The 56,788-nt window shown below is 62.3% G+C and carries 51 protein-coding genes and 2 pseudogenes; 22 read left to right on the forward strand and 31 right to left on the reverse strand.

The genetic code is table 11. From position 1 onward, the window contains the following. Positions 1–166 precede the first annotated feature (166 nt). From AC13D8_RS02420 to AC13D8_RS02435, 4 genes are all read right to left on the reverse strand, one after another. Positions 167–913: a winged helix-turn-helix domain-containing protein gene (locus AC13D8_RS02420; RefSeq protein ID WP_482967466.1), complete on the reverse strand. Its 747-nt coding sequence runs from the start codon at positions 911–913 to the stop codon at positions 167–169. A gap of 508 nt (positions 914–1,421) precedes the next feature. Beyond that, on the reverse strand, positions 1,422–2,252 hold the full coding sequence (locus AC13D8_RS02425) for a response regulator transcription factor (RefSeq protein ID WP_482967467.1): 831 nt from the start codon (positions 2,250–2,252) through the stop codon (positions 1,422–1,424). Positions 2,253–2,432: 180 nt separating this feature from the next. Beyond that, on the reverse strand, positions 2,433–6,392 hold the full coding sequence (locus AC13D8_RS02430) for a PAS domain S-box protein (RefSeq protein ID WP_482967468.1): 3,960 nt from the start codon (positions 6,390–6,392) through the stop codon (positions 2,433–2,435). A gap of 484 nt (positions 6,393–6,876) precedes the next feature. Then, a complete protein-coding gene (locus AC13D8_RS02435; RefSeq protein ID WP_482967469.1) occupies positions 6,877–9,573 on the reverse strand; it encodes a DUF4214 domain-containing protein in 2,697 nt (898 codons plus the stop codon). Positions 9,574–10,003: 430 nt separating this feature from the next. Between AC13D8_RS02435 and AC13D8_RS02440 the strand changes: the two genes are divergently transcribed. The 9 genes from AC13D8_RS02440 to AC13D8_RS02480 all read left to right on the forward strand — a co-directional run bounded on the left by AC13D8_RS02440 (position 10,004) and on the right by AC13D8_RS02480 (position 19,571). Beyond that, complete coding sequence (locus AC13D8_RS02440) at positions 10,004–10,930, forward strand: hypothetical protein (RefSeq protein ID WP_206735547.1); 927 nt, start codon at positions 10,004–10,006, stop codon at positions 10,928–10,930. 133 nt (positions 10,931–11,063) lie between these two features. After that, entirely contained in the window at positions 11,064–12,935 is a 1,872-nt protein-coding gene (locus AC13D8_RS02445; RefSeq protein ID WP_482967470.1) for a cation:proton antiporter domain-containing protein, read from the forward strand. Between the two features lie 181 nt (positions 12,936–13,116). Further along, positions 13,117–13,710, forward strand: a complete 594-nt coding sequence (locus AC13D8_RS02450; protein ID WP_482967471.1) for a DUF6134 family protein — start codon at positions 13,117–13,119, stop codon at positions 13,708–13,710. 12 nt (positions 13,711–13,722) lie between these two features. Continuing rightward, a complete protein-coding gene (locus AC13D8_RS02455; RefSeq protein ID WP_482967472.1) occupies positions 13,723–14,400 on the forward strand; it encodes a response regulator transcription factor in 678 nt (225 codons plus the stop codon). Beyond that, the gene (locus tag AC13D8_RS02460; protein WP_482967473.1) at positions 14,397–15,752 is read left to right on the forward strand and encodes a sensor histidine kinase; all 1,356 of its coding nucleotides are present in this window, start codon (positions 14,397–14,399) and stop codon (positions 15,750–15,752) included. The genes AC13D8_RS02455 and AC13D8_RS02460 overlap by 4 nt, the downstream gene beginning before the upstream one ends. Before the next feature lie 95 nt (positions 15,753–15,847). Next, positions 15,848–16,435, forward strand: a complete 588-nt coding sequence (locus AC13D8_RS02465) for a thermostable hemolysin (RefSeq protein ID WP_482967474.1) — start codon at positions 15,848–15,850, stop codon at positions 16,433–16,435. 5 nt (positions 16,436–16,440) lie between these two features. Beyond that, positions 16,441–17,874: an AMP-binding protein gene (locus AC13D8_RS02470; RefSeq protein WP_482967475.1), complete on the forward strand. Its 1,434-nt coding sequence runs from the start codon at positions 16,441–16,443 to the stop codon at positions 17,872–17,874. Beyond that, entirely contained in the window at positions 17,871–18,662 is a 792-nt protein-coding gene (locus tag AC13D8_RS02475) for an SDR family NAD(P)-dependent oxidoreductase (RefSeq protein ID WP_482967476.1), read from the forward strand. The genes AC13D8_RS02470 and AC13D8_RS02475 overlap by 4 nt, the downstream gene beginning before the upstream one ends. A 48-nt stretch (positions 18,663–18,710) precedes the next feature. Further along, on the forward strand, positions 18,711–19,571 hold the full coding sequence (locus tag AC13D8_RS02480) for a TauD/TfdA family dioxygenase (RefSeq protein WP_482967477.1): 861 nt from the start codon (positions 18,711–18,713) through the stop codon (positions 19,569–19,571). Between the two features lie 164 nt (positions 19,572–19,735). Here AC13D8_RS02480 and AC13D8_RS02485 read toward each other — a convergent pair whose 3' ends face one another. Together AC13D8_RS02485 and AC13D8_RS02490 are read right to left on the reverse strand one after the other, a co-directional pair. Next, positions 19,736–20,116: a hypothetical protein gene (locus AC13D8_RS02485; protein ID WP_482967478.1), complete on the reverse strand. Its 381-nt coding sequence runs from the start codon at positions 20,114–20,116 to the stop codon at positions 19,736–19,738. A gap of 79 nt (positions 20,117–20,195) precedes the next feature. Next, positions 20,196–21,455, reverse strand: a complete 1,260-nt coding sequence (locus AC13D8_RS02490) for a glycerate kinase type-2 family protein (RefSeq protein ID WP_482967479.1) — start codon at positions 21,453–21,455, stop codon at positions 20,196–20,198. 88 nt (positions 21,456–21,543) lie between these two features. Here AC13D8_RS02490 and AC13D8_RS02495 point away from each other — a divergent pair, with 88 nt between their 5' ends. Further along, positions 21,544–22,407 (forward strand): 3-oxoadipate:acetyl-CoA acetyltransferase, encoded by an 864-nt coding sequence (locus AC13D8_RS02495; RefSeq protein WP_482967480.1) that lies wholly within the window; start codon positions 21,544–21,546, stop codon positions 22,405–22,407. Here the strand turns inward: AC13D8_RS02495 and rfbA are convergent. From rfbA to AC13D8_RS02540, 9 genes are all read right to left on the reverse strand, one after another. Then, positions 22,404–23,276 (reverse strand): glucose-1-phosphate thymidylyltransferase RfbA, encoded by an 873-nt coding sequence (gene rfbA / locus AC13D8_RS02500; protein ID WP_482967481.1) that lies wholly within the window; start codon positions 23,274–23,276, stop codon positions 22,404–22,406. The two genes, AC13D8_RS02495 and rfbA, sit on opposite strands and share 4 nt — an antisense overlap. Beyond that, on the reverse strand, positions 23,273–24,139 hold the full coding sequence (rfbD, locus tag AC13D8_RS02505; RefSeq protein WP_482967482.1) for a dTDP-4-dehydrorhamnose reductase: 867 nt from the start codon (positions 24,137–24,139) through the stop codon (positions 23,273–23,275). Before rfbD ends, rfbA begins: the two co-directional genes overlap by 4 nt. Further along, positions 24,136–25,179, reverse strand: a complete 1,044-nt coding sequence (rfbB, locus tag AC13D8_RS02510; RefSeq protein ID WP_482967483.1) for a dTDP-glucose 4,6-dehydratase — start codon at positions 25,177–25,179, stop codon at positions 24,136–24,138. Before rfbB ends, rfbD begins: the two co-directional genes overlap by 4 nt. A gap of 3 nt (positions 25,180–25,182) precedes the next feature. Beyond that, complete coding sequence (rfbC, locus tag AC13D8_RS02515; protein WP_482967484.1) at positions 25,183–25,746, reverse strand: dTDP-4-dehydrorhamnose 3,5-epimerase; 564 nt, start codon at positions 25,744–25,746, stop codon at positions 25,183–25,185. A gap of 152 nt (positions 25,747–25,898) precedes the next feature. Then, a complete protein-coding gene (locus tag AC13D8_RS02520; RefSeq protein WP_129434635.1) occupies positions 25,899–26,678 on the reverse strand; it encodes a succinate dehydrogenase iron-sulfur subunit in 780 nt (259 codons plus the stop codon). Between the two features lie 11 nt (positions 26,679–26,689). Next, positions 26,690–28,492: a succinate dehydrogenase flavoprotein subunit gene (sdhA, locus tag AC13D8_RS02525; RefSeq protein WP_129434637.1), complete on the reverse strand. Its 1,803-nt coding sequence runs from the start codon at positions 28,490–28,492 to the stop codon at positions 26,690–26,692. A 12-nt stretch (positions 28,493–28,504) separates the two neighbouring features. Beyond that, positions 28,505–28,876, reverse strand: coding sequence for a succinate dehydrogenase, hydrophobic membrane anchor protein (sdhD, locus tag AC13D8_RS02530; protein ID WP_129434639.1), 372 nt, complete (start codon positions 28,874–28,876; stop codon positions 28,505–28,507). Positions 28,877–28,886: 10 nt separating this feature from the next. Then, positions 28,887–29,270: a succinate dehydrogenase, cytochrome b556 subunit gene (gene sdhC, locus AC13D8_RS02535; protein ID WP_129434641.1), complete on the reverse strand. Its 384-nt coding sequence runs from the start codon at positions 29,268–29,270 to the stop codon at positions 28,887–28,889. A 281-nt stretch (positions 29,271–29,551) separates the two neighbouring features. Continuing rightward, on the reverse strand, positions 29,552–29,797 hold the full coding sequence (locus AC13D8_RS02540) for an accessory factor UbiK family protein (RefSeq protein ID WP_104017978.1): 246 nt from the start codon (positions 29,795–29,797) through the stop codon (positions 29,552–29,554). A 98-nt stretch (positions 29,798–29,895) separates the two neighbouring features. Between AC13D8_RS02540 and lgt the strand changes: the two genes are divergently transcribed. The 3 genes from lgt to pgeF are packed head-to-tail and all read left to right on the forward strand — an operon-like array spanning position 29,896 to position 32,608. Continuing rightward, positions 29,896–30,795, forward strand: a complete 900-nt coding sequence (gene lgt / locus AC13D8_RS02545; RefSeq protein ID WP_482967485.1) for a prolipoprotein diacylglyceryl transferase — start codon at positions 29,896–29,898, stop codon at positions 30,793–30,795. Next, positions 30,792–31,856: a class I SAM-dependent methyltransferase gene (locus tag AC13D8_RS02550; RefSeq protein ID WP_482967486.1), complete on the forward strand. Its 1,065-nt coding sequence runs from the start codon at positions 30,792–30,794 to the stop codon at positions 31,854–31,856. Before lgt ends, AC13D8_RS02550 begins: the two co-directional genes overlap by 4 nt. Further along, positions 31,853–32,608, forward strand: a complete 756-nt coding sequence (pgeF, locus tag AC13D8_RS02555) for a peptidoglycan editing factor PgeF (RefSeq protein ID WP_482967487.1) — start codon at positions 31,853–31,855, stop codon at positions 32,606–32,608. The genes AC13D8_RS02550 and pgeF overlap by 4 nt, the downstream gene beginning before the upstream one ends. Positions 32,609–32,814: 206 nt before the next feature. On the opposite strand, the gene proX is transcribed toward pgeF, so the two are convergent. From proX to AC13D8_RS02580, 5 genes are all read right to left on the reverse strand, one after another. Continuing rightward, a complete protein-coding gene (gene proX / locus AC13D8_RS02560; RefSeq protein ID WP_482967488.1) occupies positions 32,815–33,870 on the reverse strand; it encodes a glycine betaine/L-proline ABC transporter substrate-binding protein ProX in 1,056 nt (351 codons plus the stop codon). 132 nt (positions 33,871–34,002) lie between these two features. After that, on the reverse strand, positions 34,003–34,920 hold the full coding sequence (locus AC13D8_RS02565) for an ABC transporter permease (RefSeq protein ID WP_129434651.1): 918 nt from the start codon (positions 34,918–34,920) through the stop codon (positions 34,003–34,005). 14 nt (positions 34,921–34,934) lie between these two features. Next, positions 34,935–36,182: a quaternary amine ABC transporter ATP-binding protein gene (locus tag AC13D8_RS02570; RefSeq protein ID WP_482967489.1), complete on the reverse strand. Its 1,248-nt coding sequence runs from the start codon at positions 36,180–36,182 to the stop codon at positions 34,935–34,937. 170 nt (positions 36,183–36,352) lie between these two features. After that, positions 36,353–36,838 carry a flavodoxin family protein gene (locus AC13D8_RS02575; protein WP_482967490.1) on the reverse strand — a complete coding sequence of 162 codons (486 nt, stop codon included), beginning with the start codon at positions 36,836–36,838 and terminating at the stop codon, positions 36,353–36,355. Between the two features lie 83 nt (positions 36,839–36,921). Next, a complete protein-coding gene (locus AC13D8_RS02580; protein WP_482967491.1) occupies positions 36,922–37,221 on the reverse strand; it encodes a hypothetical protein in 300 nt (99 codons plus the stop codon). Here AC13D8_RS02580 and parE point away from each other — a divergent pair. Next, positions 37,220–39,175 (forward strand): DNA topoisomerase IV subunit B, encoded by a 1,956-nt coding sequence (parE, locus tag AC13D8_RS02585; RefSeq protein WP_482967492.1) that lies wholly within the window; start codon positions 37,220–37,222, stop codon positions 39,173–39,175. The two genes, AC13D8_RS02580 and parE, sit on opposite strands and share 2 nt — an antisense overlap. Before the next feature lie 772 nt (positions 39,176–39,947). Here parE and AC13D8_RS02590 read toward each other — a convergent pair. Continuing rightward, the gene (locus AC13D8_RS02590) at positions 39,948–41,264 is read right to left on the reverse strand and encodes a hypothetical protein (protein WP_482967493.1); all 1,317 of its coding nucleotides are present in this window, start codon (positions 41,262–41,264) and stop codon (positions 39,948–39,950) included. 138 nt (positions 41,265–41,402) lie between these two features. On the opposite strand from AC13D8_RS02590, the pseudogene AC13D8_RS02595 reads away from it, so the two are divergent. Beyond that, positions 41,403–41,549, forward strand: a pseudogene (locus tag AC13D8_RS02595) (transposase); the annotation flags it as partial. A gap of 351 nt (positions 41,550–41,900) precedes the next feature. Here the strand turns inward: AC13D8_RS02595 and ycaC are convergent. Together ycaC and AC13D8_RS02605 are read right to left on the reverse strand one after the other, a co-directional pair. Then, positions 41,901–42,521 (reverse strand): isochorismate family cysteine hydrolase YcaC, encoded by a 621-nt coding sequence (gene ycaC, locus AC13D8_RS02600; RefSeq protein ID WP_482967494.1) that lies wholly within the window; start codon positions 42,519–42,521, stop codon positions 41,901–41,903. A 207-nt stretch (positions 42,522–42,728) separates the two neighbouring features. Beyond that, the gene (locus AC13D8_RS02605) at positions 42,729–43,628 is read right to left on the reverse strand and encodes a LysR family transcriptional regulator (protein ID WP_482967495.1); all 900 of its coding nucleotides are present in this window, start codon (positions 43,626–43,628) and stop codon (positions 42,729–42,731) included. On the opposite strand from AC13D8_RS02605, the gene AC13D8_RS02610 reads away from it, so the two are divergent. From AC13D8_RS02610 to AC13D8_RS02625, 4 genes are all read left to right on the forward strand, one after another. Then, on the forward strand, positions 43,585–44,682 hold the full coding sequence (locus AC13D8_RS02610) for a pirin family protein (protein WP_482967496.1): 1,098 nt from the start codon (positions 43,585–43,587) through the stop codon (positions 44,680–44,682). The genes AC13D8_RS02605 and AC13D8_RS02610 overlap by 44 nt on opposite strands. A 215-nt stretch (positions 44,683–44,897) precedes the next feature. Next, positions 44,898–45,317: a DUF2177 family protein gene (locus AC13D8_RS02615; protein WP_482967515.1), complete on the forward strand. Its 420-nt coding sequence runs from the start codon at positions 44,898–44,900 to the stop codon at positions 45,315–45,317. Positions 45,318–45,638: 321 nt separating this feature from the next. Next, entirely contained in the window at positions 45,639–46,640 is a 1,002-nt protein-coding gene (locus AC13D8_RS02620; RefSeq protein WP_482967497.1) for a CPBP family intramembrane glutamic endopeptidase, read from the forward strand. 84 nt (positions 46,641–46,724) lie between these two features. Next, positions 46,725–47,717, forward strand: a complete 993-nt coding sequence (locus tag AC13D8_RS02625; protein ID WP_482967498.1) for a medium chain dehydrogenase/reductase family protein — start codon at positions 46,725–46,727, stop codon at positions 47,715–47,717. A gap of 218 nt (positions 47,718–47,935) precedes the next feature. On the opposite strand, the gene AC13D8_RS02630 is transcribed toward AC13D8_RS02625, so the two are convergent. Both AC13D8_RS02630 and AC13D8_RS02635 read right to left on the reverse strand, forming a co-directional pair. Next, positions 47,936–48,898 carry a M23 family metallopeptidase gene (locus AC13D8_RS02630; RefSeq protein ID WP_482967499.1) on the reverse strand — a complete coding sequence of 321 codons (963 nt, stop codon included), beginning with the start codon at positions 48,896–48,898 and terminating at the stop codon, positions 47,936–47,938. Continuing rightward, entirely contained in the window at positions 48,895–49,734 is an 840-nt protein-coding gene (locus AC13D8_RS02635) for a DUF6544 family protein (protein WP_482967500.1), read from the reverse strand. The genes AC13D8_RS02630 and AC13D8_RS02635 overlap by 4 nt, the downstream gene beginning before the upstream one ends. 153 nt (positions 49,735–49,887) lie before the next feature. Between AC13D8_RS02635 and tnpA the strand changes: the two genes are divergently transcribed. Next, positions 49,888–50,301: an IS66-like element accessory protein TnpA gene (gene tnpA, locus AC13D8_RS02640; RefSeq protein ID WP_482967501.1), complete on the forward strand. Its 414-nt coding sequence runs from the start codon at positions 49,888–49,890 to the stop codon at positions 50,299–50,301. Positions 50,302–50,380: 79 nt separating this feature from the next. Here the strand turns inward: tnpA and AC13D8_RS02645 are convergent, their stop codons facing one another. The 5 genes and pseudogenes from AC13D8_RS02645 to AC13D8_RS02665 form a co-directional block, all read right to left on the reverse strand. Further along, on the reverse strand, positions 50,381–50,515 hold the full coding sequence (locus AC13D8_RS02645; RefSeq protein ID WP_482967502.1) for a hypothetical protein: 135 nt from the start codon (positions 50,513–50,515) through the stop codon (positions 50,381–50,383). Positions 50,516–50,626: 111 nt separating this feature from the next. Next, positions 50,627–52,273: a chaperonin GroEL gene (groL, locus tag AC13D8_RS02650; RefSeq protein WP_482967503.1), complete on the reverse strand. Its 1,647-nt coding sequence runs from the start codon at positions 52,271–52,273 to the stop codon at positions 50,627–50,629. A gap of 42 nt (positions 52,274–52,315) precedes the next feature. After that, on the reverse strand, positions 52,316–52,603 hold the full coding sequence (locus AC13D8_RS02655; RefSeq protein WP_482967504.1) for a co-chaperone GroES: 288 nt from the start codon (positions 52,601–52,603) through the stop codon (positions 52,316–52,318). A 327-nt stretch (positions 52,604–52,930) separates the two neighbouring features. Beyond that, a pseudogene (locus tag AC13D8_RS02660) lies at positions 52,931–53,265 on the reverse strand (Mu transposase domain-containing protein); the annotation flags it as partial. Between the two features lie 17 nt (positions 53,266–53,282). Further along, complete coding sequence (locus AC13D8_RS02665; RefSeq protein ID WP_482967505.1) at positions 53,283–54,740, reverse strand: FAD-binding oxidoreductase; 1,458 nt, start codon at positions 54,738–54,740, stop codon at positions 53,283–53,285. Between the two features lie 210 nt (positions 54,741–54,950). On the opposite strand from AC13D8_RS02665, the gene AC13D8_RS02670 reads away from it, so the two are divergent. Next, positions 54,951–55,640, forward strand: a complete 690-nt coding sequence (locus AC13D8_RS02670) for a winged helix-turn-helix transcriptional regulator (protein WP_482967506.1) — start codon at positions 54,951–54,953, stop codon at positions 55,638–55,640. A gap of 102 nt (positions 55,641–55,742) precedes the next feature. Here AC13D8_RS02670 and AC13D8_RS02675 read toward each other — a convergent pair whose 3' ends face one another. Beyond that, a complete protein-coding gene (locus tag AC13D8_RS02675) occupies positions 55,743–55,928 on the reverse strand; it encodes a hypothetical protein (protein ID WP_482967507.1) in 186 nt (61 codons plus the stop codon). Between the two features lie 116 nt (positions 55,929–56,044). Between AC13D8_RS02675 and AC13D8_RS02680 the strand changes: the two genes are divergently transcribed. Further along, positions 56,045–56,602, forward strand: a complete 558-nt coding sequence (locus AC13D8_RS02680; protein WP_482967508.1) for an ankyrin repeat domain-containing protein — start codon at positions 56,045–56,047, stop codon at positions 56,600–56,602. Positions 56,603–56,788: the final 186 nt, after the last annotated feature.

Below are 56,788 nucleotides of genomic sequence, written 5' to 3' on the forward strand. Positions count from 1 at the left end.
GACACGCTCTAACTCCTTGATTCGCATGTTCAAGGAGCTCAAAACCGGTTCCCACTTTTGAGCAACATGCTCTAAAAGCCACCCCCGGGTGGCTTTCTGCATTCAGGACCCCCGAATGAAGGCAACGAAAAGCCGGGTGAACAGCCGTACGCACCGAGGTCCGAACCTATTTTTGAGCAGAGGCAGGCAAGGAAAATGCATAGCCGATGCCGTGGACGGTCCGGATGTAGTGAGAGCGCCCTTCGGGGGTGGGCATTTTTCTCCTCAGGCGGCTGACAATACTGTCTACTGCGCGGTCGTAACTTTCCCAGTCGCGCCCCTTGATCGCGTTCATCAACTGATCGCGGTTGAGCACCTGTCCACGGTGGCGCAGCAATGCCACAAGCAGGTTGAACTCTGCCGTGGTCAAGGTGATCTCGCTGCCATCGGGCCCGTAAAGCTGCCGTGCGCCGAGATCCAGCCTGTAGCCATCGAAATCGATGGTGCCACCCGGGGACGCCCCCGGCTCAGGGGCACCGGCCGGATGCGTCGGCGCAGCGGGATGCTTCTGCAGCCTGCGCAGCACGGCGTGCACGCGCGCCAATACCTCGCGCACACGGAACGGCTTGGTTATGTAATCGTCGGCACCGATCTCCAAGCCCACTACACGATCAGTTTCCGCCGCGCGCCCGCTTACAATGATCACCCCGCACGCGGGATCCTGTGCGAGTTCCTGAATGAGTGAAAGCCCGTTGCCATCGGGCAATCCCAGATCAACGATATAGATATCGAAGCGTTGGTCCGCTTGCTTTTGCTGAAACTCGGCAATCGTTCTTACGATCAGGACGTCACACCCATCCTCTGACAGCGCTTCGTCAAGCAGCCTCGAAATCTGGTCGTCGTCATCGAGGAGAAGTACCTTGGGGCGGCTCACGATCTCACCGTTGGTTATGCGTTACAATCGTATTCCAGTCCTTGAAGCCAAACAAGTACCGGTTGTTTCTTTTCTACAGCAATCCCTTGGAGTTTATTAACTTGATGCCTTACGTCAAGGACATGTGATCTATGGACGACCTCATTACGGGTGTCGCCCCTGTCATTGCCAGCCTTGCTTGATCATTTCTCGGCGCGCGCGGAATTTCGTCAGTCCTGAAAGAGTGCCTATCCGCTGGACGAGACTCTGGTGGCCGTTCCTTGCGCAGTGATATTGGCGGCGGAGGACTTTGTGGCGATCACCGGCTTAGGCCATCCCAAGATTGAATTTTTCGGGCATTTCGGTCCCTTCGCCCGCGGCGATACCGTGCCACGTCACGCTAACCGATGTGGTCAAAGCTCTACCCGTGGCGGTTTTCTCGGATTGCTTCATCGCCTGGGGCCACGTGCGCCCGGGGCGGTCGGGCAAACCCGCACGCCCCAAGGCACTCTGGCGATCCATCATGTTGTTACCTTCGAGCCGCGTACATCACCGATTGTGGCACCGGAACGAGCCGGGTCGCTCCTGTGCGGGCGGAATACCCGCTGCCTTGGGTTTGTTGAAACGGCAGCGACTTCTGCTTCGCGCGGCATGTGCGGTCAAGATTCAGCTTGTAGCCGATCCCATAGATCGTTTCGATTCCGTCGAACACAGGATCAAGCTTCCGAAGCTTGTTGCGTAACCGCTTTACGTGGCTGTCGATATTGCGGTCGTTGACCCCGTCTTGATGGCCGTAGTCGTAGATGGTTTCGATCAACTGTTCGCGCGACTTGACCATCCCGTCATGGCGGGCAAGCGCGTGCAGCAGGCCGAATTCCGTCTTGGTCAGGAACAGCTCGAGCCCCAGCCAGAACGACTGAAAACGGCTTTTGTCCATGACAAGCGTACCACGGTTGCCCTTCACTTCGAGGCTTTGTTCCATGGAGCGGTCGCGCTCCTTATCGACCGGTCGCGCGCGGAACGCGATCCGTGCAAAGAGCACCTCGGCTGGCACCGGCAAGCGAACGTAGTCTTGCGCACCAAGGCGCAGGACCGTCAATTCCTGAGAGGCCTCACCATTGGCCGTGGTTGCGATCACCTGTGCCTCGCCATTGAATCCATGCCGGAACATGAACTTCCAGCCGTTGGCCTCGGGATCGTCGAGCGAGACCACGATCATTTCGGGCCGGAACCTCGAAAGTTCCTTTTCGGCACGTCCGACATCGGCGACGACCAATGTCTGATTCCCGGCCTCGCGCAGCAAATCCGCGGTTTCATTGAGAAGTGCCCGGTCGGCACCAACGAGCATCGTTTTGGTCATTTTCCTACCCCCAGTATGTGCGCCGGCCCATTTGCCGACGACACCTACATGCGGCCAAACTTTCGCCGTTATTTGGTCCTGATCTCAGAAAACGTTCCAGACATGTGCAAATATGTACGGTGCCTGTGTCACCGCTGTTCTTGCGTGATGCCTATGGGAATGCGCGCGCTTGAGGATGCGTCACTGTCGCGTCATGCTATCCGCCAGAACGGAATGCAGCTTTTGCGCCAGGTCTTGGCTGCGATAGGGCTTTGACAGAAGCTCCACCCCGGGATCGAGACGTCCCTGATGGACGATCGCATTCTTGGTGTAGCCCGAGGTATACAGCACGCGCAAATCGGGGCGGCGCTCACGCGCGGCCAGCGCCAACTCGTGGCCGTTCATTCCACCGGGCATCACGATATCGGTGAACAACAGCGCGATGTCGTCGCTGCCATCCAGCACTTCGAGCGCCTCCGCGGCGTTCCTCGCCTCGGTCACCCGGTAGCCAAGGCTGGTGACCATGGCCACGACATTCTGCCTGACATGCGGATCGTCTTCGACAACAAGTATGTGTTGACCTTGTCCCGCCGGAACCTCTGCGATCTCCATATCGCTTGGTATTTGGACCTCGTCGGCACTGGATCGCGGGAAATAGAGCTTAATCGTCGTGCCCTCGCCCGGTTCGGAATACACCTTGAGGTGACCGCTCGACTGCTTGGTGAAGCCGAACACCATGGGCAACCCTAGCCCGCTCCCGTCGGCCTTGGTGGTGAAGAACGGCTCCAACACGCGGTCCCTGACTTTTTGCGACATCCCGATGCCGGTATCGGTCACGGCGATGACGGCAAACGGCCCCTCCTCGATATCGACCATGCTGGCGGTTCCGGCGTCGATCCAGGAGTTGGCGGTCTCGACGGTCAGTTTGCCACCCGACGGCATGGCATCGCGGGCGTTGAGCGTGAGGTTGAGCAACGCCGCCTCCAACTGACCGGGGTCGATTTCGACGAGCCAGAGGTCATCGGTCAGAACGACCTCCATTTCCAGGTCTTCGCCGAGGGAGCGGCGCAGCAGTGGCTCTATCGAGCGCACGACCTCGTTCAGATTGGTCACCTGCGGTGAAAGCGGTTGTTGCCGGGCTACGGCGAGCAATCGTGCGGTCAGCTCGGCCCCGCGTTCGGCGGCACCGACGATCTGTTCTGCCATGTTGCGCAGATCTTCCCGCTCGGCCAGCTTATCTACAAGAAAATCGCCGTTGTTCAACACGACGGTCAGCAGATTGTTGAAGTCATGCGCCACCCCACCCGTCAACTGGCCGATGGCATCAAGCTTCTGGGAATGGCGCAGGATGGCCTCTCTTTCGCGCTCCTGCGTTACATCGACCATGCTGCCGATCACGCGCATGGCCTCGCCGTTGTCGTCGCGCAAGACGACGGCACGATCGCGGATATAGGCGACGCGCCCGTCCGCCCGCAGGAAACGATACTCTTCCTGCCACACGTCGCCCTTGCCTTCGACGACGCGGACGAGCCCGGATCTTACCTTTTCGATGTCCTCGGGGTGCACACAGGCCGTGATATCGGTCGCGAGGGCAGGGGTAGTGCCAAGGTCATATCCGAGCACCGTGCGCAGCTTGTCGCTCCACCAGAGCGATCCGTCGCGAACATCCCAGTCCCAGATCACGTCCTTGCTGGCATCCGTGACCAGCCGGAAGCGTTCTTCGCTAACCCGGAGATCTTCTATCCATTTGCGCCGCTCGGTGACGTCGCGTTCCAGGGAGACGTAATGCGTGGTCTTGCCCGCGGCATCGGTTAGCGGGGTGATGTCCATCTCGATCCAGTACGGTTGACCGTCACGGGTATAGTTGATGACCTCGGCGCGCACACGTTCCTGGCATTCAAGAGCGGACCGGATACGGTCCAACTCGTCCCTTTGGGTGTCGGGCCCCTGCAGGAAACGCGGGGTCCGGCCGATCGCCTCTTCCGCGCTGTAGCCCGTCAGCCGTTCGAATGCGTTGTTGACATAGATGATCCGTGGCCCGTCCGGGGCGTCTATCGGGGTCGCGTTGGTGATCAACAGGATATCGTCCATCCGCGTGACTGCCGCGTTGAGCATACGCAGGCTCTGGGCGCGATGGCGCTCGCGGGTCACGTCGCGAAAATATACTGCCAGACCGTCGGGCGAGGGATGGGCCGTCTCCCGAAACCAAATGTCGAGCGGGGGGAAATACTCCGAGAACTCGACCGATTCGCCCGACTCCATGGCGTGGCGATACTCGGTTTCAAACCGGGTTCCGACCACCTCGGGGAATTCCGACCATATATTCTTGCCCAGCAGGTCCTCGCGCTTGCGCCGCAGCAGGGATTCGCACCGTTGGTTCACGTAGGTGAACCGCCACTTCGGGTCGAGCGTGAAAAAGGCATCTCCCATGCCCTCGATCGTCCGGCTCAGCCGGTTGCGCAGTGCGTGGCGCTCTTCGTCGATCCGAACGAATTCGGACAGGTCCTGAAGCGCGCCCAGCACGGCAACGATGCGTCCACCCTCATCGCGCTCCGCCTCGCCGACGGCCCGGACCCAGATCCGATTGCCACGGGCGCTGACGATCTGCACCACCTCGTCGAACGGGAGGCCATTTTCGGCGCAGGCGTTGAACCGGTCGGTGATCCTGTCCCTGTGTTCCGGCGGATAGAAGCCCAGAGCGCGTTGCAGGCCCACCTGCCTTGTTTCAGGGGCTTCGTAGATGTCCGCGGTTTCCGGGGACCATTCCGTGATCTGACTGTCCAGATCGACGCGCCAGCCGCCGATGCGGCCAACCTGACCCGCAACGCGCATCAGGTAATCGCGGCGCCGCGCGCGGGCCTCGGCCTCGGCTTCCCTCGTCACGTCCTGCACCACGCCGCTCAGGATCTCGCGCCCGTTCTCGGCGATCCGTTCGGCCCCTCCCTTGACGTGGATCACCGTGCCGTCGGAGCGGACGATCCTGTGGGCAAAGAAGAACTCACCGGTCGCGCCTTCGAAGAACTTGGTGTAATTCTCGAGCATCGCGTCGCGGTCATCTGGATGGACCATCGCGACGTATTCATCGAATGTCGGTGCCGAGGATCCGAGCGGCAGACCGAAGAGTACGAACAGCTCGTCCGGCCATTCAAGCTGCTGCTTCTCGACATCGAAACGCCAGGAATACGCCTTCAAGAGGCGCGCGGTGCTGCGGACAAGCGTTTGGTGTTCCGCCAGACTGCGCGACAGCGCTGCGGCCTCCTGCTTGCCCAGATCGGACGTGAGACCGCGCAACTGTTGCAGCGTGTCGCTCTCCGGGGCGCTGCTGTCTTTGCGGTCTGATCTTTCATGCAGGCTGTGCAGCACGAAACGCACGGATCCGTCCGGATGCGTCAGCGGCATGTTGACCACGCTCCACTGTACCCCTGCGGTCCCGTCATCGGTATCGGAGGGTGGTCCGGCCAGCGCGATCGCCTGCGCCATGACATCCCTGCTTCCGCCATCGGCCACGCGGCGCAGCGAGTCCCGCAGGGTTTCAAGACCATCGCAGCCGGTTCGCGCGACACGTCCGCGCAACAGGTCGGGAAGCGGTTGTCCGATCACCTCGTCGCGCGGCGTGTCCAGCGCGCCTAGATAGGCGTCGCTGGCTGCGACCACGGCAAGGCTCTCGGGGTCGAGAACCGCGAAACGCCCCGGAGCGATATTGAACAGCTCCGCGAAATGATCCGCTGTCGCATTCGCCGCCCGGATACGCGCCGAGGCCTCGGCAGACAGGTCCTGCGCCTCCTCCTCCTGTGCGACCAGTTCCGTCACGTCGTGGATGATCGAAAGCTTGCAAAGTTGACCTGACATCTCGACAAGCTGAGTGTGAACGTCCGCGATGAACGTCTCACCGTTCTTTGTGATGTGACGAAACCTTCCCGGGGCATCGGGACCATCCAGAAGCCGGCTGGCAAGTATGGCAGTCCGGGGCACCTCTTGCTCTGGACGCAGGTCCATGAGTGTCATGGATGTGAGTTCTTCCTTGGAATAGCCGTATTTCCGGGCCGCCGCGTCATTGGCCGCGACAATCCTGAACCCTTCGATCTCGAACACGAAGATCACCGTCGGGCACAGGTCAAGGGCCTCGACCATTTCCGGGGTCAGGGTTGGACTTGTCGACATTTGCCCCCCATGTTCTCGATATGTCGCGCGCACGAGGCACACGAAGAGGCTCCATCCCTCCCGCACAGCCCTTGCATATGTTGCACAGTGCCATTTTGGTGAGTGGACGTCGATGGAATTTCCACCGCGCGTTTCTTCGGGCATCGCATCGTTGCGACCCCATTTGGCGCACAGATTGCCATCAGTAGCCGGACGGGTAGATGTGTCGCAAGCGTTAACATGATTCACCACATTGCCTCTGAGCATCACAATCATTGGCACATCCCTCTATCGTAATCCCGCTGCCCCAAATTGAACGCCGGCGCAGATACCGCCGTGACTGCGGTTCACCCCAATCGTACCCGGCTCCGATATGACGACGACCCATCCTGAGCGGATCGCGTGTTCAAACTGACTGCCAGCGTGCACATGGGTCATTCACCTATTGCCAAGCTCCGGCTTGCCGACTGCGATGAGGAATATCTGGCATTAACCTCACTCCGTTTCAGGCAATGGCGAACGGATCGTCCAGCACGCCGACGAGCGGCATGAGGAATTCGCCGTTCGTCGGGTCCAGCGCATCTGCATAAAATTGATCCGTGGCGTCGATGGCGTCTTCGATGCTCTGCTGCGATCCATCGAACAGTTCCATGACTTCGCGGCCATTCTGACCGTCAGACATGCCTTTGATGACGGTGAAGTAGATGCCGATATCGACCTTGTTCTCGATATAATCGATATCCGTCCCCTGCGCCCCATTGAGAAGCTTCAGAATGAAAGTATCTGGCGAAATGGCACCTGAGTCCAAGCCTCTCAGCCAGTGATCGAAGCCGCCTTGATCGGGATCGCGCCCGAGGATGTTGTTGTACACGGCCGTGATCAGTTCGCCATTCGATGAGCCCTCCGGGTAAAGCGCCTTGGTTTCCGCTGCGGCGCTGAATCGGGCGGCGATCTCTTCCAATGACTTTCCGTTACTGAAGGCAGTAGCCCAAGAATACAGGCCCGTCGCGTCCGGGGCCCGGTTGAAATACGCGATGTAGAGCTCGATCAGGTCCGCGAACTGCGCCTCGTTCAATGCCACCGGCCCGCCGAACCGATCCAGGTTCATGGGATTGCCCCCCATCGCCGGGATCTCGGTATCGAAGTCCAGGAATTCCATGTCGATGAGCGTGTCGGTGCCGTTGCCATCAGATTGACGGTGCGTAAGAATGGTGTCGCCCGGGCTCAGCGTCAGCGTGTAGCTCGACTGATTGCCGGAATACACGACCGTGTCGGTTCCTGCGCCGCCCATGAGCTTGTCATTACCCGCGCCCCCCGAGAGCACGTCATCGCCCCAGTCGCCGGTGATGGTGTCGTTTCCGTCACCGCCATGGAGCGTGTCATCTCCCCAGCCGCCCTTGACGAAATCATCGCCGTGCCCACCGGAAACGAGATCATTTCCCTCGTAGCCACTCAAGTTGTCGTCGCCCGCGTCGCCGAGGATGGTGTCATTCCCCAACCCGCCGCGCATACGGTCATCGAACTCTGACCCCTCGACGAGGCGATTATGCGGACCGCTGCCGCCCAGGAGACTGCTGTCGGCATCCGCGGCATCGACGCCCGCGATGTCCATGCGCACGACGGACCATGCCTGCATCGTCATGAGAAATTCGTCGAAGGCATCGGCGGCCATCAATTCAGTGACCTGGGTCGTGCTGATGATCGGCTGGGCCATTTCGTCGGTGCCGCCCGCGCCGCCATCCCAAAGCTCCGTCCATGAAACCCGGTAGTAATCCGCGTCGAATTTGATTGCGGCGCTCAGGTCCAGGTCCATCAGGTTTTCTGAACCGCTTCGCTCGGACAGGAAAAATACCTGCCTGTCGGCATCGCCATAGCCATGGATGGCAAATTCCCCCGCCACTTTGAAATCCATGATGGGAGCCAGATCCACGAGGCTCTCGCTCATCAAGGCAAAGCCTTCTCCGGCAAGGGTCAGGGACTCTGCCGACTTGAATATCAGCGTTCCAGAGTTGCTGTAGTTGAAGATCGCCGGCCAGAAATGGGCCGTAGTCACACCGTGGGTGACCATTTCATAGAGTATTTCCGTGCTCATGGAGACTTGTTGAAGGCCGCGGTTGTTGGCCTGTTCGATGTCGCCGTTTTTACGTGTGTTCCACTCCGTGATGTAGAAATCGAGATCGGGAAGCGTTGCATCGCGGCTTTCCAGCGCGATATTCCACAATTCAAGCTGGCTGAACCCGAACTGTTCTTCGGTGTTCACGGCGTCAAAACCACCATCCAGGTAGTAATGCTCGACCACCCCATCCAGCGCATTCGCTGCATCGCGCAGGTTGAAGTCTATAAGCTGCCCATCCGCACCCTCCACGGTGACGGAGTCCTGGTCGAAGGCGGCGATCATCTCGCGCACCTGCGGGCGGGACGTGTCCTGGGATTCCAGCGTGACCGGTGTGAGCCCGGCGACGGACGCAGCATCCATCCTGCTTACTTCATGGGCCGTGTAGACGAACCCGGTCGCCTCATCGACATAAAGCGTCGTGTCGCTGCTGGGCGAAAAAATTCCCGCGGAACTGGTGGTCTGGACCACGATATCGGGCTGCGCAGCCGGGGGAATGCCCATATCGGCAAAGGTGTCAGACATCACCTGGGACATCGCCGCCGCGAGCTTGCCATACTCGCCGGCGGTCATCTGCCCCGAGCCCCAATACTCGTTGCCGATTTCAAGCGCACCGATATTGACGCCGCGCGCCTGCGCGGTTTCGACAGCCGTCTGGATGAACTCGGCCACATTCTCCAGATGCCCGGCGTCGATCACCCGCTGGCCGTATGTGCCGGCAAGCAGAGCTTCGCCGGCCGATTGTGTGAACCCGGTCATCGTGGGAATCACGAGGGTGACATCGGTGCCGAGGCTCGCGGCGAGATCTACGAAATCCGTGAACGGTGTCAGCGTCTGCGTGTTACCCTGAAACGTCCCGCTCGACCGCTCAAGGCTGCCGCCGCTGATGTCCGAGATGTCGAAATACCATTCGGTGACCGACCCGCCAGGATAACGCAGATTCGTAGTCCCGAGGTCCTGATACCTGTCGAATAGCTGCGCCTCGTCAGGTGCCGTCACCGTGAAAAGCGCATTCAGACCAAACATGTCTTCCGTGACAGATGTGCCCGTGTTTTCATCTGTCTGGTCAATGACTTGGATGATACCCATGCCGCGTTCCTTCATCAAAACTACGCTTGCAGTCCTGACGAAAGGGGATAGGCTCCAGACTTCTCTGGCTTTGGTTGCTGGCTTGGAATTGCGTATGAGCGCGGTAGAATTTCTTGCGGAGTTCAAAAATTGTCTTGGGGATGTGGCAAAGTGAGTCCTGCCTTAATTTGCACACAGTCCTATGCTGCGAGGCAGGTGATATTTCGGCGGCCTGACCGAATCGATCGGGACGCACGGGACCGTCTATGTCGCGGCCGACCTTGCGTTTTCCAGAAGACGTCAACCGCCGATCAGCGACTCGCGCGTGTTCAACTCGAAGCGGAAAATCGTATCGCGAAGACGTGCGAATCTTGTCAAAAGCTGTCCATTGTTCAATTCGTGCCTTCTGCTAACCTGCATTTGGATGTGTTAGCCAGACGGGGACGAGATGATGTTCAATCCCACCGCTGTTGTGGCAGCTGCGTTTGGCGATCACCTCGCCGAGACGTATCTTCGGTATTTTTCCGGTCGCAAGTGCGAATACGCCGCGTTTCTGAGCGGGAGCGCGCGCATGTTGTTGGAGCGCCTCGGTAATTCCGACGCCCTTTACCACAACGCCGAGCACACCATGATGGTTACGTTGGTTGGCCAGGAGATCATCCGCGGTCAGCTTGTGACCCGCGCCGTCAAGCCTGAGGACTGGCTCCACTACATCGTGGCGCTGCTGGTCCATGACATAGGCTTCTCCCGTCACGTCTGCGAGGGAGATACCGACAATGAAGTCGTGATCAATGAGGCAGGCGACCGGATTTGCCCACCGCGCGGCGCATCGGACGCGTTTCTCGCCCCGTATCATGTCGATCGTGGCAAGATTTACGCCCGCCAACGCTTTGCCGAATCCGGGCTGATTGACCATGAGCGGATCGCGGCGTCTATCGAATACACCCGGTTTCCGACCCCGGATGACCCGGCGTATTCAGACACCGAGACGGAGCCCGCTCTCGTGCGCGCCGCCGACCTTATCGGCCAGATCGCCGACCCGTTCTATCACCGCAAGATCAATGGGCTTTACTATGAATTCGTGGAAACCGGCTTTGCACAAAAGCTTGGCTACGACACGCCCATGGATCTCATGGATCAATTCCCGAATTTCTTCTGGCAGCAGGTGCAGCCGCTCATCGGCCCGGCTCTCAGGCACCTGGAGCGGACCATGGATGGCAAACAGTGGGTGGCGCAGCTCTATAATCACGTCTTTCAGGTGTCACATCGTGCGAGTTGCCTAGGGCCATTTCCCGGCCCGCCGGATCAGTCTGGGTGGAAAGGTGAGAATTCCGCTCCCGGTGGGCCCTCGGGTCCGGCTCCGGTGCCCGGTGGATGATGGAGTGCCGCCAGCGGCAGGGCCCGTGGGGCAAACGGCCCGATCGGCAGGCCAGACGCGACGCAACGTATTGCACCAATGAATTGACGGGGCTGATCCGCTCCTGCGAATGCAAGCCCGCCGTGTTTGACCCATGACGCCGCGCGGTTTCAGTTCACGCTACTTGGGCGGACTGATTTCCTTGGCCATCGCGGCGCTGGCCTCTTCTCCCGCGCATGCCGCGGGCGGCGCAGTTCCGACACTGGTCGCTGAAATCGGGGCAAGCCTGCTGTTCGCAGGTGGCCTTGCTATTGTCTTTGCACGGCTTGGCATTCCGTCGATCGCGGCGTTCATACTTGCGGGGGTTGCCCTCGGGCCAATCGGGCTTCAGGTGATCACGGATCCCGGCAACATCGAAGCCATCGCGCAAATCGGATTTGTTCTGCTGCTGTTCGTGATCGGGCTTGAAATTGACATGCCACGCATACTCGCGAGTGGCAGGACGCTCTTGCTCGCAGGATTTCTTCAGTTCCCGCTTACGCTTCTGTTCGGGATGCTCTTCACGAAACTGCTGATGCTATTGGGCATCGGCGGCCTTCTCACAGAGGCGCCGTTGTCGCCCCTGTACGTTGGCATCGCGATCTCGGTTTCATCTTCGCTGCTTGTTGTGAAACTGTTCCAGGAGCATTTTCAGCTTGATACGCGCCCCGGTCAGATTTCCCTCATTATCCTGATATTTCAGGATATCTGGGCAATCGTCGTCACGCTCGTCCAGCCCAGTTTGGGCAACCCGGACGTTTTCGCGATCCTCAGTTCCTTCATGGGTATCGGCCTGTTGATCATCGTCGCGGCGCTGCTTTCGCGTCTGATCGCCACGCGCGCCTTCGGCTGGATTGCCAAGAAACCGGAGCTCATCCTGCTGGGCGCAATCTCATGGTGCTTTGCCATTGTCGCCTTGGGGACGAGTTTCGATGGTCTCACGCATATGCTTGGCGTTGACATGATGCTTGCGGTCGGTTCGGGCATGGCTGCCCTGATTGCCGGCGCCACAATTGCGAGCTCTCCTTACAGCGTTGAAATCGTCACCAAGGTCGGCCTTGTTAAGGATTTCTTCGTGACGCTCTTTTTCGTCGGGCTTGGAATGAGCATCCCGGCCCTGACATCATGGGAGGTGCCGCTCCTGGCCTTGCTTGTCGCCTTCATGGCGCTTCTCGCCCGCCAGTTCGTGTTCTTCCCGGTTTTCTACTTTCTCGGAATCGATCAGCGGAGTGCGCAGGTAAGTTCCATCCAGCTCGCGCAGATATCGGAATTTTCCCTCGTCATCATGTTTCTTGGCCTGGAATTGCAGCACATCAGCCAGGAATTCGCAGCCGTCGTCATTCTGGCCTTTGTCATCACGGCGGTCTTGACCACACCGCTGTTTGAAAATGCCTATCATATCTATGACGCGATCAAGGGCGCGCTCCACAGGCTCGGCTTTCGCGAACCCGGTGGCGAAGAAGAAGAGAGCGGGCATGAAACGATCCTCGGCATGCTCGGCATTCACCGCGATGCGTCCTCTTTCCTCGAAGAATTGTCCCGCCACCAGCCCGAGTTGCTGAAACACACGTCCATCGTCGACTTCAATGTCGCGCTGCACCCGTCCATCAGGGCGCTGGGCGCGCATGTCGTCTATGGGGATATCTCGAATGAAGAGGCTCTGCTTCATGCAAAGATAGATCGCGCCCGGATCGTGCTTTGTTCGATTCCCGACAATCTTCTGCGCGGTATTGATACCGCGGCCCTGGTCAAACTGGTTCGCCATGTCAATCCGGGGGCCACGATCATTGCGAACGCAATCCACATCTCAGACTGGCAGAAGTTGCGAGAGGCTGGCGCAGATATCGTCTACCTGCCTCACCTGGAAGTCGCCAAGACAATTCTCGACGCATTCAACCATGCCTACGATCAAGAGATAGAGATTTACGAGGCGCAACAAATAGAGCGTTTCGGCACACCGGAGAGCCGGCACGAAATCATGGATTAAACCGACGCTCACAATACCCCGAGCGATCCGCCCACCCGCATTCACCGGAAAAGTATGCCCCAACGACCGGACCGGCGCCCCGATCGGACCTCGATTGCATGTCAGCCGTAAGCCTTCTGTAAGCCGGGTGCGTCACGACCCTGCTCAGCATTACGCTTGCATATCAACGACGGAGACAGACATGCGTATCCTCTCACTCGCCGCGGGCCTCATTCTGGCTCTCGCCCCCTCTCTCAATGCCGCGTCTATCCCCGCGGGCGGGCATCTCGAATTCGATGTCGTCCGGAAGGGCAAGGACATCGGGGATCACGGCTACCGATTCAACGGCTCCGATGACGCGCTCACCGTGAAGGTGACCACCGATATCACGGTCAAGGTCCCGATCATCAGCGTCACCGCCTACAGATTTCAGCATCAAAGCGTCGAAAACTGGTCCGGTGGCACGCTGACTTCGGTGCGCTCGGCCACCAACGATGACGGCACGCCGCACCAACTGGCCACCGGCGGCAAGGGCGTACTTCCGGCGAGCCTCTGGAACGACGACATCCTGCGCGCCGGCAAGCTGTTGAATACCATCGACGGCAGCATCATGAGTGTCCGGGTGAGCGATATGGGCACCGAGCAGGTGACGACCCGCCGCGGGCCGGTGGCCACGCACCATTACCGTCTTTCGGGCGATCTGAACCGCGACCTGTGGTACGATGCGCAGGGCAATCTTGCGCATGTTTCCTTTACGGCCGAAGATGGCACGACGGTAACATACGTCCGCAAATAGGACCTTTGCCCAATGCGGCTCTTGTACGTGGAAGACAATGAAAGGCTGGCGCAGAACACCTCCGCCAGCCTTCAGGCGAACGGCTTCATAGTGGACTGCGTGCACTGCGGAGAGGACGCGGTGCATTCTGCCCGCTCCTACGATTATGATGCGATCATCCTGGACCTCGGCCTGCCGGATATCGAGGGGCTGTCGGTGCTCAAATCGATCAAGGCCGCCAAACCCGAGGTGCCTTTCATCATCTGCACGGCGCGCGACGCGCTGGAAGACCGGATCAAGGGGCTAGATGCGGGCTCGGACGACTACATCGTAAAGCCATTCGACGCCGCCGAGTTGCTGGCGCGCATCCGGGCGGTGCTTCGGCGGCCCGGCGGCGCGCTCGGGGTGACGCTGATGGCAGGCAATATCACCTTCGATACCTCGTGCCGCAGCGTGGAGATTGGCGGCACCCCGGCGCACCTGTCGCGGCGAGAGCGCGATCTTCTGGAACTCTTCATGCGCCGCAAGGGGCGAATCTTGTCGAGGGACACCATCGAGAACGCGCTTTACGGGTTCGACGAGCCCCCTACGCCCAATGCCATCGAAGTGGCCACGCACCGGCTCCGCAGGAAACTCGCCGATATGGGCGCAAGCGTGGCGATCCACACCCTTCGGGGCATCGGCTACTTTCTGGATGACGACGGCGCGTGACAGGGCTGGCTGCACTCTTTGGCGAGGCAAGCTCGCTTCGGCGGCGACTGATCGTCAACATCCTGCTGGCGGTGGGCTTCTGCTTCGCGCTGGCCTCTGTGATCCTTAGTTATGAATTCTACGAACACCTTGCCGAGAACCGCAACGAGGCGCTGGCGCGCGAAGCCACCGAAATCGCCGGACAGATATCTCCCGCCGCGCCCGAGCTTGGACTCGACGCCGGGGCGCTGAGATTTCAGGGCGATGGGGGGCTTTATCGGTACACCGTCTTCGACGAGGCGATGCGACCGGTCATCGGCGGCGAGGCGGCTGAAGGGCTGGCGGACCGTGTCTCGGACGCCGCGATGGGCGAGCCGCGCTTCCTGAAGCTGGGAGATACCCGCACCGGGACCGCACTCATTGTAGAGCGTGAAGGCCGACGCTTCGTGGTTCTGGCCTCCACTGCGGCGGGGCATTCGGAAGAGAGCGACCTGGCTGAGCTCATGCACGAGGTCAGCGAGGAGGTCCATTGGCTGGCCATCGGGATCGCGGCCATCCTCTTCTCTGCCATACTTGCCACCCGTCGGTCTCTGGCACCGCTCCGGCGGGTCTCGGGCGAGGCCGGGGCGATCGGGCCTGGCACGACGGACAGGCGGCTTTCGACCGCGCATCTGCCCGCCGAGATCGTACCGCTGGTGATGGCCGTGAACGAGGCGTTCGACCGGCTCGACCGGGGCTACCGGGCGCAGCGGGATTTCTCCTCGAACGTGGCCCACGAGGTGCGCACGCCGCTGGCCATCCTGCGTTCCGCGATCGACCGAATGGACGATGGGCCGTTCAAGCATGACCTGCGAAACGATGTGCATCGGCTAGAGCAGATGTTCGAGCAGCTCGTCAACCTTGCCCGCGCCGAGGCACTTGGCGTGACGGCATTCGAAGAGGTGGACCTGCACGAGGTCGCGCTTCGCGTGGCGCAGGAGATGGGCGTTGCGGCCATGCGCGATGGCAAGCAGCTTGCCGTCACCGGTGCCGAAAGCGCCAAGATACACGGGCACGCCGGGCTTCTGGCCATCGCGCTCGGCAACCTGTTGCGCAACGCCATCAACTATACCGATGGCACCGGCGAGATCGAGATCGAGATCAGCGATGCCCCCGCCGGCTGGCATGTGCGGGATCGGGGCCCGGGTATTCCGGACGCGCAGAAGGCCCAGCTTTTCCAGCGTTTCACGCGCGGAGAAACAGGCGGGCGCGACGGTACCGGGATCGGGCTCGCCATCGTCAAATCCGTGGCCGAGGCGCACGGGGCCACCGTATCGGTCGCCGACCGGCCAGGCGGCGGCAGCGTCTTTTCCTTCCTTTTCCCCAAGTCGTAGCGCGCCGCCGATCCGCGGCTGCCTGTAAGCCTGGCGTAAGTCTGCCGCGCCAGACACGTGGCCATCCGAGAGTTCAACGACCAGATTGGCCAGCCATGAGAATCGACTTCCTGACAGAGCAGAGCCCCGCGCGCGCAGCGGCCGAGCAACATATCCATGACGTCTACCGCGAGGTCTACGGCGCGCGGATCACCCGGTTCGCCCCGCGCCTTGTGACAGTACAGGATCCCGCTGGCCGGATTCTCTGCGCCGCGGGCCTTCGCACCGCGCAGGACGGGTTCTTCTCCGACACCTATCTTGACGGCGGATTCGCAAGGTGCCTGCGCGATCCCGGCGGGCAACCGGTACCACCCACGCAGATCATGGAAGTGGTCTCGCTCGCATCGAAGACGCCCTTCCCGGTTCTGGCGATGCTCGACGTGATGGTCGACTGGGGCCGCGCTCAGGGCATGACGTGCGGGGTCTTTACCGTCACCGCCAAGCTGCGCCGCCTGCTGGAGCGGACCGGGCTGGACTTTGCCAGGCTCGCCCCCGCCGACCCGTCCCGCGTTCCCGAACCGGAAAGCTGGGGAAGCTACTACGCGCACGATCCCTGGGTCTGCGCCTGCACGGACCGGCTCATCTCGCCCGTTGCGATCTCTCCGCGCACCCGCGCGGCGGGCCTGCATTGCGAGGCGTCGTGATGCGGATGGTGTTCGAGGCCCTCACGTGCCACGCGAGCGAGACCCCCGACGCGACCGCGTTTCGCGACGATACCGGCGCCGTGACGTGGCATGACCTGTCAGGCCGCGTTGCTGGCCTTGCGCAGCGGCTCGAGGCCGCGCCGCAGACGGTCGCCATCGCTGTTCCGGGCGGGATAGATTACGTGGTGGCCGATCTTGCCCTGACCCTCGCGGGCAAGCGGCAGGTGCCCCTCCCGTTCTTCTTCAGCCCCGGTCAAACCGATCATATCGTGCAGGAATGCGATGCCGAGGCGGTCATCACGACCGACAATGACGTCTTCGCCGGATCGCCCTTTCAGGTCTTCTCCCCCCATACCACGCCCGCCGGGCCGCTGCCTGCCTACCCCGGCGGAGCCGAGCGAGTCATCTACACCTCCGGCTCCTCCGGCGACCCCAAGGGCGTTATCATAGGCGATCGCCAGCTCGACGCCTCGCTCGCGGCCCTGAGCGACGTGATCGGCGCGGGTCCGCGGGACCGCCACCTGTCCGTTCTGCCCCTTCCGCAACTGCTCGAACAGATTTGCGGGATATTTCTTCCCATCCTCGCCGGTGCGGAGTGCGTGATGCGCTTCGATGCCACCCGCGCACTTCTGGGTGGCCCGATCGAGGGATTGATCCGCGCGATGGACCAATGCCAACCCACGACCAGCCTGCTCGCCCCGGGTCTCTTGGGCCGGTGGGTGGCCGCGATCGAACACGCGGGCTCGTCCGTTCCGTCCAGCCTGCGTTTCGTCGCCGTCGGCGGTGCGGCGTCCTCGCCCGCTCTTGTCCGCTCGGCCGAGGCAGCGGGCATCCCGGTGCATGAGGGGTACGGGCTGTCGGAATGTTGCTCGGTGGTCGCCATGAACCGCCCGGGCCGCAACGTGCCGGGGACGGTCGGCCCCGTTCTGGCTTGCTCCGACGTGCAGATCGTCGATGGCGAAATCACCGTGGCCGGGCCAACCGTCATGGAAGGCTACCTTGGCGGGGCACCGGCACCCGCGCGCTGGTGCACCGGCGATCTCGGGCGCATCGAAGACGGTCGGCTGGTGGTCGAGGGGCGCAAGGATGCTCTGCTGGTGACGCCCGCCGGGCGCAACATCTCGCCCGAATGGGTCGAAGCGCGGGTAAATGCCGATCCGCGCGTGACGAGTTCCGCGCTCTGCCTTCGGGACCCCGATGGCGTGCTGGTGCTGATCGCCGTGCTCGCCGCGCCCATGAGCGCGCAAGAGGTCGCCGCGCGGCTCCGGGATCTGCCTGGCTATGCCCGCCCCGAAGCCGTGATCTTCACCGACCCGTCGGAACCAGGGCTTCTCTTCCCCGCTGGCACCCCGGATCGCCGCGTTGCCGCCGTCATTGCCAACGGCAGGGCGGCGGAGGCTCTACCAAATCTTCTTCAGACTGAAAGACTCGCCTCATGACGCATACCAAGACCGCCCTCATCACGGGTGCTGGCTCCGGCATCGGCCGCGCGCTCGCTATCGAGGCCGCCCGACGCGGATATACCCCGATCCTCGTTGGCCGCACCAAGGCCAGCCTGGTGGAAACGCAGGCTCTTGTCCCCGACGTGCAGGCCCGGATCGTCGTTGCCGATGTCACGACCGCCGAAGGCCGCCATGCCATCGTCGAGGCCGCGGGGCACCGGCTCGACGTGCTGATCAACAACGCGGGTACCCTGAGCGTCGGCCACCTGCGCGATATTGACGATGCCGCGCTGGAACAGATGTGCGCCACTAACCTCGTGGCCCCGATGGCCGTCACCCGCGACCTGTTGCCCGCGCTCAGGCAGGCGCAGGGCCGCGTTGCCAACATCGGCTCGGTCTTTGGCGATATCGCCTACCCGTTCTTCGCCGCCTATTCCGCCACCAAGTTCGGCCTGCGCGGCTTTTCCGACGCGCTGCGGCGCGAGCTTTCGGGTTCGGGGGTGGGCGTCACCTACATCGCGCCGCGGGCCACCCGAACCGCCGCCGAGGCCGAGTTTGCAGCGTTGGTTGAACCGCTCGCAATGACCCTCGATAGCGCCGAGCAGGTCGCCACAGAAGCCTGGGCCGCCATAAAGGCGGGCCGCCGCGAAAGTTTCCCGCGCGGCAAGGAACGGCTTTTCGTCAAGGTTCAGCGCCTGTTCCCCTCGCTCGTCGATAGATCGGTCGGTGCTCAGGCCCGCGACACCCGAACGCTCAGGGCGCTGGAGCCTGTAAGCAAGGCGTAAGCCCGTGCCGCTAACCACCTGGCAGGACATCAACAAAGGACTCCGAGAATGCACTACAACGTGATCCGCGCAGAAGAGACGGGCGCGACCGACATCACCCAAGAGGTCATCGCGCAAACCCGCGCCTGTCTGGAGACTGACGGCTGGGCCCTCCTGCGTGGCTTCAAGTCGGACATGAACGGCTTCAGCGAGCTGACCGCGCAACTCTGCACCACGATCACCTTCGATCCGGCGCGCGAGTATTCAGAGAAAAACACGCAGAAGGTCGATGCCGGTCTCGGCCCGGTCGGCCTGCATATCGAGAACGGCAACACGCCGATCTGCCCCGATATCGTCGCCTTCTACTGCACGCGTGCCGCCTTCGAGGGGTCCCAAACCACGATCTGCGACGGGCGGGCAGTCTTCGAGAAGTTCGACGCCGGTCAGAAGGCCCGCTGGAGCCAGAAGATGAAGGTCAAACGCAACCTCCCCGAAGATCTCTGGAAGCGCTACCTCGCCAACGAACACCCCGCCATTAGCCACCCTGACGAGGTGACCGAGGACCATATCATCCAGTTCAAGGCCGCCATCCCGGGACAGGATTTCGCGCTGCGCGACGATGGTTCGATCGACTACGAACTGACGGTCTCGCCGGTCAGGCCCTCGTCGCTGACCAACGGGCAGGCGTTTGCCAACGCCATCCTCGGCCCTTCGCACAATTACGAGAAACCGGAATACACGCTGGAGGACGGCTCGACCGTGTCGCCGGTCGAGATCGAGGCGCTGCGCGAGCTTGCCGAAGGCTGCACGGTGGAGATCAACTGGCAGGACGGCGACATCGCGGTGATCGACAACACCCGCGTCATGCACGGTCGCCGCGCCATCAAGGACGCCGACCGGCAGCTTTTCATCGGGATGGGCCGTATCTGAAATCCGGCGGCGGCAGACCGATCTGCGCGGGTCTGATTGGCTATTGGGCCATCTGTATTCGCCAGTGAGAGGGGCCTGGCCCGGCCAAGTGGCAAGATTGGCCCCAAAGGCGCAAGTGAGCCCCCGAACCGTGCGGTTCGCGCGCTGAACCTGCAGGTTCGGGGTTACTCGACCTGCCGTCCGGGTACCACGCTGAACGGCTCCAGCCCGTCGCCGTTGATCCAGGCGTACTCGCCCTCTTCGGTGCGCACCAGCGCATAGGGCGTCCACCCCGTGCTGCGCCACCAGCTCTCGTATTCGCCGGTCTCTTCATTGGTGCGCCACCGCCCCTCGTCTGCACGCCCGCCCTCGGGCACATAGAGCGTGGTGCCATCCGGCCCGTAATACTGCCGGTAGGGCGTGCCCGACCAGGTGCCGACGATGGTGTTGCCGCTGAGCAGCGCCTCGATCTCCGGGGGTGTCAGTTTGTCCTGCACGGCCTGCGCCACTGCCGTTCCGAGGGTGGGCAGCGACAGAAGCAAGCCCATGAAAACACGACGTTTCATACTGAAATCTCCCTCTTGAGAGAGAGTAGTATGGCAGAAAACCCCGGTTAGCGCGACCCGTGCGCGTGGGAACGCGGCGTCATGCGGGGGCAATCAGGATGGCGCGGAAATCGTTGACATTGGTCAGCGTCGGACCCGTGATCACCTGATCGCCGAGTGCCGCAAAAAAGCTATGCGCATCGTTGCGCGCCAGTGCCGCCTCGGTATCAATGCCTGCCGCCTCGGCGCGCGCCAGCGTGTCGGGCGCGATGGTCGCTCCGGCCACCTCGGCGGCGCCGTCCACCCCGTCGGTATCGCAAGCGATGGCATGAATTCCCGCCGCTCTCCCCAGATATAGTGCCAGCGCCAGCGCATATTCCGCGTTCGGTCCGCCTACCCCGTCTCCCCTGCGGGTGACCGTGAGCTCCCCCCCCGACATCAGCAGCACCGGCGCAGCCCCGGGGGCCAGCCGTTCCTGCATCTCGCGCGCCAGCGCCGCGTGCGCCCGGGCGACGTCGCGGGCTTCGCCTTCGAGGTCGTCACCGAGCGTTTTCACGCGGATGCCTTCACGCTGTGCCAGGTCTGCGGCGGCGTCAAGTGATTGAGAAGGCGCGGCAAAAACCACATTCTCGACCCGTGAAAGCCGCGGGTCGCCGGGCGCGACGACGCCGCTTTCCCCGTCCAGAACGGACAGCGCCGAGGCGGGCAGGTCGATCCCGTAGCGCGCCACCAGTGCGCGTGCCTGCGCCGCCGTCCCCGGCTCGCCCACCGTCGGGCCCGAGCCGATCATCGCCGGATCGTCGCCAGGCACGTCCGAGATCATAAGCGCCAGCATCCGCGCCGGATGGGCGGCAGCGGCAAGCTGCCCGCCCTTGACCGAGGACAGGTGCTTGCGGATCAGGTTCATGTGGCCGATGGGCGCGCCCGAGGCCAGCAGACCCGCGTTGACCGCCTGTTTCTCCGCTAGTGTCATCTCGCCAGCGGGCTGCACCAGCAGCGACGACGCCCCGCCTGAGATGAGCGCCAGCACCGTGTCGTCCTCTCCCAGCCCGTCGAGCAGCCGCAGCATTCGCGCGGTCGCCGCGCACCCGGCCTCGTCCGGCACCGGGTGCGCGGCCTCGACGATCTCGATCCCCGCGCAGGGCCGCCCGTAGCCGTAGCGCGTGATGACCAGCCCTTCGCACGGGCCCCATTCCGCCTCGACCGCCTCGGCCATGCGGGCGCTTGCCTTGCCCGCGCCGACGATCACGCAGCGCCCCGCGGGCCGCGGCGGCAGGTGGGCGGCAAGGCTGCGCATCGGATCGGCAACGGCCACGGCGGCGTCAAAGAGGCTGCGCAGCAAGGCAAGCGGATCGGTCATGTCGGTCGGCCCTTTCGGAAAATCATGGCCCGGCGGGAGGATGCGCGATATCGTTAGGCCAATGCGTGGCAAGAGGAAAGGTGAAGCCTTGGCAACACGAACCGAGGTCGCGGGAAACCCCTGCATCCTGTGTGTGGCGATCACCGGATCGGTGCCGACCAAGGCCGACAATCCTGCCGTGCCCATTACCCTGTCCGAGCAGATCGAGTCCACCCACGCCGCGTTCGAGGCCGGGGCCGCCATCGCGCATTGCCATGTGCGCGCCGAGGATGGCACGCCGACCTCCGATCCCGAGCGCTTTGCCCGGTTGGGCGAGGGGATCGCGCGGCACTGTCCGGGGATGATCGTGCAGTTCTCTACCGGCGGGCGCTCGGGCGCGGGGCAGGCGCGCGGCGGGATGTTGCCGCTGCGGCCCGACATGGCCTCGCTCTCGGTGGGGTCCAACAACTTCCCTACCCGGGTTTACGAGAACCCGCCCGACCTGATTGCGTGGCTCGCTGCCGAGATGCGCACCCACGAGGTCGTGCCCGAGATCGAGGCGTTTGACCTGAGCCACATCCTCCACGCGATCCGCCTGCATGGCGAGGGCGCGCTCTACGGGCGGCTGTACGTGCAGTTCGTGATGGGGGTGAAGAACGCGATGCCCGCCGACCGTGAGGTGTTCGATTTCTACGTCCGGATCATGCGCACCCGCGCGCCCGAGGCCAATTGGTGCGCCGCCGGGATCGGGCCGAACCAGATCGTCGTCAACGAGTGGGCCATCGCCGCCGGGGGGCACACGCGCACCGGGCTGGAGGACAATGTACGCCTCGACCGCGCCACACTCGCCCCATCCAACGCCGCGCTGGTGCAGCGCGCCGCCGATATCTGCGAACGATACGAGCGGCCCGTCGCCAGCCCGGCGCAGGCCCGCGCGATCCTCGGGCTGCGCCCCTGTCTTGATGGCTCCTAGCCCGCGAGGGTGGCGAGGTAAGTGCCGTAGGCGTTCTTGGAAAAGACCTCGGCCCGGGCACGCAGCGCCGCCGCGTCGATCCAGCCCGCGCGAAAGGCGACCTCGTCGGGCGAGCCCACCTGAAGCCCCTGCCGCTCGGTCAGGGTGCGCACGAAATTGCCTGCATCCAGCAGGCTGCCATGCGTTCCGGTATCCAGCCAGGCAAAGCCGCGACCCATCTGCTCAACATCGAGCGCGCCCTCGCGCAGGTAGCTTTGCAGGAGCGTCGTGATCTCCAGTTCGCCGCGATCCGAGGGGGTGATGGCACGGGCGCGCTCGGGGGCGGTGCTGTCGAGAAAGTAGAGCCCGGTCACAGCGTAATTCGAGGGCGGCACCGCCGGTTTTTCGATAATCGCGCGCGCCCGGCCCTCGGCGTCGAAATCCACCACGCCATAGCGTTCGGGATCGGAGACGCGGTAGCCGAAGACGGTGCCTCCCTCTGTACGTCGATCCGCGGCGGCAAGCACCTCGGGCAGGCCGTGACCGAAAAAGACGTTGTCACCGAGGACCATTGCCGAGGGCGCGCCATCGAGAAAATCCTCTGCCAGCAAGTAGGCCTGCGCGAGGCCGTCGGGCGAGGGTTGTTCGATGTAGGTGAAATCGAGACCCCATTGATTGCCATCGCCCATGAGCCGCGTGAATTGTTCGCGGTCCTGCGGCGTGGTGATGATCGCGATTTCGCGGATACCCGCCAGCATCAGCACCGAGAGCGGGTAATAGATCATCGGCTTGTCATAGAGAGGCAGGAGCTGTTTCGAAACGGCGATGGTCACGGGGTAAAGCCGCGTGCCGGAGCCGCCGGCGAGGATGATGCCCTTGCGTTTCGTCATCGTGAAATTTCTCCAAGCTCTGTCAGGATGTCGCGCAGCCCGTCTCGCCAGTCGGGCTGTTCGAGGCCGAAGGCGTCGCGCGTGGCGCGGCAGTCGAGCCGCGAATTGAGCGGACGTTGGGCCGGGGTGGGGTAGTCGGCGGTGGAGATGTCCTCGACCGGGCAGGCGATCCCGGCCATCTCGAATATGGCGCGGGCGAACCCGGCCCAGGACGTTTCAGGCGTGCCCGCGAAATGATAGATTCCGGTCTTGCCGGGATCGGCGCAGAGCGCCCCGGCGATGTGCAGGCAGGCATCGGCCAGCGCGGCGGCGGGCATTGGCCCGCCTACCTGATCGGCAACGATGCGCAGGCGATCGCGTTCGCGCCCCAGACGCAGCATCGTCTTGATGAAGTTGCTGCCATGCGCCGAGACCACCCAGGACGTGCGCAGGATCACATGCGGCGCGCCGCTCTCGCGCACCGCCACCTCGCCCGCGAGCTTGCTGCGCCCGTAGGCCCCGAGGAGGGCGGGCGCATCGTCCGGCCGCCACGGGGCCGTGCCGGAGCCGTCAAAGACGTAGTCGGTCGATACATGCACCAGCGGGATGCCGAGCGCGGCACAGGCGCGCGCCATCGCGCCGGGGGCGGCGGCGTTGACCAAGGTGGCGCGGTCCTCTTCCTTCTCGGCGCGGTCCACGGCGGTATAGGCGGCGGCGTTGATGACGGCGTCGGGGGCGGTTTCACGGATGAGCGTGGCGCAGGCGTCGGGCGTTTCGAGATCGGCGCGGTCGCGCCCAGCCATGTCGAGCGTCACGCCGCCCTGCGCCCTGCGCGCGATCTCGGTGGCAAGCTGCCCGGTGCGGCCGAACACCAGCACCTTCATGCCGTCACCCCCAGCCGTGTGCCCACGCCCTCGCGATCCAGAAGCGCGCGCCACCACGGCTCGTTGTCGAGAAACCACAGAACCGTGCGTTTCAGCCCTTCTTCAAGGGTCACCGAGGGCCGCCAGCCAAGCTCTTCGCGGATACGCGCCGGGTCGATGGCGTAGCGCGCGTCGTGGCCCGGACGATCCGCGACAAATGTGATCTGATCGGCGTAGGAGCCGCTATCCCTGGGTCGCAATTCGTCAAGAATGCCGCAGAGCGTGCGCACCAGCTCCAGGTTGCTGCGCTCGTTCTCGCCGCCGATATTGTAGCTGCGCCCCACCGTGCCCTTTTCCACCACCAGCAGAAGTGCGTCGGCGTGGTCCTCGACATAGAGCCAGTCGCGCACCTGTCTGCCATCGCCGTAGATGGGCAGCGGCTTGCCCGCGAGCGCATTGAGGATCACCACCGGGATAAGCTTTTCGGGGAAATGGTAGGGGCCGTAATTGTTGGAGCAGTTGGTCAGGACCACCGGCAGGTCATAGGTTTCGTGCCACGCCCGCACCAGGTGATCGGAGGCCGCCTTGGACGCGGAATAAGGGCTGCGCGGGTCATAGGGCGTGGCTTCGGTGAATTGTCCCTCGGCCCCGAGCGAGCCGTACACCTCGTCGGTGGAGATATGGTGAAACCGGAATGCCCCGGGCTTGCCCGCCTTCGTCCAATGCGCGCGCGCGGCCTCGAGCATGTTGTAGGTGCCGGTGATGTTGGTCTCGACAAAGGTGCCGGGCCCGTCGATGGAGCGGTCAACGTGGCTCTCGGCGGCGAGGTGCATCACGGCGTCCGGCGCGTGGGTGGCAAAGATACGGTCGAGCGCCGTGCGGTCGCGGATATCCGCGTGCTCGAAGGTATAGAGCGGGTTGTCTGCCACCTCGGCGACGTTGTCGGGGCAGGCGGCGTAGGTGAGCGCGTCGAGGTTGACCACCTCGTGCCCGCGCGCGACGGCCAGTCGCACCACCGCCGATCCGATGAAGCCGCAACCGCCGGTGACAAGGAGCCGCATGGTTTATCCCTTCCACTCGAACGGCGAGTCGAATTCGGTGAAGGCGGGGGCGGCGACGTCCTTGTCCGACAGGATCGGGGCCACGTCACCCAAGTCCCAGTCGATCCCGATATCGGGATCGTCGAAGCGCACCGCGCCGTCGCACTCGGGCGCGTAGTAATCGCTGCACTTGTAGATGATCTCGGTCTCCGGCTCGCGGGTCACGAAGCCGTGCAGGAAACCTTCGGGGATCAGCATCTGCCGCCCGTTCTCGAAGCTCAGCTCCGCCCCGAACCATTGCCCGAACGTGGGGCTGCCGCGGCGGATGTCCACCGCCACGTCGAAAAGTCGCCCGCGCCCGCAGCGCACCAGCTTGGCCTGCGCGTGGGGCGGGGATTGGTAATGCAAGCCCCGCACGGTGCCCACCTCTGCCGAGAGCGAATGGTTGTCCTGCACGAAATCGATATCAAGGCCCGCCTCGGCCATGCGCCTGTGGCTCCAAGATTCTGAAAAGAAGCCGCGGCTGTCGCCGAACCGCACGGGCGTGAGCACCAGAACGCCATCAAGCCGGGTCCGTTCGATCTTCATGCAGGGTCCATCACGCCATTCATCAATGCGCATAGCATTTCAGAAATGCCGACAAGCGACAATCGTGACGATGCGCGGCCACGATACAAGAAGACCCCGGAGCGCGTGTTCCGGGGTCTTCTTGTCCGCCTGTCCCGCCTGCCGGGCTCCATTCACACGTGCCGGTCGACCATCATCTTCTTGATCTCTGCAATCGCCTTGGCGGGGTTGAGGCCCTTGGGGCAGGTCTTGGTGCAGTTCATGATCGTGTGGCAGCGGTAGAGCTTGAACGGGTCTTCCAGGTCATCCAGCCGCTCGCCGGTGGCCTCGTCGCGGCTGTCGATGATCCAGCGATAAGCGTGCAGCAGCGCGGCGGGTCCAAGATACTTGTCGCCATTCCACCAGTAGGACGGGCAGGAGGTCGAGCAGCAGGCGCACATCACGCATTCGTATAGCCCGTCGAGCTTTTCGCGATCTTCAATCGACTGCTTCCACTCCTTCGCGGGCCGATTGGTCTTGGTCTCCAGCCACGGCATGATGCTCTCGTGCTGAGCGTAGAAATGCGTGAGGTCGGGGATCAGATCCTTGACCACCGGCATATGCGGTAGGGGATAGATCTTCACGTCGCCCTTGATCTCGTCCATGCCGTAGATGCAGGCCAGCGTGTTGATCCCGTCGATATTCATCGCGCACGACCCACAAATCCCCTCGCGGCAGGAGCGGCGAAAGGTCAGCGTCGGGTCGATCTTGTTCTTGATGTAGATGAGTGCATCCAGAACCATCGGCCCGCAATCGTCGAGATCGACGAAATAGGTGTCCACCCGCGGGTTCTGCCCGTCATCGGGGTTCCAGCGGTAGATCGTGAACTTGCGTGCATTGCTCGCGCCCTCGGGCTTGGGCCACGTCTTGCCGGTGGTGATCTTGGAATTCTTGGGCAGGGTGAATTGAACCATGATCCGTCTCCTTAGAACGTGCGCTCTTTGGGCGCGATCTTCTTGAGGCTGATGCCGCCGGCGTCCTCGGGGGTGATCGGATCCTCGATGATCGGGCGATAGCTGAGGTCCACATCCGTCTCGCCGATCCGCGCGATCGTGTGCACGCGCCATTTCTTGTCGTCGCGCTTTGGGTGATCCTCATGCGCGTGGGCGCCACGGCTCTCGTGCCGGGCCTCGGCGCCGAAGATCGTGGAGAGCGCGCAGGGCATCAGGTTGGTCAGCTCCAGCGTCTCCATCAGGTCCGAGTTCCAGACAAGGCTGCGGTCGGTGACCTTGAGATCGGCCACCTTGGCGGCCACGCCCTTCATCTTCTCAACCCCAGCGGCCAGCGTCTCGGAGGTGCGGAAGACGGCGGCGTCGGCCTGCATGGTGCGCTGCATCTCCAGCCGCAGATCGGCGGTCGGCACCGCGCCGTCGGCATGGCGCAGTTTGTCGAAACGGTCGAGCGCGCGGTCGACCTCGGCCTTGTTGGTCGCCGGCACGGCGCTTTCGGCGTCCACCACCTTGCCCGCGCGGATGGCGGCGGCGCGACCGAACACCACGAGGTCAATCAGAGAGTTGGAGCCCAGGCGGTTCGCGCCATGCACGCTTGCGCAGGCGGCCTCGCCCACGGCCATCAGGCCGGGGACCACGGCATGCGGGTCGTCCTTGGTCGGGTTGATCACCTCGCCCCAGTAATTCGCTGGGATGCCGCCCATGTTGTAGTGCACGGTGGGCAGCACCGGGATCGGCTCCTTGGTGACGTCCACGCCGGCAAAGATGCGCGCGCTCTCGGAAATACCGGGCAGGCGCAGGTGCAGTGCCTCGGGCGGCAGATGGCTGAGGTTGAGGTGGATGTGATCGCCTCCCGACCCGACACCGCGCCCCTCGCGGATTTCCATCGTCATACAGCGGCTGACATAGTCGCGCGGGGCCAGATCCTTGTAGTTGGGCGCATAGCGTTCCATGAACCGCTCGCCCTCGGAATTGGTGAGGTATCCGCCCTCACCGCGTGCGCCCTCGGTGATCAGGCAGCCCGCGCCGAAAATGCCGGTCGGGTGGAACTGCACGAATTCCATATCCTGAAGCGGCAGACCCGCGCGCGCCACCATGCCGTTGCCGTCGCCGGTGCAGGTATGGGCAGAGGTGGCCGAGAAATAGGCGCGGCCATAACCGCCGGTGGCCAGCACGACCGTCTTGGCGTTGAAGACGTGGATCGTGCCGTCATCGAGCTTCCAGCACACCACGCCGGTGCAGGCGCCATCGGTCATGATCAGGTCGATGGCGAAATACTCGATGTAGAACTCGGCCTTTTCCTTGAGGCTCTGACCGTAGAGCGTGTGCAGGATCGCGTGCCCGGTCCGGTCGGCGGCGGCGCAGGTGCGTTGCACCGGGGGGCCCTCACCGAACTCGGTGGTGTGGCCGCCGAAGGGACGCTGATAGATCTTGCCCTCCTCGGTGCGGGAAAACGGCACGCCGTAATGCTCCAGCTCATAGACCGCCTTGGGGGCCTCGCGCGCGAGATATTCCATCGCGTCGGTATCGCCCAGCCAGTCCGATCCCTTGACGGTGTCGTACATGTGCCACTGCCAGCTATCCGGACCCATGTTGCCCAGGCTCGCGGCGATGCCACCTTGTGCGGCCACGGTGTGCGAGCGGGTTGGAAAGACCTTGGTCACGCAGGCGGTGCGCAGCCCCTGTTCGGCCATGCCGAGTGTGGCACGCAGCCCGGCGCCGCCGGCGCCCACAACTACCACGTCGTAATCATGCGTCTCGTATTCGTATGCGGCCATAATGTCAGTTCCTCACAGCGCGATCTTGGCAAGGGCGAAGAGCCCGGTGGCGATCAGCCCGTAACTCAGGATGGTGGTAAAGATGATTAGCGCGCGGCGGGTGCTGCCGTGGGTGTAATCCTCGATCATGGTCTGTGCCCCGCCCGCGAAATGGCGCAGCCCGAAGAAGATCACGAGGCCGGTCAGGAGGGCCATCGCGGGGTGCGCGAAGGTGGCGAGCACCTCCTCGCGGGTGCCGCCTACGGCACGCCCGAACGCGACGAGGAAGACGGGGATGATGAGCGCGAGGCCCACGCCGCTCATCTTCATGTACCAGAAATGTTCGGTTCCGGTGCCGGACGCGCCCTTGCCTTCGGCGCGTTTGCGTGCGGTGAGATAGCGCATGTTTCCCTCCTCAGACCAGAAGCAACGTGATGACGGTGAGCACGACCGAGCCGATGACGCAGGCCCAGCCGAGGCGCTCCGCCGTTTCGATCTCGAGCCCCTTGCCCGCGTCGAAATAGAGATGCCGCAGCCCGGCAAGGTAGTGATACCACACCGCCCAGAGCGACAGCGTCAGCACAAGGTCACCGAACCACGAGGTCAGTACCGCGTCGGCGGTGGCGAAATAACTCTCGGAGGTTGCGGCGGCGAGGAGCCACCAGACGATCAGCGCCGCCGCCACGATCAGTGCGTTGCCGGTGATCCGCGTGAGGATCGAACTGATCGAGGTCATTTGTGGACGGTAGATTTGCAAGTGAGGGGAAAGCGGGCGTTCAACCTCTGTGGACTCGGCCATGGGGGACCTCCTTGATGTTCGGCGGCGGCACGGGGCCTGCTCTGGCTGTTCCCGTTTTGCAGGGTTTTGCCGCCGCTGTCACCTGTTACAAAGAGGAATTAGCCCGATACGGTCGATTCGCCGCAAAAAATAGCTGTTTGTGATCACGTAAAATCCCGTGTGATCACAATGGCCCGTGCATCGCGCAGCGACTCATTGCCTGGGCAAGCCATTGGAATCGCCGTATCGCCCACGGGCAACGTCGCAAGCGGCGCGTGTTTGTGATCACAAAGGCGCCGTTGTTAAGCGTCGCGCTTTTCCAGCGCCTCGATGCGCGCCTTGAGCGCCTCATTCTCCTCGCGTGCCTTCTGTGCCATCGCGCGCACCGCGTCGAATTCCTCGCGGGTGACGAAGTCGCGCTCGGCCAGCCACCGGTCGATCAGCGACTTCATCGCCGTCTCGGCCTCGGTCCGCGCGCCTTGCGCCACGCCCATCGCGTTGGTCATCAACTGGCTCAGATCGTCGAGCACCTTGTTTCGCGTCTGCATCGCTTGCCTCCGGCGTTTTCTCTCCCCCGTGTATATGGCTCCCATACCCCCGATCACAAGGTTGACTTTCCCCGCGTGCGAGAGGCACAGAGACGCATATGCAGGCCGCGATACCATTCCCCGAGATCAGCCCCGAGATCGTGTCGATCACGCTCTTCGGCATGGAATTTGCACTGCGCTGGTATGCGCTGGCCTATATCGTGGGCATCGTCATCGGCTGGCGGATCGTGGTGGCATCGACGCGCCGACCGGCGCTGTGGCCCGGTGACCGCGCGCCGATGGAGTCAAAGGATGTGGAGGACCTGCTCACCTGGGTGATCCTGGGCGTGATCCTGGGCGGGCGGCTTGGATACGTGCTGTTCTATCAGCCGGGGTATTACCTCGCGAATCCTGCCCAGATATTGCAGGTCTGGCAGGGGGGCATGGCGTTTCACGGCGGGCTTTTGGGTGTCGTTCTCGCGGTGGTGCTGTTCTCACGGTCGCGTGGTATCAACTGGGTGTCGGTGGCGGATGCGCTGTGCATGGTGACACCGGTGGGCCTCCTGCTGGGCCGGATCGCGAATTTCATCAATGCCGAGTTGTGGGGGCGGGCCACCGACCTGCCCTGGGGCGTGATCTTCCCCGGTGCGGCGGCGCAGGATTGCGCGGGCGTCGTGGGGCTTTGTGCGCGCCACCCCTCGCAACTTTACGAGGCGGCGCTCGAGGGGCTGATCCTCGGGGCGGTGCTGCTGTGGTTGGGTTGGCGCCGGGGTGCGCTGCGCCTGCCCGGCACGCTCACGGGCGTGTTCTTTGCGGGCTACGGGGCCGCGCGCTTTCTCGTCGAGTTCGTGCGCCAGCCGGACGCGCAATTTGTCTCGCCCGGCAATCCGCTGGGGCTGGCCTTTCATGTGGATGGCTATGGGCTGACGATGGGGCAGGCGCTGTCGCTTCCGATGATCGCCTTCGGCATCGGCATGGTGCTTTGGGCGCGGCGTCGCGGGCGGGCACGACCAACATGACGCCGCTTGCCGCGCAGCTTGCCACGCAGATCGCGGCCACCGGGCCGATGAGCCTCGGCGATTACATGGCCGCCTGCCTGATGCATCCCGAGCACGGCTATTACGCCAGTCGCGATCCGTTCGGTGCGAGCGGGGATTTCGTCACCGCGCCGGAAATCAGCCAGATGTTCGGCGAGTTGGTGGGTCTCTGCCTCGCGCAATGCTGGCTGGATCAGGGCGCGCCAGCGCCCTTCGTGCTGGCAGAGCTTGGCCCCGGTCGCGGCACGCTGATGGCCGACCTGCTGCGCGCCACCCGGGCCGTGCCCGGCTTTCACAACGCGCTGCGCCTGCACCTTGTCGAGACCTCGCCGACCCTGCGCACGGCGCAGGCGGCGACTCTCGGACGTGGCGATGTGGCCTGGTGCGACAGGGTTGAGGATCTGCCGGACATGCCCCTCTACCTCGTCGCCAACGAATTCTTCGACGCCCTGCCGATCCGGCAGTTTCAGCGGTCCGGCACCGGCTGGCGCGAGAGGGTGGTCGGGCTGGAGGGAGACGGCCTTTCGCTCGGCCTCGGGCCCGAGGCTCCGCGCCCGGAACTCGATCATCGCCTCGGGGACACGTCCGAGGGCGATATCGTCGAGACCTGCGCGCCCGGCACCGTCATCGCCGCGGAGATCGGCACGCGGATCGCGGACAGGGGCGGCGCGGCGCTGATCGTGGATTACGGCGACTGGCATGCGCTGGGCGACACGTTTCAGGCGGTGGCGGGCCATGCGCACACCGATCCTCTCGCCGCCCCCGGCATGGCCGATCTTACCGCGCATGTGGATTTCGAGGCACTGGCGCTTGCCGCCACCCCCGCCGCGTACTCTCGCCTCTGCCCGCAGGGCACGTTCCTCGCGCGCCTCGGCATCGGCGCGCGGGCCGAGGCGCTGGCGCAGGGGCTTTCGGGCGGGGCGCTCGACAGCCACATGGCCGCATTTCGCCGCTTGACCGGCGCGGATGAAATGGGGACGCTCTTCAAGGTGCTGGGCCTCATGCCGCCCGGCGCGGCGCCGCCACCCGGACTGGACCCATGACACTGGAGATCATCACCGCCGACGCACTCGCCCCCCTGCATCACGGGTTCTTCACCCGGCGGGGCGGGGCGTCCTCGGGGATATTCTCGGGCCTCAACTGTGGCCCCGGCTCGTCGGACCAAAGCGAGATCGTCACCATCAACCGCACCCGCGTGGCCGACGCCATGCAGGTCCCGCAGGACCATCTCGTGACCGTTCACCAAGTGCATTCCGCCGACGTTGTGAGCGTCGCTGCCCCGCTCGGCCTGCGCCCGCGCGCCGATGCCATCGTCACCGCCACCCCCGGCCTCGCGCTTGCCGTCCTGACCGCCGATTGCCAGCCCGTGCTGTTCGCCGACGCCGAGGCAGGCGTGATCGGGGCCGCCCATGCGGGCTGGCGGGGGGCGCGCGACGGCGTGCTGGAGGCGACGCTCGACGCGATGGAGGCGCTGGGCGCGGAGCGGGGCCGCATCGCCGCGGTCATCGGCCCATCGATCAGCCAGCACAATTACGAGGTCGGCCCGGAACTGCTCGAGGATTTCATGGCCGACGATCCCGAGAGCGCGCGCTTCTTCGCCAATGGCGAGGGCGACCGCTATCTCTTCGACCTGCCGGGATACGGGCTGTGGCGCCTGCGCCGCGCCGGGGTGGCCCACGCGGAATGGACCCGCCATTGCACCTATGCCGACCCGCAGCGCTTCTATTCCTACCGCCGCGCCACCCATGCCGGCGAGGCGGATTACGGGCGGCTCATTTCGGCGATTCGACTGTGAGCGCCCGGACGCTTTTCGCGAACACGACCGGCACATTACTGCTCCGTGTGCGGACGCCCCGTTTTTGCGCGGCAACGCGGTGAAACGGTCCGACGCATAGCCGACCACATCGATTCGAACCCTGCCCGCGCGCCTTTGGTGGCGCACGGGCAGGGGGGATTGCGTGCCGCGCTTGGCGTGTGACTTACGTCACTGGCGCGAACGGCTTACATCTGCGCGGCTTGGCGTGCGGCTTTCAGCCAACCATCGACCTTGTCGCGGTTTTCCTCGATCCAAGCCGAAGCCTGCTGTTCGAGGTCTTCCGGGCTGTCGGCGCCTTTGTTCATCTTCGCGTTCTGCTCGAAGATGTCCTCGATCGGAATACGCGCTTCCTTCAGCAGCGTCTCGGCGGCCGGGTTGTTGTCGAGAAACTCGGAGTTGGCCACGGGCCGGATGTCGTTTGCCGGCCAGCCGAGATCACAGGGCGCTTCGCCCCGGCAGCCTTCGAGTTTGGCCACGGTCGTCTCGTCGGCGAGATTGGCCTGGCTTTCGGGCAGCTTGGTTTCCTTCATCTGCAGCCAGACGACGTCTTTGCCCGGCGTCAGTTCACCCACGGTCCAGTTCGGCGTCCAGGTGTAGAAGAAAATCGGTTGATCGTTTTGGTAACGGCCCAGTGCATCGGCCATCGAGGCAGAGTAGCCCGCCTTGATCGCGTTGAAGTCATCGTCCCAGTCGTAAGCCTCGAAATGGTGCGAAATCACCTTTTCGCAGCCCCAGCCCGGCGGGCATGCGACGAGGTCGGCCTTGCCGTCGCCATTGGCGTCGAAGAGCTGTTGAACCTCGTCCTTGGTCAGGTCCGAGACATACGTGATGTCGTGCTCTTCAGCCGTCTTCTTGTCGATCAGATAGCCCTGAAGCGCGCCGCCCTTGGCGACGTACCCCACTTTTTCGGCACCGCCGCTGAACGCGTCCTCATAGGAATTGTGCAGCGGGAACCAGCCGTTCACCCACAGGTCCACATCGCCGCTCTGCGCGACGGTCTGGTAAAACGGCGGATTGTCCAGCGTGGTGATGCGAGAAACCTCGTATCCCAGCTCCTGGAGCATCTGGCTGTAGACCTCGGCCTGCCACCAGCCGGTGTCCCAGCTTGCGCGCGCCATGTCGATGGTGGTGCCCTCGCCGGGCATCTCATGGCTTGCGGCCATGGCGGTGTGCGGCAGCGCCATCATCGCGGTCAGCGCCGCGCCAGTTGTGGTTTTCAGGATCGCCTTCTTGTCAAACATGATGAAAGTCCTCCTTCTCTCGGTATTGGCCGTCCGAGGCCCTGTGTCCGGCGCCCCGGCTGGCACGTCTCGCGACCAGTCCGGCAGCGTGTGGTCGTGAGACGGTTTTTTACTTAGGGCACGCCGATTTGCTCACGTGGGTGAGGTTGCCGGTGCCCTCTTGCTGAAGAACGATTTCAGCGTCTCCAGCAATCCCGGTGTTCTTGTCGTATTCTCGGATCCGAGCGCCTGCGTGATCCGGTCGAGGATCATGGCCAGCAGCACGATGCCCAGCCCGCCTTCGGTCGCGGCACCAACGTCGAGCCGGCCCAGCCCGGTGTAGACGGTCAGACCAAGACCGCCGGCGCCGATGAGCGCCGCGATCACCGCCATCGAAAGTGCCAGCATCAGCGTCTGGTTGAGTCCGGCCATGATCGTGCGCAACGCCAGTGGCAACTGCACCTCCCACAGCACCTGCCGTGGCGAGGAGCCGAACGAGTATGCCGCCTCGATCAGGTCTTCGGGCACCGAGCGGATGCCGAGATTGGTCAGGCGGATGATCGGCGGCAGGGCAAAGATGATGGTGGCGATGATGCCGGGCGTCATCCCGACCCCGAACAGCATCACGATCGGCACCAGATACACGAAGGGTGGAATCGTCTGCATGATGTCGAGCACGGGGCGCAGGCCCTTCTCGAACCGGTCGCTGCGCGCGGCGGCAATGCCGAGCGGCACGCCGACGATGGCGCAGAAAAGCACGGCGGTGAGGATCATCGCCAGCGTTGTCATCGTCTGTGTCCAGACGCCGATGAGATCGACCACCACGAGGCTGACAAGGGTGAACACCGCGAGGCCGCGGCTCGCGACCGCCCATGCCACTAGCGCCAGCGCGATGGTGAATGCCACCATCGGGATCGCCTGCAACGTTGCGTCCAGCCACTCGAGCACGAAGCTAATAGGCGCCTGCACTGCCTGGAAGAACCCACGGAAATTGGGAACCAGCCAGCCCTTGATGGCGGTTTCGACCCAGGCATCCAGCGGGAGATTGAATAGATCGGATGGTTGCCACATGTGTTTGCCTCCGGTCAGGCCGAAAGCGCGGGCGCGTCTTGCGCGGAGGTCTCCTCCGCGGGCGCATCTCCGCCCTGCGACCCGGTTGTTTCATTCGCAAGAAGATTGAACACAGCCTCTGGCCGCACCACGCCGACGAGGTTGCCATCGGTATCGGTGATGGCAACCGGCATGCCGGAACTACAGGCGGCATAAAGCGTATTCAGCCTTGTATCCGGTTCCGCGGTTGGTACGTTGCGGTGCAGCGCGTTTTCGAGCGCTGTCTCGCCGCGCTGTTCCGCCTCCGCGATGCCTTGACGGGTGACCGCACCTGCGAGCGTCTCGCCCTCCAGAACCGGCAGGCTGTCGCGCCTCAGCTCGTCGAGACGGCGACGCGCGGTGGCAAGGTCATGCGAACCGATCTCCAGCGGTTCGGGCGTTTCCATCACGCGTCGCGCGGAAAAGACCTTTGCCCGGTCAATATCCTGTGTGAAGGCCGCCACATAGTCGTCAGCGGGATTGCCGACAATCTCTTCCGCAGTGCCCACCTGCACGAAGCGACCTTCCTTCATGATGGCGATGCGGTCACCGAGGGTCAGCGCCTCGTCGAGGTCGTGGGTGATGAAGACAATGGTCTTCTTCAACTCGCGCTGCAATTCGAGCAGTTCGTTCTGCATGTCGCGGCGGATGAGCGGATCGAGCGCGGAAAAAGGCTCGTCCATGAGCAGGATCTCCGGATCGACGGCCAGGCCGCGCGCCAGCCCCACGCGCTGCTGCATGCCGCCCGAAAGCGCCGAAGGGCGTCGATCCGCCCAGGCCGAGAGCCCGACTTTGTCGAGGGCGGCGAGCGCCCTGTCGCGACGTTCCCGGGCGGGCACGCCAGCGATCTTGAGGCCGTATTCCACGTTTTCCCGGACGGTCTTGTGGGGGAAAAGGGCAAAGTGCTGGAACACCATCGACACCTTCTCCAGCCTCACCTTGCGGAGCGTCTGGGCATCTGCGTTGTGCAGATCGGTGTCGTCGATGCGGATCGTGCCGTCGCTGGAGTCGATGAGTTTGTTAAGCATCCTTACCAGCGTGGATTTGCCCGAGCCGGACAAACCCATGACGACGAAGACCTCTCCCTCCTCCACGGAGAAACTGACGGATTGAACACCAATGGTCTGGCCGGTCTTGGCAAGAATCTCGTCTTTCGTCTTGCCGTCCTGGACCAGGTCGAGCGCTTGACCGGGATCGTCTCCAAAGACCTTCGACAGGTTTTCAGCAACGATTTTGATGGTCAAAATTCCTCCTCTGTCAAAGACGCTGTTATTCAGAGTTGGCTCACATCTGACAGTTACATGGTTTCAAGGACGCGCCGATTCAACCGCCCCCTGCCTGATCCCATTTTGTCGAGAAACAGCAGGGATGATTTCCAGGGGCGGTCAGCGTCTTCAGTCAATGCCTTTCCAGCTCAAAACATCCCCATTGCCAGACCGGCGGCCAGCGCCTGACCGATATCACGGCATTGCGTGAGCTCGTTCTCCGGGATGGTCTTGGGCGCAAGGATTGCCTCGGGGGTCTGGGCGTGCGTGCAGATGATCAACGGATCCTGAACCGGGCGAAGCCGCCAGCCCTGCGCGATGCGGGCCGTCTGGCGGGCGGCGTTTTCGCCGTCCGACCCGGCGCAGACCATCTGGGCATAGGCACGCCCCTCGATCCGGCCCAGAACCGGGTAATAGCAGCGATCGAAGAAGTCCTTCATCACGCCGGAGAGAGCAGCCAGGTTTTCCGGGGCGCAGAACAGATAGCCATCGGCAGCCAGAAGGTCATCCGGCCCGGCCTGATCGGCTGGTTTGAGCGATGTCTCCGTCTCGTCACGGGCGGCATCAAAGGCCGCCTCTGCCATCTGCTGGCTGCCGCCGGTGCGCGAGTGATAGACAATGAGAAGCTGTGCCATGGCAGAAACGTAACGGCGATGCAGGCTGTTGACCACACGGCATTGGCTTGCTCAGGAGCCGCGCGATGGCCTGGCCGATACCGCTACGCCCGCCGCGTCGGTATCGCCGTCATCCATGTGCAGGGTGCAGGTGAGTTGGCCCTTGCGCCGCGCTTCACATCCTTGACGCGCTCGCGGAAATGCGAATGGCGGGTGTTGAGTTCGGACCACGTGTTGAGCACGCCGCTGACGGGCTTGTCGCGGAAAACCGCGGCGAAGCATTGCGCCAACGGCCCGTGGTGAACCACGGGCAGGTTCCTTGTGGCACCATCCACGGCCACTTCCCCCGCCCCGCGCGCTCTGCCATACTGCCGCCCAACCCATAAAACAAAGAGCAGCGGCATGAACGATCTTCTCTCGCCCACCCCGAAATCCGATTATGACGCCTCTTCCATCCAGGTTCTGGAGGACATGGAGCATGTCCGCCTGCGCCCGGGCATGTATATCGGCGGCAAGGATGATCGCGCGCTGCATCACATGGTGGCCGAGATCGTCGACAACTCGATGGACGAGGCGGTGGCGGGGCACGCCACCTGGATCGAGGTGGAACTGCACGAGAACGGCCATGTCAGCGTGCGCGACAACGGGCGCGGCATCCCGATTGACCCCCACCCCAAGGATCCGAGCAAGACCGCGCTGGAAATCATCTTCTGCACGCTCAACGCGGGCGGCAAGTTTTCGGGTGACAGCTACCAGACCTCGGGGGGGCTGCATGGCGTCGGCTCCTCGGTGGTCAATGCGCTGTCGGATCACCTCAGCGTCGAAGTCGCCCGCAACCGCGAGCTTTACCGCATGGAGTTTTCGCGCGGGCTGCCGCAGGCACCGCTGGAAAAGGTGGGCGCAGCGCCCAACCGGCGCGGCACTTCGGTCACCTTTCACCCCGATCCCGAGATTTTCGGCTCGCTCAGCCTGAAGCCCGCCCGGCTCTTCAAGATGGCACGCTCAAAGGCGTATCTCTTCTCCGGCGTGGAAATCCGCTGGAAGACCGCCATCGCCGATGGCGAGACTCCGCAGGAGGCGACGTTCAAATTCCCCGGCGGACTCGCCGATTACCTTGGCGAGACGTTGGCCGGCGCCACCACCTATGCCGAGCGCCCGTTTGCCGGAACGGTGGAGTTCGCCGACAAGTATGGCGTGCCAGGCAAGGTGGAATGGGCAATCAACTGGACGCCGGCGCGCGACGGCTTCATCCAGTCCTATTGCAACACCGTCCCCACGCCCGAGGGCGGCACCCACGAGGCCGGGTTCTGGGCCGCGATCCTCAAGGGGATCAAGGCCTACGGGGAACTCGCGAACAACCGCAAGGCCGCGCAGATCACCCGCGAGGACCTGGTCTCGGGGGGCTGCGCGCTGGTCTCGTGCTTCATCCGCGAGCCGGAATTCGTCGGCCAGACCAAGGACCGGCTGGCCACGGTCGACGCGCAGCGCATGATCGAGGGCGCGGTGCGCGACCACTTCGACAACTGGTTGGCGGCCGATACGAAATCCGCGGGCGCGATCCTCGATTTCCTCGTGCTGCGCGCCGAGGAACGGCTGCGGCGGCGACAGGAGAAGGAGACCGCACGCAAGACGGCGACCAAGAAGCTGCGCCTGCCTGGCAAGCTCGTGGATTGCACATCGAATGCACGCGACGGCACGGAACTGTTTATTGTCGAGGGCGACAGCGCGGGCGGCTCGGCCAAGATGGGGCGCGACCGCAAGACACAGGCGCTCCTGCCGCTCAGGGGAAAGATATTGAACGTGCTGGGCGCAGCAAGCTCGAAACTCGGCAGCAATCAGGAGATCAACGACCTGACGCAGGCGCTCGGCGCTGGGCTCGGTACGAAATTCAACCTCGACGACCTGCGCTATGACAAGATCATCATCATGACCGACGCCGACGTGGATGGTGCGCATATCGCCTCGCTTCTCATGACCTTCTTCTTCACCCAGATGCGTCCGATGATCGACGCGGGGCATCTCTACCTTGCCTGCCCGCCGCTCTACCGGCTGACGCAGGGGGCGAAACGGGTCTACTGCCTCGACGAGGCCGAGCGCGATGCCTGGCTGGAAAAGGGTCTCGGCGGCAAGGGCAAGATCGACGTCTCGCGCTTCAAGGGTCTGGGCGAGATGGACGCCAAGGATTTGAAGGAAACGACGATGGACCCGGCCACCCGCAAGCTCATCCGCGTCACAATAGACGAGGACGAACCGGGCCAGACCAGCGACCTCGTGGAGCGTCTGATGGGGAAGAAGCCGGAACTGCGGTTCCAGTATATCTCGGAGAATGCGCGGTTTGTGGAGGAGTTGGACGTTTGAAAGGGCGAAGTGATGCTCGGCGAACGCCCCGGTTACACACATCTGATGAAGCCAATACTCGTGGTCGATTTGGACCGACAAGGGTTGCTGGGTGATCCGTTGTGCGCCCAACCGGCCCGATGGTTTCCAGAAGGGCCCAGCGGCGCACATCGAGAAGGCAAGGCACAAACTCCGACCGCTATAATCTTCAAGAAATTCGAGGACGCACCGTCGCAAGAGCTAGATGACTGGCAGAGCTATAGGACGGCCCCCGACCACCTCTGAGATTGCCGCGAGGAATGGGACCCCGCCGAGCCGCGCACAGGATCATCCGAGCCACCCCGCGGGGGCATTTTAGCTCCGAACCACAGTGAGGAGGCAGAACGGAGTGATGGGCCTCTGGTGGGGCCTCGTTTCGACAACCCTCGGGCTGAAGGCAGGTGGGGTTCCCTCTCAATGGACCAAGGTGGGGGAGCCGCCGACGGTAGAGAATGTCTCCTGCGGGTGCGAGGGGAGTGAGGGTATAGAAACCGTATATACAGGGAGTGGCGAATGGCTGGAGGGGACGACAAGGGTAACTTGGTTTCGATTAGTCGAAGCCCTGGAAAGTCGGCAACCCAAGATTCCTTGTCCACCATTGAAATGACTGATCTGCGCCCCCGGACAAAAAAAGGATATCCCCGGCCAGCGTGAAGCCAGCCAGGGAATTTCGGTAGGGAAATCGTCGGGTCACCTGCGAAAAGGCGACGCACCTTATTCTATCTTACCAACACCGAGATGTTGGTGCGAGATATCAAATGATGTCTTCTGGCGGAGTGAAGCCCATCGTTTCGACATAAATAGTCTGCGCTGCGATCAGCTCCCCGTCATCATAGGCTTCCAGTTTAGCGGCGTACTGACCTTCGGTATCCGGATCAAAAAACTCTGGACCGAAGAAGCCGTTGTTCCATGAGTTCTGCAAGTCGGTTTCGTTCCAATCCGATACAGTTCCGAACGTTCCATCGTAATACTGTGTCCCGCTCCCAGAGAGGTCGACTAATTCCTCTTCTATCGTGGGGTCAATATCCACATAGAACTTGAATTCGAAATCATCCACGCTGTCGTCGCCAGCTTCAGTCACAGTCGCTGCCCAGTCGATGTTCCACTCCGCCCTGTCGGTCGCGTCTTCACCTGTCTCCACCATGTAGGTGAACGTGCCGTCCCCATTATCTACGGGCGCGTCATAGTTACCTTCACCGCGCTCCTTGGCTTTAAGCGCCAGCTCGATACCTGCGCCTTCATGCCGTGCGATGGTGTAGTTGTCGGTGAAATTTCCGTCCCCGAATATCATCTCCTCGCCATCACCGTTATTGGTCGCGCGATCATCGACCTCACCAATGAAGCGGTCGATATAGTCTTCACGATCCCATCCCTTATCGTAGTCGAAAGCGCGCACGGCATCGTGATCCGGGCCGCCTTTGGCCGTGGCGTTGCCGGAGTAATAGGCCCGGTCAAGATATTCCTGGGGCACCTGTGATCCATAGTCGTCGAACAAATCTCGCTGATTAAGAGCCGCCTCAGTTATGTTTCCGAGAAGGTTGTCATGCATGTTCTGTTCACGCGCGCCATCCTCGAACTTCACCGTGTCGAAAGTCAGCGGATCACCACCGTTTTCGAGATAATCAACATAGACAAGCCCCAGTTGGACGAACGCTTCGTTCACATCGGTATTATTGGGGCCCACGGAGACATAGCTTTCGTCCAGATGTTCCCAAACCAGCCGGATCGCGTCAGCCGTATCCGCAAACTGAGAGAGTTTCTCAACAGTTTCGTCAACTCCGAACTCATTAAGGAGTATGTTCAGCTCTTCACTTAGATCTGGCTGAACTTCGTAGTCGCCCAAAGAACTGGGATCGTTAGCCTCGATGAACGCCAGGCCATTATTGTTCAAGGTGCTCGCGACTCTTAGAATACCGAGGGGCACACCGGACGCGTTGGGATTAGCGTTATCTAAAGCCGCTTGCGGCAGTTCTTTTTTCGGCGCCATATAATCTTCTCCGCCTTTGAAAAAAGGACGTGAGGGATTCGCGCGTCCTTTAACATTAATGTAATGCTCATGGGTATCACCCATAAAAAGTTTGTGTCAATGATAGGCTGTCTCGATTGAATATCACTGTATTAGACCTCTTCCCACACATCTAGGGTCAGGACCCTTTGATTTCCTCTGGGTCGCGTGATTCACGGTTCGAAAATCGCGCGGTGAATGAACATGTCTGATCTCTTCTGGCTGACCGACGCGCAGATGGCGCGTCTTGAACCCTACTTCCCGAAGTCCCACGGCAAGCCGCGCGTCGATGACCGGCGTGTGCTGAGCGGGATTATCTTCATCAATCGCAATCGGTTCGACTGGCGCGATGGTGAGGGCCTGAATGCCACTGGTTCGAATGAAGGCCCGTACACCTAGGAAAATCGAAATCGTGATATGGGGATGCCTACTGGTGCCACCGACGTCGTGTTCCCGAAACCTCCTACACCATTACTATGCGACCAAAGACTGTCTGCCGAAATGCTCATATCGTATGCCACTGAGACGGGCGCATGGCTGACACGCTTGGGATTCTCAATGTCGTAGATACTGAATGGTGCACATACCTTTCGATCCTGATTTCACGATGACAGGCTCTGGCGCAACGATTGGCGAGTGACCACGCGCAGATCGCCATGATCACTGCCATTGTTCAAGAGATGCCACACAGCTTGATCGCGTTCAGCTGCGCCTGACAAGGTAGCTGGAAAACAGGTTCCGGTAGTCTGGAATGTGGTTCGAGAAGAGCTCGCCCAGCCCTTCGATATCGTTGCGCCAGTCGCGGTGCAGCTCGCAAGCGGCGCCGAACCACGTCATGAGCTGAGCGCCCGCTGCCGACATCCGGTCCCAGGCCGCGTCCCGGGTCATCGGGTTGAACGTGCCCGAGGCGTCGGTGATCACGAACACCTCGTAACCCTCCTCGATGGCGGAGAGCACCGGGAAGGCCACGCAGACCTCCGTCACCACGCCAGCGACGATCAGTTGCTTCTTGCCCGTTGCCCTCACCGCAGCCAGGAATTCCTCGTTGTCCCAGGCGTTGATCTGCCCGGGACGCGCGATGAAAGGAGCGTCGGGAAAGGTCTCTTTCAACTCGGGCACGATGGGGCCGTTCGGCCCGTCCTCGAAACTCGTCGTCAGGATGGTCGGCAGGCCGAAATATTTGGCCGCGTCGGCGAGGGCGAGGACGTTGTTCTTGAACTTGTCCGGGTCGATATCCCGCACCAGCGAGAGCAGCCCGGCCTGATGATCGACGAGCAGGACCGCTGCGTCGTCCTTGTTCAGGCGCTTGTAAGTAAATGACATTCGCGTTTCCTTCTGGTTTGGCGGCCGGCATCGCGGCCTCGGAGCGTTCTGGCGCTGCGCGGCTTGGCTGCCCGGATGTGGCCGGGCCGAACGCGGCGCAACACCGTCAGCATACCGGGCGCGCCGTTCGCCGCCATCGGGCGCCGCGCGAATGTCGGGTTCACGATTCGAGAACGGGCAGAGAAGGGCAGCGGACGGAAACCGGCCCTAGGTTCGCAGCCAAGGGGGCGTGTCGCCAAGATGCTCCACGAGGTGGTCGATGAAGAGGCGGAGCTTTCCCGGCATTGGCCTGACCGGCGGCCAGACGACATGAATGGGCAGGGAATGCGGCCGCAGATCCGGCAGAACCTGGACCAGACGGCCCTCGTCGATATCGCGGTGCACGATGAACATCGGCAGGAGCGCGATGCCGAGCCCGGCGCAGACCATGTCGCGCATGGCCTCCCCGTTATTGGTGACGAGGTGGGAATGCCTGGGAGGCCGGACAGGCGAATCGAACCGCCAGATATCGCCGATGCGCCGGTTCAGATAGCTGATGGTGGCATGCTCCGACAGATGGCCCGGCTCGGTCAACGGACCGTGACGCGCGAGGTAGTCGGGACTGGCGACGATGGCGCGCCGGTCCTCGCAAAGCTTGCGCGACAGGAGCGTGCTGTCCGACATCTCACCCAGCCGGATGCCGACATCGTGCCCCTTGCGCGCGAGATCGACCATGGCGTCATCATAGTCGAGAACGATTTCAAGACTGGGATGGGCGCGCGCGAAACCGGCAATGATCGGGCCGAGGTGATGGATGCCAAAACTCATTGGTGCCGATATGCTCAACCGGCCCTGCAAGTTCGTCCCGCCAGATGCCGCGGCCTCGGTTGCGTTGACAAGTTGCGCCAGCGCCGGACGCAGGCTTTCGGAAAGTGTCAGCGCCGCATCAGTCGGCGTGATGCGACCGGCGTGGCGCGTGAAGAGGGCCGTGCCGAGCGCCGCCTCGAAGTCGCTGATCCGCTTGCTGATCACGGATTTCGAGACATCCGCGCGAATCGCGGCCCCCGAGATGGAGCCCGCGTCGATGACCGCGAGAAAGGTCTCGATCTCGTTGATCGTCCAGCGCATTCCAATTGATTACGGCAAGGATTGGTCCGGCGCAATTTGCGAGCTTGGCGCGGGATTAAGTCGTGATCTCAAGAGAGCGCCAGACAGAAGAAACCCGCGTTCTCGAAAACAGAACGGCAAGACCATTGATCGGCTCCGGAGCGGTGCACAGTTGACCCTCGAACGCGGCAAGACCGCACGAGTGGGAGAATCCGAAATGAGACATGTGAGTTCCATCAGCACGGCCGCGTCGGGCCATTGGGTCGGAGACGGTTTTCCGGTGCGGTCGCTGTTTTCACACATGAGCGGCGAAAACAGCCACGATCCGTTCCTGATGCTGGACTATGCCGGTCCGCATCACTTCGAGCCGGCGTCACGGCCGAGGGGTGTCGATGTGCACCCTCACAAGGGGTTCGAGACCGTCACCATCGTCTATCAGGGCGAGGTCGAGCACGGCGACTCGACCGGCAAGGGCGGCGTGATCCGCGAAGGGGATGTGCAGTGGATGACCGCAGGCGATGGCATCCTGCACAAGGAGTTCCACAGCCACGACTTCACCGCGCGCGGCGGCCCGTTCGAGATGGTGCAACTCTGGGTCAACTTGCCCGCAAGGGACAAATCGGCCCCGCCGGGCTATCAGGCGGTTACGGATGCGCAAATCCCGGCAGTCGATCTGGGCGAGGGTGCCGGGCGTCTTCGGGTGATCGCGGGCACCTTCGATGGGCATGTGGGCCCGGCGCGGACATTCACGCCGATGGAGGTCTGGGACCTGCGCCTTCATGCGGGCAAGCGGACCGACTTGGCTCCACCCGACGGGCAGGATGTGAACGTGGTAGTGCTGAGCGGGGCGGTCGCGATCAACAGCGACGCGCCAATCACCGGCCCCGCCGTCGCCCGCCTGGAGGGAGAGGGGACGTTTTCGGTCGCGGCCGAGACGGAGGCGAAAGTGCTGCTGCTCTCGGGCGAGCCCATCAACGAACCCGTAGCGGCTTACGGCCCGTTCGTGATGAACACCGAGGCTGAAATCCGTCACGCCATTGCCGAATTCCGTGCGGGTGCATTCGGCAGCTTGTAGAGGGCATCAATATCTCGGGCGGGGATCATCCCCGCCCCCTTTCGCGAGGTCATGGTGCGCCAACTTGCCAAGAGCAAAAGCCATCACGTATGCGAGGCACCGTTTGGGCAACGAAATTGGCGCACCTGCGATAGGAATGGCTCGCCTTTTAGGAAGACGCGTCGCGGCGGATCCCGATGGGCAAGCGAAGTCCTGGCGAACAGTTTAACGAGCATATGAGAATACGTTGCTGCGACCAATTTCAAGGCGAACTGACCACACACGGGAAGACAATCTGCGGCGTTGGAATCCACGCCCGTAGAAGAACTGCCGCACCAGGCTATCTCAACGGGAGCAGAGGAGAAACGCTTCACGAGGGGATACGTCCTCTCCCGGCCGCACTTTTCTACCTCGTCTATATGGGGGGCGTCGTCTGGTTCGCGGGTTGGCCGGCGCTGCGCGACGGAACGCCTGCAACAGCGTTTGTCAACGGCGCCATACTGGGCTTTGTCGCCTACGGCACTTACGAGCTGACCAGCTGGACGGTGATGCGTGACTGGCACCCGTCGATGGTGGCACTCGACATGGCCTGGGGAGCGACACTGACTGCGATGGCGACCTGGGGTGGGGTCGTGACTGTTCGAGCGATCGGTTGAAAGGAAAGCCAGTGCCGTGTTCTGTGGTTTAGGCTCGGACAAAGGTTCAAGAGACGGCTGTGAAAGAGGGATGGGGCAATAGATTGGATAGAGCCAGCCAATTCTGTCGACCCACGACTACCCCAAACTCCAGAACGCAACGCCAGATTTTCAGGCACGCGGTTACTCAGAACTGGTCTATCAGTCGGCGCTAAGTGGTGAATTCTTGAAGCCCAAGTTTCCCTTAGACTTCCGAGGTTGACCTATATCATCGCAGACAGCGGGAAATTCGCCTAACGACCACGTGTAACTTCACGCGCTCGTTCGACAGGGAGAGGTCCGATGCATGGATACCCGGCTGTCACGCGGCCTCGGGGTATCCCCTCCTTTTCAGTAGGCCCTTTCCTTGCGATCACGTTCCTAATCACGTGGGGGGTAATCGGGCTCTACATCGCTCTGCCGGAGCGCGCCGCAGCGTGGCTCGGCAAGATCAGTGGGGCGCATCCGCTGTTCTTCCTTGCGACTTGGGCACCTGCGATTGCCGCGTTCGTCGTGGTTCTCTGGCATGGTGGCACTACGGGGCTCCGGCGCTTCCTGGCGCGGCTTCTGCTCTGGCGCAGCACGGCAGGTTGGACGGCGTTCATCCTGCTCGGTTTGCCGCTAGTATTCGTCGCGGGATCGCTGATCAAGGGTGGCCCGATCCTGGCACCGCTGCCGCCAGAAGGCGCGCAGCCGGTGCTGGCCGTGATGGTCATGATGCTGTTCCTCGGACCCATTGAGGAATTCGGATGGCGCGGGGTCTTGCAACCGCTGCTTCAACGCCACATGGCACCGATTTGGGCCGGTTTGCTGATCGGTGCCACCTGGGGTTTCTGGCATCTTCCCGCCTTCTACCTTGCAGGAACGGTCTTCGGCGGCTGGAATTTTCTGCCCTTCTTCCTTGGCAACGTGGTGCTAGCTGTTCTGGTGACACCAGTTTTCAACCGTACCGGTGGCAGCTTGCTATGGCCGATGCTGTTCCACTGGCAACTGATCAACCCGTTCTGGCCCGACGCTCAGCCCTGGGACACGTGGATCCTCACCGGAGGAACAGCGGCGCGCAAGCCTGATCCTCGATGGGCTTCTGCCCATCAGCCGCAAGACGGACGGGTCGCGAACAGATGGCGTCTGGGCTGGGGCACCCTCCCTGACTGCCTACCAGGATATTACGGTGCCGACCCTGATCATGTCCTGCGAAGCCGATCTCTTCCGAACCGCCGAGACCGCGCGGCACCTGGCCGATCGCATACCGAATGCGACACTGAGGATCTGGCCGGAAGGCGGACATATCTGGCTGGGACATGACACGGACGTCGCCCGCGAGATCGCTGATTTCGCAAGGAGCCACTGACAAGAAATGGAGGTAATCAAATGAGTTGGAAAAGGATTATGCTAACAGAGTTCGGCGGACCGGAACAGCTGGAAGTCCAGACCGTCGACGCGCTCCCCGAACCAGAAGGGTCCAATGTGCGCATCCGCGTCCTGGTGACAAGTGCTGCGTTTACCGACCTGATGATCTGCAAGGGCCTGTATCCGGACGTGAAGGACAAGCCGCCCTTCACCCCCGGCTACGACCTTGTCGGTGTGGTGGATGCAACAGGTCCCGAGGCGACCCGGTTTCGTCCTGGAGACCGGGTCGCGGACCTGACCACCATCGGCGCCTATTCCGAGTATGTTTGCCTGCCCGAGGACAGTTTGACATCCGTGCCCGAAGGCGTCTCAGAGGTCGACGCCCTAGGCATGATCCTGTCCGCAGTGACGCCCTTCCAGATGCTGCACCGTGTGGCCAGGATGCAGAGGGGGCAGAGCCTTCTGATCCACGGGGCGGGCGGAGCGGTCGGCACGGCGATGCTGCAACTGGCGCGGGATGCGGGGATCACTGCGCTCGGCACTGATATCACAGCAAAGCACGACCTGATCCGTGGCCTTGGGGCCACGCCGATCGAGGCGGATGCGCCGGAAGCGGTGCTTGAAGAGGCAGTGGGTGATGGTGTCGATGCTGTCTTCGACCCTCTCGGTGGCGAGAGTCTGTCGCGTTCGCTCCATGCGCTGAAGCCGGGCGGGATGCTTGTCGCCTTCGGTTTCCAGAACGAGGTGCTGGGGCGCGGCGGGTCGATACCCCTGGATTTCGTGAAGCTCAAGCTGTGGGACTGGCTGCCAAACGGTCACGCCACCGCCTTCTATTCCATCGGCGCGATGCGGCGGAAACACCCCGAATGGTTCCGCGAGGATCTCGCAAATCTTTTCTCAATGCTTGCAGAAGGCAGGATAGCCCCCGTTGTCGCGGAGGTAGTCCCCTTGGAGCAGGTGCGCGATGCGCATAAACGTATCGAAGCTGGAGCGGTGGCGGGCAAACTGATCCTGAGGGTGTCGGACCCATGACCAAGACCCGTTGAAAGGCTATGGGCGCGCCCCAGCGGCCAGGACAAAGGAAAGCAGCTTGAGCTGTTGCCGCCGTAGGCAACAATCAGCGCCACCAGGGCATGCCTGAAGACTGCCGCGATCTGCCAGCCAGCCGCCGATACTGTCGCTCACGCTTCCCATCGTCCGTGCGCGGCAGATGGGGCCAGTGGTCAGGGTGCTATTGGTTCACGCCTGCCTTACCAGTTATGTCCAGTCAACCGGTCACCTCGCACAAGAAAGCGCCCGTCGATTCGAAGCGCGAGCGGCTCTCCGGAGATCGGCGGCGCACCTGCCGGTGCGGGGCGTTGCGCATGGATATGTAGATGCGGCTCGGTCGAGGCACCGGAGTTTCCAATCTCGCCCAGCCGATCCCCAATGGCAAGGGAGTCACCCGACGAAACTCTCACGCTTCCCTTCTGCAAGTGTGCAAAGACGATTTCGACATCGTCACAGCGAAGAATGACATGATTGCCAAGACGATTGACCTGATCTTGCTCCGGCACCAGGAAATCCGGCATTCCCCCCTCCGCCGCGACCACTTCGCCCGCACAGGGCGCATGCAGGGCAGCACCGAAGATTGCATAGGCCGAAGGCTCAGTCGGCCGCCACCCCTTCGCGCGCAGGCCGAAAGGCCCCAGTCCGAAGAAATCCACCGCGTAGGATTGGCCACGCCAGCGCCGGAAACGTTCAATGCTGGCATCCAGCGTCTTCATATGCGCATTCACCACAGCATTGGACCCGCCGTTCCCGACGAGATAGCGACCCAGGCCAAAGGGGTTTTCGATGTCGATGACCTCCACCTGCGGCTCACTGCGCCCCATCAGCGCGCGTGTGCCAAACCATCCCCCGATGCCAAAGAGCAGGATCGATATTGCCAAGAACAGCCAGGCCGACAGCCCGGAGGGCAGCAGCGGCAAACCGGCCAGGTTCGATTTCAGCGGCCAGGCCACCAGCGCCACCAGCCACAGTGCTCCATATACCAACGGCAGCCACCAGACCGTCACCGCCCATTGTCCAACTTTTGCCAGTGCGAAAAGGAATATCCCGATACCCGCCGCCTGCATCACGAAGCCGACAAGGCTGCCTGCGGGCAAGAATGCCAGCCAGGCCAGCAGCGCCAGCGGTAGCAGAACTTGGAACGTGAGGACGGTGGCTGTCATGGTTGGCCCACCGGGAAGCGGATATCGGTTACGTCGGCAATGAAGAACGGGAAATACTCATCCGTCCCGAACATGTTTCCGGCCTCCACATGGAACGGCAGGCGATAGCCCTCGACCTCCCGGTAGTCCGACATCTCGGCACCGAAGGGCTGCAAACGGTAGGCCCCTTCGGGGTTGGCGTTGGTCCAACGCTTGAAAGAAATAACCTCAGGTCTCCCCTCGGCATCCACGGTCACATCTACCATCTGGCTCAGGTCCTTGTGGCGCACGGTGACGCGAGCAGTGTCGTCATCAACCGCGGTCCAGGTCACGCCCGGGCCCGGCAGGAGGGCGGCGGGAGACCAGATCAACGCCTCGGATACATAGCGCCCGAACGCGGAGCGGGCGTGGTCGCGACCGCCGCCGGCACGGGCGACCGGCACAAGACCGAATATCCGGAACCGTGTCCAGAGGCCGGAGTCCGAGCCCGAGATGGGCATGCCGCCCAGCGGTTTCATCGACCAGACAAACCCTTCTGGTGCCGCGAGAACCTGACGCGCTTTAATCGGCTGGTAACGCGGGTCGTCCTTTGAACCAAGGCTGAAATGTCCCGTCATCTCGATGACCGTCACAGAATACAGCGGAGCGCCCGGTTGTATAACATAGGAGAAGTAGCGGCGCGCAGGTTCGGGGAGGTCTGCCACCATTTTCTCGGCAAAGACGCTTGGGGCCTCCGGCTGGAGTGCTGTGAGCCGATGCCACTCCGCGCGGTCGGCGCGCCTATCGAGAAAAACGAGAACCATGAGCGCCAAGAGGACGAGCACGAGGACTAGCAGGATCGCGAAGAGGATTTTCATTCGTCCATCCTCTGGTAGGATCGCGTCTCCCTAGCGGTCTGGGTAGCCCTAATGCGATGACACAGATCAATTCAGTAAGGGTGACCGCATTAGGGTATCCCTCCGGCGGAGGCCGTCTGACGGGATTTCGGCGTCGGTGATAAGTCCGACCTTATGGCCGACCATACGTTCAGACCCGAGATCGAAGTTCTGCCTGCCGCGGACGTGCCGCACCGGCGGCCCTGGAGCGATGCGGACAAGATCCGGACCGTTAAGGAGAGCTTCCTGGGGCATCGCCAGGTGACAGCGACGGCTCGGCGGCATGGCGTGTCGCACTCCCTGCCGACCATATGGCCGCGGCAATATCGGAGCGGTGAACTTGGTGACGAGACATCGCCGACGTTCATCCCGCTGACGCTCCCGCCGAAGGCGTCCACGCTCATGCCTGCGGCGGCGCCGATAGCGCCGCACACCCCCCGTGACGCCCGGCTCGAGAACGTGCTGAGGAATGGGCGGCGGCTTCTTGTCCCTTCGTCGGTGGACCCGGAGGAATTGGTGCGGCTCATTCCGGTGATGGAGGGCCGATGATTGCCTTCCCGGTGGGGGTGCGCGTGTGGATCGCGGGCGGGGTGGGCGGATCACCGAACGCCTTGAATCGTTGAAACGGCTACTTCTTTTTGGTCTCACCGATATTGAGCGGTGCCTTGCCCTTGATGAAATCCGCTGTTGCCAGGACCTTTTCCTTGGCCTTCTTCGGTTTCTTGGCTTCCCGGTTGCCGCGTTGCTTGTCGCCCTTTGACATTTCGTATCTCCTTGGATGGATGGTTTTCAGTCATTTCGATCAACTTGCAGCTCTTCGGTTGACCCGGTTGACGGCGCGAATGCCGACCTTCCGGACCGGCGGGTCATTCGTCTACATCATACCACCCATGCTGCCCATGTCTTCCATGTCGGACATGTAGCGGCCTGCTATGGATTGTTGCGCTTTCTCGGCGATCATCGCTTCGGTCGTGATCAGCAGTCCCGCAATCGAGGCTGCGTTTCCCAACGCGACGCGCACGACTTTGCTCGGATCGATGATACCGGCCTTCAGCATGTCGCCGTAGGTTTCCGTCTGCGCGTCGAAGCCGAAGCCGGGGCTCGTGTTCTCAGAGACCTTGCCGACAACGACCGATCCGTCGACACCGGCATTCTCGGCGATCTGGCGCAGCGGTGCCTGGACCGCGCGAGCGACGATCCTGATGCCGACAGTCTCGTCGGCATTCGCGCCCTTGAGATCGGCCAGGACCTTGCCGCCTTGCACAAGGGCCACGCCGCCACCCGGCACGATACCCTCCTGAACCGCCGCACGGGTGGCGTTCAGCGCATCATCGACCCGGTCCTTGCGCTCTTTTACCTCGGTCTCCGTGGCACCCCCGACCTTTATCACGGCGATGCCGCCGGACAGCTTTGCAAGCCGTTCCTGCAGCTTCTCCTTGTCGTAGTCCGAGGTCGTGTCTTCGATCTGGGCGCGTATCTGGGTGACACTCGACGCGATCGCATCCTTGTCGCCCGCACCATCGATGACAGTTGTGTCATCCTTGGTGATCGTCACTTTTCGCGCAGACCCGAGCATGTCCATGGTGACCGTCTCCAGCTTGATGCCGAGATCGGGGGAGATCACCTGTCCGCCCGTCAGGATGGCCAGGTCCTCAAGCATCGCCTTGCGGCGATCGCCGAAACCCGGGGCCTTGACTGCCGCGACCTTCAGGCCGCCGCGCAGCTTGTTGACCACCAAGGTGGCCAGCGCTTCGCCCTCGATGTCCTCGGCAATGATCAGAAGCGGCTTGTCGGCCTGAATAACCGCCTCGAGCAGGGGCACCATCTGTTGCAGCGATGACAGCTTCCTTTCGTGCAGCAGGACGACGCAATCCTCGAGTTCCACACTCATCTTCTGCACGTTAGTGATGAAATAGGGGCTGAGATAGCCACGGTCGAACTGCATGCCTTCGACCACCTCGGTCTCGGTCTCGAGGCCCTTGGCCTCCTCGACGGTGATGACGCCCTCGTTGCCGACCCTTGCCATCGCATCGGCGATCTGCCGACCGATCGCGGTCTCGCCATTGGCAGAGATGGAGCCGACCTTGGCGATCTCGTCACTGTCGCCCACGGGGCGTGACATCGCGCGGATCTCGGCGACGACGGCATCGACGGCCTTGTCGATGCCACGCTTGAGATCCATCGGGTTCATGCCGGCGGCAACTGCCTTCATGCCTTCCTTGACGAGCGCATGCGCCAGAACCGTGGCGGTCGTGGTCCCGTCACCGGCTTCGTCATTGGTGCGGCTGGCGACTTCTTTCACCATCTGCGCGCCCATGTTCTCGAAGTGGTCGGAAAGTTCGATTTCGCGGGCGACGGTCACTCCGTCCTTGGTGATGCGCGGCGCGCCGTAAGGCCGGTCGAGAATGACATTGCGTCCCTTGGGGCCGAGGGTGATCCGGACCGCTTTGGCGAGTGTATCCACACCTTTCAGCATGCGGTTGCGTGCGTCGGTGCTGAATCTGACATCCTTGGAAGACATTTCGGTTGCTCCTGAAATGGGGGTTCGGCGTAGGCGTCGGGCTCAGGCCATGATGCCGAGAATGTCGCTCTCCTTCATGATCAGGAGATCCTCGCCGTCGAGACGGATCTCGGAGCCGGACCACTTGCCGAACAGGATCCTGTCGCCGGACTTGACCTGCATGCCGACAAGATCGCCATTTTCAGTCCTTTCCCCGGCGCCGACGGAAATGACATCGCCTTCCTGTGGCTTTTCCTTTGCGGTCTCTGGAATGATGAGACCACCACCGGTTTTTTCATCGCCTTCGATGCGGCGGACGAGAACTTGGTCATGCAGGGGGGTGAACGGCACGGAAACGCTCCTTATTCGGATTTCCAAGGGAGCATGGCGATGTTCGGAAGCGCTTTGGCGCTCGCCATACCGGAGCGCCAACAATATGGAGATGATGCGTCACCAGGGATTCGACAATGGCCTGAGCAAAATATCTCTCTGCTTTCGATCAAATAATAGCCCTAGGTGCTCTCGCACACCCTCGAAGCTCGAATTCACAAGTGCCGAACCGAGTTTCCGCCAGCGATGATCGAATTCTTGAGGTCCGCGACGGACTGACCCCTCGGGAAAGGCGTTGCGCAGATAGCCGAAGCGCGAAGGCACGACGATCTGGAAGCCCGCGTAATCGAGGCTGAATGTCTCCAGCAGATGCAGGACCTGCACATACGTACGCCGACCCATCTTCAGCAAGTGTGCCTCCATGAGGCGGCGCAGGGTCCGGAACTCTTCGGGCAGATCCCACTCCGCCAAAGGCGCAGCCTGATCCAGGGCATTGATCTTGCGTTCGATCAAGGGAAGGTAGTGGATCGGGTCGAGACGACATCTTCGCGTGCGTAGCACCGCGGATGCCGGGCGATCACGTCTCCCCGGCAGCCGATCACGACCTGATCGACATAGCCGCGAACCCAGACATCCTGATGGCCATAGTCGCCCTTCTTAGGACGGTGGACGGAGCCGGACGCGGCCCCGTCCCTTGGCACTATTGCGCAGCCTGAGCGGCTTTTTCAGGCATGATGTTATGATTCAGCCGAAACAAGTTCTCCGGGTCGTAGTTCGCTTTTATCTTGCGGAGCCTTTCAAGGTTTCCGCCGTAAGCGTCGCCAAGACGGCCTTCCTCGTCGTCGGGCATGAAGTTGACATAGACGCTGGGGGATGAGTCTGCCGCAGTCTTGTCGAACAGATCACGCGCCCATCCGATACAGGCCTTGTCATTGGATGCCTCGCTCCACCGCGTGTGCACATTCATTATGAAATGTGCTGCGCGCTGCGGGAAAGCTGTCGCATCACTGGCAACGCGTGCCATCGCACCACCCACATGCGCGATGAAGACTTCGCACTGCGGATCGGGCAAGGCATCGATCGATTTGAGGATCGCGCCAATGGTGCGATCTGTCAGTTCGATGAAGTCGCGGCTTTTCCAGTAGTTGCGTTCTCCAGGCGTCAGAAGCGGGTCGAACGCGGCCTGCCAGCCGACGAAGGGATGCGGGCCAATCACGTCGACGATTGGCGAGCCGAGTTCGCGAAGCCCAGCCATTGCGGCCTCGCCCTCTTTCATCTCGCCGGAATAGCAGGCAGCAAAGATCAGCACCTTCTCGCCGTGCCATTCCTCGGGTAGAAACGGCAGTGGCGGGGCCTTGCGTATGACCGACCAGACTGTGAGCTCATCGGGGGCTGCATCACAGATCGCGCGGAATTCCTTGAGCAAGGCAGGGGCCTCGGCGATCGGATGAACAATGAGACCCGACAGCACCTCCGGTCCTACCGGATGGAGGCGGAACTCGAATGATGAAACGACTCCGAAATTACCCCCGCCGCCCCGGATCGCCCAAAAGAGATCCGGGTGCTCAGCCTCACTTGCACGGACGACGCTTCCGTCGGCAGTGACAACATCGGCGGAGACGAGGTTATCGATCGTCATCCCGTATTTTCGCGTGATCCAGCCGAATCCGCCACCGAGCGTCAGGCCGGCAATTCCGGTGGTCGAATTCACACCGACCGGAAGAGCCAGTCCGTGAAGCTGCGTTTCACGGTCTACGTCGGCCAGCAGGGCGCCGGCCTCCACTCTGGCGGTTTGAGCAACCGGATCGACATGGACCGAGCGCATCAGCGACAGGTCCAGCATCATCGCGCCGTCTTCCACGGCAAGTCCCGCGATCTGGTGACCGCCGGCGCGCACTGACATCAGGATGCCATTGTCGCGGGCAAAGTTGACAGCCGTGCAGATGTCGCTGGTGCCGAGGGCTCTGACGACAAGGCCCGGACTCCTGTCGATCATTCCGTTCCAAATGGTGCGGGCCTCTTCAAAGCCGTCTTCACCCCGGGTGGCGGTGTATCCTCGCAGCGCACTGTCGAGCAATTCGCGCGTTTCCGGTTCGATCGTCTTTGTGCGACCATTCAGGCCTTTGAGTTCAGTTACGGATCCCATGTTGTCCTCCATGTCATTATGGACGGCACGGCGAAATTGCCTGCCGACATTTGTAAGCTTGTGGACGTTCGGTGGTGTGCCGGGTCCTATGGGTCAGGATGCTGATTCTCTTCTGTCGTATCTAGTGTTCAGACTGGACCAGGGCAGTTCAGAAAATGGACTGGATGCGTAGGGTCCTTGGGCGCTATCATGCGCGAGAAAAATATATTCAGGGACATGTGCATGACCAATGCCAGCTACCGCCAGTTCTGCCCGGTCGCTATGGCGGCAGAGATACTCTGCACAAGGTGGACGATGGTGCTCATACGAGAGCTCGTCGCCGGATCGACACGGTTCAATGACCTGCGGCGTGGTGTCCCGAAAATGTCCCGGACACTGCTTGCACAGCGGCTGCGGGAGCTTGAGGCCGCTGGCATTGTCGAGCGCCGTCCTCTCGCCGGGTCGCAAAATGTCGATTACGTGCTCACCCAGGCCGGGCGCGACCTGTTCCCGGTGGTCGAGGCGTTCGGTTTGTGGGGGCAGAAATGGGTTGAGACTAACCCATCACTCGAGAATCTGGATGTTTCGCTGCTGATGTGGGACATGCGGCGGAATATTGACCCGAGCCCGCTACCAGACGAACGTGTGGTTCTGCAGTTCCATTTCCATGACCTCCCAAAGTCTCAAGGAGACTGGTGGCTGGTGGTCGAGCCCACGGGAAAGACCGATCTTTGCCTGACCGATCCCGGCTTTGATGTTGACCTGTTCATCTCCACAGACCTCCGGACGATGACATCAGTTTGGATGGGACTGACGACGGTTGCGGCCTCGTCCGGCAAGTTCGAGCTTGATGGCCGCCGTGACGTAGCCGAAACCATGCAAAAATGGTTGGGCCTAAGCCCCTTTGCCATGCAGCGTAAATTTGCTTCATAGCGGCCTAAAGGTTTTCAGCAGGTTTGACCTTTAGGTAGCAATCTCAAAAGTTCACCCAGGCGCGCTCGTTCTCGACGACTTCCTCCATCCGCTCCATCTCTCTCACTTTCCGGAGATCACGTTGACCGCCGCCTGTGCGCGGCTGGTCAGACGCGGATCGCTGTTGCCCGAGGCCGTGCGGATCGCCTCGATCCAGCCCAGCTCGTTCGCGGTGACCGGCGTGCCGAATAGCTCGACATCAGCCGCTGCTGCCGCTCGCCCTACCGCCTGCTCAAGGGCGAGGCGCATCAGGTAAGCCAACGCCAGAAACAGTCAGCAGACGATCGAGGTCTGCCACCCGATCTCGTCGTGTTGGAAGTGTTTCCCTGATTGACTGATGCACAGCCGACCGTAGCGTGTGGCGTATGAGGAATATGCTCGCCATCCCCACCTTAGCGTTCCTGTATCTGCTTGGGACAGAAGCCACAGCCCAAGACTGTGGAGAGGTCTGCACATGGGATTTTTGGGAAAGCTCGACACAGCAGGAGGTCAAAGAAGCCATCAGGAACGCCAATGTGAATGCTAGGGCTGCGAATGGCGCTAAACCTCTTTACTATGCAGCCGGAGAGGGAACTTCAGAGGCTGTCACAATTCTCCTAGAAGCTGGGGCTGAGGTGAATGCAAGAAATAAATGGGGTGAGACACCTCTTCACTATGCAGCAAGATGGGGAACTCCAGAGACTGTCACAACTCTCCTAGAAGCTGGTGCTGACCTGAATACTAGGACTGAGATGTACCAGACGCCCCTTCACTATGCAGCACGATTTGGAACTCCAGAGACTGTCACAATCCTACTTGATGCCGGTGCTGACGCGGCAATGAAAGACGTCGATGGAAAAACTCCATTCGATCTTGCCGAGGAAAACGAAGACCTCAAGGGCACCGACACTTACTGGGCTTTGAATGATGCAAGGTTCAAGTGACTGAGGTGCTTGTAAAGCCCGAACAAATAGACGCTTTTCTTCCAAGCGTTGCGCCTCAGCGACCAGCGGTCTCAGCTCCCCGGGGGTTTCCGAATGTCAGCCGCGAGGTCAGCCCACGTGGCCCCCGGTCTTGCCGCTGACGGTTTGAATTGCATAGCCACGGATTGCTTCGTTGACGTCGAGGGT

Source organism: Roseovarius sp. B-10 (assembly GCF_056859295.1).

What these genes read in the sequence shown, in the direction of transcription:
- groL (WP_482967503.1), bottom strand. Translation starts at nt 52,273, where the DNA reads ATGTCTTCCAAGGATGTCAGATTCAGCACCGACGCACGCAACCGCATG.
- AC13D8_RS02645 (WP_482967502.1), bottom strand. Translation starts at nt 50,515, where the DNA reads ATGTCAAAGGGCGACAAGCAACGCGGCAACCGGGAAGCCAAGAAACCG.
- rfbA (WP_482967481.1), bottom strand. Translation starts at nt 23,276, where the DNA reads ATGACGAAACGCAAGGGCATCATCCTCGCCGGCGGCTCCGGCACGCGG.
- AC13D8_RS02605 (WP_482967495.1), bottom strand. Translation starts at nt 43,628, where the DNA reads ATGCGCTGGACGATCAACGAGATCGAGACCTTTCTCGCGGTCATCGAC.
- AC13D8_RS02440 (WP_206735547.1), top strand. Translation starts at nt 10,004, where the DNA reads ATGTTCAATCCCACCGCTGTTGTGGCAGCTGCGTTTGGCGATCACCTC.
- AC13D8_RS02610 (WP_482967496.1), top strand. Translation starts at nt 43,585, where the DNA reads ATGACCGCGAGAAAGGTCTCGATCTCGTTGATCGTCCAGCGCATTCCA.
- AC13D8_RS02625 (WP_482967498.1), top strand. Translation starts at nt 46,725, where the DNA reads ATGCTAACAGAGTTCGGCGGACCGGAACAGCTGGAAGTCCAGACCGTC.
- AC13D8_RS02485 (WP_482967478.1), bottom strand. Translation starts at nt 20,116, where the DNA reads ATGAAACGTCGTGTTTTCATGGGCTTGCTTCTGTCGCTGCCCACCCTC.
- rfbB (WP_482967483.1), bottom strand. Translation starts at nt 25,179, where the DNA reads ATGCGGCTCCTTGTCACCGGCGGTTGCGGCTTCATCGGATCGGCGGTG.
- sdhA (WP_129434637.1), bottom strand. Translation starts at nt 28,492, where the DNA reads ATGGCCGCATACGAATACGAGACGCATGATTACGACGTGGTAGTTGTG.
- AC13D8_RS02575 (WP_482967490.1), bottom strand. Translation starts at nt 36,838, where the DNA reads ATGGCACAGCTTCTCATTGTCTATCACTCGCGCACCGGCGGCAGCCAG.
- parE (WP_482967492.1), top strand. Translation starts at nt 37,220, where the DNA reads ATGAACGATCTTCTCTCGCCCACCCCGAAATCCGATTATGACGCCTCT.
- AC13D8_RS02445 (WP_482967470.1), top strand. Translation starts at nt 11,064, where the DNA reads ATGACGCCGCGCGGTTTCAGTTCACGCTACTTGGGCGGACTGATTTCC.
- AC13D8_RS02635 (WP_482967500.1), bottom strand. Translation starts at nt 49,734, where the DNA reads ATGAAAATCCTCTTCGCGATCCTGCTAGTCCTCGTGCTCGTCCTCTTG.
- AC13D8_RS02620 (WP_482967497.1), top strand. Translation starts at nt 45,639, where the DNA reads ATGCATGGATACCCGGCTGTCACGCGGCCTCGGGGTATCCCCTCCTTT.
- pgeF (WP_482967487.1), top strand. Translation starts at nt 31,853, where the DNA reads ATGACACTGGAGATCATCACCGCCGACGCACTCGCCCCCCTGCATCAC.
- tnpA (WP_482967501.1), top strand. Translation starts at nt 49,888, where the DNA reads ATGGCCGACCATACGTTCAGACCCGAGATCGAAGTTCTGCCTGCCGCG.
- AC13D8_RS02665 (WP_482967505.1), bottom strand. Translation starts at nt 54,740, where the DNA reads ATGGAGGACAACATGGGATCCGTAACTGAACTCAAAGGCCTGAATGGT.
- AC13D8_RS02435 (WP_482967469.1), bottom strand. Translation starts at nt 9,573, where the DNA reads ATGGGTATCATCCAAGTCATTGACCAGACAGATGAAAACACGGGCACA.
- AC13D8_RS02490 (WP_482967479.1), bottom strand. Translation starts at nt 21,455, where the DNA reads ATGACCGATCCGCTTGCCTTGCTGCGCAGCCTCTTTGACGCCGCCGTG.
- AC13D8_RS02630 (WP_482967499.1), bottom strand. Translation starts at nt 48,898, where the DNA reads ATGACAGCCACCGTCCTCACGTTCCAAGTTCTGCTACCGCTGGCGCTG.
- AC13D8_RS02580 (WP_482967491.1), bottom strand. Translation starts at nt 37,221, where the DNA reads ATGCCGCTGCTCTTTGTTTTATGGGTTGGGCGGCAGTATGGCAGAGCG.
- AC13D8_RS02565 (WP_129434651.1), bottom strand. Translation starts at nt 34,920, where the DNA reads ATGTGGCAACCATCCGATCTATTCAATCTCCCGCTGGATGCCTGGGTC.
- ycaC (WP_482967494.1), bottom strand. Translation starts at nt 42,521, where the DNA reads ATGTCATTTACTTACAAGCGCCTGAACAAGGACGACGCAGCGGTCCTG.
- AC13D8_RS02470 (WP_482967475.1), top strand. Translation starts at nt 16,441, where the DNA reads ATGGTGTTCGAGGCCCTCACGTGCCACGCGAGCGAGACCCCCGACGCG.
- sdhD (WP_129434639.1), bottom strand. Translation starts at nt 28,876, where the DNA reads ATGCGCTATCTCACCGCACGCAAACGCGCCGAAGGCAAGGGCGCGTCC.
- AC13D8_RS02520 (WP_129434635.1), bottom strand. Translation starts at nt 26,678, where the DNA reads ATGGTTCAATTCACCCTGCCCAAGAATTCCAAGATCACCACCGGCAAG.
- rfbC (WP_482967484.1), bottom strand. Translation starts at nt 25,746, where the DNA reads ATGAAGATCGAACGGACCCGGCTTGATGGCGTTCTGGTGCTCACGCCC.
- proX (WP_482967488.1), bottom strand. Translation starts at nt 33,870, where the DNA reads ATGTTTGACAAGAAGGCGATCCTGAAAACCACAACTGGCGCGGCGCTG.
- AC13D8_RS02670 (WP_482967506.1), top strand. Translation starts at nt 54,951, where the DNA reads ATGACCAATGCCAGCTACCGCCAGTTCTGCCCGGTCGCTATGGCGGCA.
- sdhC (WP_129434641.1), bottom strand. Translation starts at nt 29,270, where the DNA reads ATGGCCGAGTCCACAGAGGTTGAACGCCCGCTTTCCCCTCACTTGCAA.
- AC13D8_RS02475 (WP_482967476.1), top strand. Translation starts at nt 17,871, where the DNA reads ATGACGCATACCAAGACCGCCCTCATCACGGGTGCTGGCTCCGGCATC.
- AC13D8_RS02590 (WP_482967493.1), bottom strand. Translation starts at nt 41,264, where the DNA reads ATGGGTGATACCCATGAGCATTACATTAATGTTAAAGGACGCGCGAAT.
- lgt (WP_482967485.1), top strand. Translation starts at nt 29,896, where the DNA reads ATGCAGGCCGCGATACCATTCCCCGAGATCAGCCCCGAGATCGTGTCG.
- AC13D8_RS02550 (WP_482967486.1), top strand. Translation starts at nt 30,792, where the DNA reads ATGACGCCGCTTGCCGCGCAGCTTGCCACGCAGATCGCGGCCACCGGG.
- AC13D8_RS02675 (WP_482967507.1), bottom strand. Translation starts at nt 55,928, where the DNA reads ATGCGCCTCGCCCTTGAGCAGGCGGTAGGGCGAGCGGCAGCAGCGGCT.
- AC13D8_RS02680 (WP_482967508.1), top strand. Translation starts at nt 56,045, where the DNA reads ATGAGGAATATGCTCGCCATCCCCACCTTAGCGTTCCTGTATCTGCTT.
- AC13D8_RS02430 (WP_482967468.1), bottom strand. Translation starts at nt 6,392, where the DNA reads ATGTCGACAAGTCCAACCCTGACCCCGGAAATGGTCGAGGCCCTTGAC.
- AC13D8_RS02465 (WP_482967474.1), top strand. Translation starts at nt 15,848, where the DNA reads ATGAGAATCGACTTCCTGACAGAGCAGAGCCCCGCGCGCGCAGCGGCC.
- AC13D8_RS02425 (WP_482967467.1), bottom strand. Translation starts at nt 2,252, where the DNA reads ATGACCAAAACGATGCTCGTTGGTGCCGACCGGGCACTTCTCAATGAA.
- AC13D8_RS02540 (WP_104017978.1), bottom strand. Translation starts at nt 29,797, where the DNA reads ATGCAGACGCGAAACAAGGTGCTCGACGATCTGAGCCAGTTGATGACC.
- AC13D8_RS02450 (WP_482967471.1), top strand. Translation starts at nt 13,117, where the DNA reads ATGCGTATCCTCTCACTCGCCGCGGGCCTCATTCTGGCTCTCGCCCCC.
- AC13D8_RS02480 (WP_482967477.1), top strand. Translation starts at nt 18,711, where the DNA reads ATGCACTACAACGTGATCCGCGCAGAAGAGACGGGCGCGACCGACATC.
- AC13D8_RS02615 (WP_482967515.1), top strand. Translation starts at nt 44,898, where the DNA reads ATGAGAATACGTTGCTGCGACCAATTTCAAGGCGAACTGACCACACAC.
- rfbD (WP_482967482.1), bottom strand. Translation starts at nt 24,139, where the DNA reads ATGAAGGTGCTGGTGTTCGGCCGCACCGGGCAGCTTGCCACCGAGATC.
- AC13D8_RS02455 (WP_482967472.1), top strand. Translation starts at nt 13,723, where the DNA reads ATGCGGCTCTTGTACGTGGAAGACAATGAAAGGCTGGCGCAGAACACC.